At 71.9% G+C, this 57,671-nt stretch carries 47 protein-coding genes (2 of these 47 only partly in view); 22 read left to right on the forward strand and 25 right to left on the reverse strand.

Annotated elements, in window-relative coordinates:
- Positions 1-1,468, forward strand: partial view of an MFS transporter gene (locus ACFZA2_RS02440; protein WP_391400131.1) — the 3' portion only. Its footprint begins 32 nt before the window's first position; only the last 1,468 of its 1,500 coding nucleotides appear in the window; its start codon lies beyond the left edge, outside the window; it ends in the stop codon at positions 1,466-1,468.
- A 12-nt stretch (positions 1,469-1,480) separates the two neighbouring features.
- On the opposite strand, the gene ACFZA2_RS02445 is transcribed toward ACFZA2_RS02440, so the two are convergent.
- Together ACFZA2_RS02445 and ACFZA2_RS02450 are read right to left on the reverse strand one after the other, a co-directional pair.
- Positions 1,481-2,554, reverse strand: a complete 1,074-nt coding sequence (locus ACFZA2_RS02445; RefSeq protein WP_391400134.1) for a hypothetical protein — start codon at positions 2,552-2,554, stop codon at positions 1,481-1,483.
- A 16-nt stretch (positions 2,555-2,570) separates the two neighbouring features.
- Positions 2,571-3,341 carry an SDR family oxidoreductase gene (locus tag ACFZA2_RS02450; protein WP_391400137.1) on the reverse strand — a complete coding sequence of 257 codons (771 nt, stop codon included), beginning with the start codon at positions 3,339-3,341 and terminating at the stop codon, positions 2,571-2,573.
- A gap of 170 nt (positions 3,342-3,511) precedes the next feature.
- On the opposite strand from ACFZA2_RS02450, the gene ACFZA2_RS02455 reads away from it, so the two are divergent.
- Positions 3,512-4,834 (forward strand): bifunctional o-acetylhomoserine/o-acetylserine sulfhydrylase, encoded by a 1,323-nt coding sequence (locus tag ACFZA2_RS02455; RefSeq protein WP_391400140.1) that lies wholly within the window; start codon positions 3,512-3,514, stop codon positions 4,832-4,834.
- 133 nt (positions 4,835-4,967) lie between these two features.
- On the opposite strand, the gene ACFZA2_RS02460 is transcribed toward ACFZA2_RS02455, so the two are convergent.
- Positions 4,968-5,666 carry an SDR family oxidoreductase gene (locus ACFZA2_RS02460; protein WP_315993278.1) on the reverse strand — a complete coding sequence of 233 codons (699 nt, stop codon included), beginning with the start codon at positions 5,664-5,666 and terminating at the stop codon, positions 4,968-4,970.
- Between the two features lie 116 nt (positions 5,667-5,782).
- Here ACFZA2_RS02460 and ACFZA2_RS02465 point away from each other — a divergent pair, with 116 nt between their 5' ends.
- The gene (locus tag ACFZA2_RS02465) at positions 5,783-6,988 is read left to right on the forward strand and encodes a homoserine O-acetyltransferase (RefSeq protein ID WP_391400143.1); all 1,206 of its coding nucleotides are present in this window, start codon (positions 5,783-5,785) and stop codon (positions 6,986-6,988) included.
- Positions 6,989-7,191: 203 nt separating this feature from the next.
- Here ACFZA2_RS02465 and ACFZA2_RS02470 read toward each other — a convergent pair whose 3' ends face one another.
- Complete coding sequence (locus tag ACFZA2_RS02470; RefSeq protein ID WP_391401491.1) at positions 7,192-8,439, reverse strand: MFS transporter; 1,248 nt, start codon at positions 8,437-8,439, stop codon at positions 7,192-7,194.
- A 229-nt stretch (positions 8,440-8,668) separates the two neighbouring features.
- Here ACFZA2_RS02470 and ACFZA2_RS02475 point away from each other — a divergent pair, with 229 nt between their 5' ends.
- Positions 8,669-9,115 carry a hypothetical protein gene (locus ACFZA2_RS02475; protein WP_391400146.1) on the forward strand — a complete coding sequence of 149 codons (447 nt, stop codon included), beginning with the start codon at positions 8,669-8,671 and terminating at the stop codon, positions 9,113-9,115.
- Positions 9,116-9,275: 160 nt separating this feature from the next.
- Here the strand turns inward: ACFZA2_RS02475 and ACFZA2_RS02480 are convergent, their stop codons facing one another.
- From ACFZA2_RS02480 to ACFZA2_RS02490, 3 genes are all read right to left on the reverse strand, one after another.
- Positions 9,276-9,611 carry an MTH1187 family thiamine-binding protein gene (locus ACFZA2_RS02480; protein WP_391400149.1) on the reverse strand — a complete coding sequence of 112 codons (336 nt, stop codon included), beginning with the start codon at positions 9,609-9,611 and terminating at the stop codon, positions 9,276-9,278.
- Positions 9,612-9,686: 75 nt separating this feature from the next.
- Complete coding sequence (locus ACFZA2_RS02485) at positions 9,687-10,994, reverse strand: hypothetical protein (protein WP_391400151.1); 1,308 nt, start codon at positions 10,992-10,994, stop codon at positions 9,687-9,689.
- 75 nt (positions 10,995-11,069) lie between these two features.
- A complete protein-coding gene (locus ACFZA2_RS02490) occupies positions 11,070-11,918 on the reverse strand; it encodes an NAD(P)H-hydrate dehydratase (RefSeq protein WP_391400154.1) in 849 nt (282 codons plus the stop codon).
- 29 nt (positions 11,919-11,947) lie between these two features.
- On the opposite strand from ACFZA2_RS02490, the gene ACFZA2_RS02495 reads away from it, so the two are divergent.
- Positions 11,948-13,006: an NADH:flavin oxidoreductase/NADH oxidase gene (locus ACFZA2_RS02495; protein WP_391400157.1), complete on the forward strand. Its 1,059-nt coding sequence runs from the start codon at positions 11,948-11,950 to the stop codon at positions 13,004-13,006.
- A 255-nt stretch (positions 13,007-13,261) separates the two neighbouring features.
- Here ACFZA2_RS02495 and ACFZA2_RS02500 read toward each other — a convergent pair whose 3' ends face one another.
- On the reverse strand, positions 13,262-14,317 hold the full coding sequence (locus tag ACFZA2_RS02500; protein ID WP_391400160.1) for a hemolysin family protein: 1,056 nt from the start codon (positions 14,315-14,317) through the stop codon (positions 13,262-13,264).
- Complete coding sequence (locus ACFZA2_RS02505; RefSeq protein ID WP_391400162.1) at positions 14,314-15,657, reverse strand: hemolysin family protein; 1,344 nt, start codon at positions 15,655-15,657, stop codon at positions 14,314-14,316. Before ACFZA2_RS02505 ends, ACFZA2_RS02500 begins: the two co-directional genes overlap by 4 nt.
- 156 nt (positions 15,658-15,813) lie before the next feature.
- On the opposite strand from ACFZA2_RS02505, the gene ACFZA2_RS02510 reads away from it, so the two are divergent.
- Positions 15,814-16,848 carry a glycoside hydrolase family 76 protein gene (locus ACFZA2_RS02510; RefSeq protein WP_391400165.1) on the forward strand — a complete coding sequence of 345 codons (1,035 nt, stop codon included), beginning with the start codon at positions 15,814-15,816 and terminating at the stop codon, positions 16,846-16,848.
- Here ACFZA2_RS02510 and ACFZA2_RS02515 read toward each other — a convergent pair.
- Positions 16,838-18,298 carry a GuaB1 family IMP dehydrogenase-related protein gene (locus ACFZA2_RS02515; protein WP_391400168.1) on the reverse strand — a complete coding sequence of 487 codons (1,461 nt, stop codon included), beginning with the start codon at positions 18,296-18,298 and terminating at the stop codon, positions 16,838-16,840. The two genes, ACFZA2_RS02510 and ACFZA2_RS02515, sit on opposite strands and share 11 nt — an antisense overlap.
- 163 nt (positions 18,299-18,461) lie before the next feature.
- On the opposite strand from ACFZA2_RS02515, the gene ACFZA2_RS02520 reads away from it, so the two are divergent.
- Positions 18,462-22,151, forward strand: coding sequence for a multifunctional oxoglutarate decarboxylase/oxoglutarate dehydrogenase thiamine pyrophosphate-binding subunit/dihydrolipoyllysine-residue succinyltransferase subunit (locus ACFZA2_RS02520; RefSeq protein ID WP_391401494.1), 3,690 nt, complete (start codon positions 18,462-18,464; stop codon positions 22,149-22,151).
- A 219-nt stretch (positions 22,152-22,370) separates the two neighbouring features.
- On the opposite strand, the gene ACFZA2_RS02525 is transcribed toward ACFZA2_RS02520, so the two are convergent.
- From ACFZA2_RS02525 to ACFZA2_RS02545, 5 genes are read right to left on the reverse strand one after another with little or no spacing between them, the layout of a single operon-like run.
- Positions 22,371-23,672, reverse strand: a complete 1,302-nt coding sequence (locus tag ACFZA2_RS02525; protein WP_391400170.1) for an alpha/beta hydrolase — start codon at positions 23,670-23,672, stop codon at positions 22,371-22,373.
- Complete coding sequence (locus ACFZA2_RS02530) at positions 23,669-26,179, reverse strand: bifunctional lysylphosphatidylglycerol flippase/synthetase MprF (protein WP_391400173.1); 2,511 nt, start codon at positions 26,177-26,179, stop codon at positions 23,669-23,671. The genes ACFZA2_RS02525 and ACFZA2_RS02530 overlap by 4 nt, the downstream gene beginning before the upstream one ends.
- A gap of 36 nt (positions 26,180-26,215) precedes the next feature.
- Positions 26,216-27,520, reverse strand: coding sequence for a GNAT family N-acetyltransferase (locus tag ACFZA2_RS02535; RefSeq protein ID WP_391400176.1), 1,305 nt, complete (start codon positions 27,518-27,520; stop codon positions 26,216-26,218).
- Positions 27,521-27,573: 53 nt separating this feature from the next.
- Positions 27,574-27,816 (reverse strand): zf-HC2 domain-containing protein, encoded by a 243-nt coding sequence (locus tag ACFZA2_RS02540; protein WP_315993292.1) that lies wholly within the window; start codon positions 27,814-27,816, stop codon positions 27,574-27,576.
- A complete protein-coding gene (locus tag ACFZA2_RS02545; RefSeq protein WP_298875749.1) occupies positions 27,813-28,418 on the reverse strand; it encodes a sigma-70 family RNA polymerase sigma factor in 606 nt (201 codons plus the stop codon). The genes ACFZA2_RS02540 and ACFZA2_RS02545 overlap by 4 nt, the downstream gene beginning before the upstream one ends.
- 112 nt (positions 28,419-28,530) lie before the next feature.
- On the opposite strand from ACFZA2_RS02545, the gene aroA reads away from it, so the two are divergent.
- From aroA to bcp, 3 genes are read left to right on the forward strand one after another with little or no spacing between them, the layout of a single operon-like run.
- A complete protein-coding gene (aroA, locus tag ACFZA2_RS02550; RefSeq protein WP_391400179.1) occupies positions 28,531-29,877 on the forward strand; it encodes a 3-phosphoshikimate 1-carboxyvinyltransferase in 1,347 nt (448 codons plus the stop codon).
- A gap of 3 nt (positions 29,878-29,880) precedes the next feature.
- Complete coding sequence (gene rsgA, locus ACFZA2_RS02555) at positions 29,881-30,939, forward strand: ribosome small subunit-dependent GTPase A (RefSeq protein ID WP_391400182.1); 1,059 nt, start codon at positions 29,881-29,883, stop codon at positions 30,937-30,939.
- Positions 30,936-31,409, forward strand: a complete 474-nt coding sequence (gene bcp, locus ACFZA2_RS02560; RefSeq protein WP_391400185.1) for a thioredoxin-dependent thiol peroxidase — start codon at positions 30,936-30,938, stop codon at positions 31,407-31,409. Before rsgA ends, bcp begins: the two co-directional genes overlap by 4 nt.
- 54 nt (positions 31,410-31,463) lie before the next feature.
- Here the strand turns inward: bcp and ACFZA2_RS02565 are convergent, their stop codons facing one another.
- The gene (locus ACFZA2_RS02565) at positions 31,464-31,844 is read right to left on the reverse strand and encodes a histidine kinase (RefSeq protein WP_391400188.1); all 381 of its coding nucleotides are present in this window, start codon (positions 31,842-31,844) and stop codon (positions 31,464-31,466) included.
- A gap of 211 nt (positions 31,845-32,055) precedes the next feature.
- On the opposite strand from ACFZA2_RS02565, the gene ACFZA2_RS02570 reads away from it, so the two are divergent.
- The gene (locus ACFZA2_RS02570) at positions 32,056-32,304 is read left to right on the forward strand and encodes a WhiB family transcriptional regulator (protein WP_013583608.1); all 249 of its coding nucleotides are present in this window, start codon (positions 32,056-32,058) and stop codon (positions 32,302-32,304) included.
- A gap of 133 nt (positions 32,305-32,437) precedes the next feature.
- Here the strand turns inward: ACFZA2_RS02570 and ACFZA2_RS02575 are convergent, their stop codons facing one another.
- The gene (locus ACFZA2_RS02575; protein WP_391400193.1) at positions 32,438-33,934 is read right to left on the reverse strand and encodes a sensor histidine kinase; all 1,497 of its coding nucleotides are present in this window, start codon (positions 33,932-33,934) and stop codon (positions 32,438-32,440) included.
- A 225-nt stretch (positions 33,935-34,159) separates the two neighbouring features.
- On the opposite strand from ACFZA2_RS02575, the gene ACFZA2_RS02580 reads away from it, so the two are divergent.
- Positions 34,160-34,441 (forward strand): excisionase family DNA-binding protein, encoded by a 282-nt coding sequence (locus ACFZA2_RS02580; protein ID WP_391400196.1) that lies wholly within the window; start codon positions 34,160-34,162, stop codon positions 34,439-34,441.
- Between the two features lie 138 nt (positions 34,442-34,579).
- A complete protein-coding gene (locus ACFZA2_RS02585; RefSeq protein ID WP_315993298.1) occupies positions 34,580-35,014 on the forward strand; it encodes an Rv3235 family protein in 435 nt (144 codons plus the stop codon).
- A gap of 237 nt (positions 35,015-35,251) precedes the next feature.
- Here ACFZA2_RS02585 and ACFZA2_RS02590 read toward each other — a convergent pair whose 3' ends face one another.
- Positions 35,252-36,478, reverse strand: a complete 1,227-nt coding sequence (locus ACFZA2_RS02590; RefSeq protein WP_391400199.1) for a pyridoxal phosphate-dependent aminotransferase — start codon at positions 36,476-36,478, stop codon at positions 35,252-35,254.
- A 223-nt stretch (positions 36,479-36,701) separates the two neighbouring features.
- Positions 36,702-39,500, reverse strand: a complete 2,799-nt coding sequence (gene secA / locus ACFZA2_RS02595) for a preprotein translocase subunit SecA (protein WP_391400202.1) — start codon at positions 39,498-39,500, stop codon at positions 36,702-36,704.
- Between the two features lie 184 nt (positions 39,501-39,684).
- Here secA and ACFZA2_RS02600 point away from each other — a divergent pair, with 184 nt between their 5' ends.
- Positions 39,685-40,998, forward strand: a complete 1,314-nt coding sequence (locus ACFZA2_RS02600; protein ID WP_315993301.1) for a hypothetical protein — start codon at positions 39,685-39,687, stop codon at positions 40,996-40,998.
- A 60-nt stretch (positions 40,999-41,058) separates the two neighbouring features.
- On the opposite strand, the gene hpf is transcribed toward ACFZA2_RS02600, so the two are convergent.
- The 5 genes from hpf to mtrA all read right to left on the reverse strand — a co-directional run bounded on the left by hpf (position 41,059) and on the right by mtrA (position 46,596).
- Complete coding sequence (gene hpf / locus ACFZA2_RS02605; RefSeq protein WP_391400206.1) at positions 41,059-41,721, reverse strand: ribosome hibernation-promoting factor, HPF/YfiA family; 663 nt, start codon at positions 41,719-41,721, stop codon at positions 41,059-41,061.
- A gap of 93 nt (positions 41,722-41,814) precedes the next feature.
- Positions 41,815-42,480 (reverse strand): ComF family protein, encoded by a 666-nt coding sequence (locus tag ACFZA2_RS02610; RefSeq protein ID WP_391400209.1) that lies wholly within the window; start codon positions 42,478-42,480, stop codon positions 41,815-41,817.
- 87 nt (positions 42,481-42,567) lie between these two features.
- Complete coding sequence (locus ACFZA2_RS02615; protein ID WP_391400212.1) at positions 42,568-44,226, reverse strand: LpqB family beta-propeller domain-containing protein; 1,659 nt, start codon at positions 44,224-44,226, stop codon at positions 42,568-42,570.
- Complete coding sequence (gene mtrB / locus ACFZA2_RS02620) at positions 44,223-45,908, reverse strand: MtrAB system histidine kinase MtrB (protein ID WP_315993305.1); 1,686 nt, start codon at positions 45,906-45,908, stop codon at positions 44,223-44,225. Before mtrB ends, ACFZA2_RS02615 begins: the two co-directional genes overlap by 4 nt.
- Positions 45,909-45,915: 7 nt before the next feature.
- On the reverse strand, positions 45,916-46,596 hold the full coding sequence (gene mtrA, locus ACFZA2_RS02625) for an MtrAB system response regulator MtrA (RefSeq protein ID WP_315993306.1): 681 nt from the start codon (positions 46,594-46,596) through the stop codon (positions 45,916-45,918).
- Positions 46,597-46,759: 163 nt separating this feature from the next.
- On the opposite strand from mtrA, the gene ACFZA2_RS02630 reads away from it, so the two are divergent.
- The 8 genes from ACFZA2_RS02630 to ACFZA2_RS02665 all read left to right on the forward strand — a co-directional run bounded on the left by ACFZA2_RS02630 (position 46,760) and on the right by ACFZA2_RS02665 (position 57,078).
- Positions 46,760-48,115, forward strand: a complete 1,356-nt coding sequence (locus ACFZA2_RS02630; protein WP_391400217.1) for a glycerophosphoryl diester phosphodiesterase membrane domain-containing protein — start codon at positions 46,760-46,762, stop codon at positions 48,113-48,115.
- On the forward strand, positions 48,112-48,768 hold the full coding sequence (locus tag ACFZA2_RS02635) for a DUF4129 domain-containing protein (RefSeq protein ID WP_391400220.1): 657 nt from the start codon (positions 48,112-48,114) through the stop codon (positions 48,766-48,768). The genes ACFZA2_RS02630 and ACFZA2_RS02635 overlap by 4 nt, the downstream gene beginning before the upstream one ends.
- Entirely contained in the window at positions 48,765-49,931 is a 1,167-nt protein-coding gene (locus tag ACFZA2_RS02640) for a DUF4350 domain-containing protein (protein ID WP_391400223.1), read from the forward strand. The genes ACFZA2_RS02635 and ACFZA2_RS02640 overlap by 4 nt, the downstream gene beginning before the upstream one ends.
- A gap of 140 nt (positions 49,932-50,071) precedes the next feature.
- A complete protein-coding gene (locus ACFZA2_RS02645; RefSeq protein ID WP_391401498.1) occupies positions 50,072-51,001 on the forward strand; it encodes an AAA family ATPase in 930 nt (309 codons plus the stop codon).
- The gene (locus tag ACFZA2_RS02650) at positions 51,001-52,302 is read left to right on the forward strand and encodes a DUF58 domain-containing protein (protein WP_363393024.1); all 1,302 of its coding nucleotides are present in this window, start codon (positions 51,001-51,003) and stop codon (positions 52,300-52,302) included. Before ACFZA2_RS02645 ends, ACFZA2_RS02650 begins: the two co-directional genes overlap by 1 nt.
- 125 nt (positions 52,303-52,427) lie before the next feature.
- On the forward strand, positions 52,428-53,450 hold the full coding sequence (locus ACFZA2_RS02655; protein ID WP_298874550.1) for a 3-oxoacyl-ACP synthase III: 1,023 nt from the start codon (positions 52,428-52,430) through the stop codon (positions 53,448-53,450).
- Positions 53,447-56,122, forward strand: a complete 2,676-nt coding sequence (locus tag ACFZA2_RS02660) for an alpha/beta fold hydrolase (protein ID WP_391400227.1) — start codon at positions 53,447-53,449, stop codon at positions 56,120-56,122. Before ACFZA2_RS02655 ends, ACFZA2_RS02660 begins: the two co-directional genes overlap by 4 nt.
- Positions 56,119-57,078, forward strand: coding sequence for an NAD-dependent epimerase/dehydratase family protein (locus tag ACFZA2_RS02665; protein WP_391400230.1), 960 nt, complete (start codon positions 56,119-56,121; stop codon positions 57,076-57,078). Before ACFZA2_RS02660 ends, ACFZA2_RS02665 begins: the two co-directional genes overlap by 4 nt.
- Positions 57,079-57,583: 505 nt before the next feature.
- Here the strand turns inward: ACFZA2_RS02665 and katG are convergent.
- Positions 57,584-57,671, reverse strand: partial view of a catalase/peroxidase HPI gene (gene katG / locus ACFZA2_RS02670; RefSeq protein ID WP_391400233.1) — the 3' end only. It continues 2,165 nt past the right edge of the window; only the last 88 of its 2,253 coding nucleotides appear in the window; its start codon lies beyond the right edge, outside the window; its stop codon occupies positions 57,584-57,586.

Genomic DNA, 57,671 nt, shown 5'->3' on the forward strand with positions numbered 1-57,671 from the left:
GCGCTCGTCCGCCCTCGGCGTGACCGCGGGACTCATCGGGTGGTTCGTGCTGGTCGAGCTGGCCAGCGGCATCCTGCAGGGCTTCTACGTGCCGCTGCTGCCCGACATCGTCGTGCACCTGGGCATCCGCGACGCCGACGTCAACTGGTTCGAGGCCGCGCAGCTGCTGCTCTCCGCGCTGGTGCTGCCCGTGCTCGCCAAGCTCGGCGACATGTTCGGGCACAAGCGCATCCTGCTCGCCTCCGCGCTGGCGACGGCCGCCGCGAGCTGGTGGCTCGTCTTCGCCGACTCCTTCGGCACCTTCCTCGCCGCGTGGGCGCTGCAGGGCTTCTACGTCGTGTGGCTGCCGCTCGAGATCGCCCTCGTCTTCGATCGCGGCCGTCGCGCCGCCCACGGGGTCTCGCGCACGCGCCGGGCCGCGGGACTGCTCGTGGTGGGGCTGCAGGTCGGCGCGATCCTGGGCGCCCTCGCGGCCGGGCGTCTGTTCGCCGCGACCGGCGGCGATCTGCGCCTCTCGCTCGCGATCCCCGCGATCGTGGTCACCCTGATCTGCGTCGTCATCTGGCTCGGCGTGCCCGAGTCGGAACGAGCCGACGGCGAGCGCCGCCTCGACGTGGGCGGGTTCGCGATCCTCGCCGGCGCGCTCCTGTGCGTGACCGGTGCGCTCTCGTTCGTGCGCCTGCCCGAGGGGCCGGGCCCGGTCGTCATCGCCGGACTGCTGCTCGCGGGGGTGGTGCTGGCCGCGGTGTTCGTGCGCTTCGAGTTGCGGCAGAGCGATCCCGCGATCGACATCCGCGTGCTGCGGCGCCCCGAAATGTGGCCGGTGCAGGCCACGGCGTTCCTGGTCGGTATCAGCCTCCTCGGCGCGCAGGGCCCGCTCGCCACCTACGCCGGAACCGACCCTGCGCTCGGCTACGGGCTCGGATTGGATGCCACCGACCGGTCGAACGTGATCGGGGTGTACCTCGTGTCCCTCATCGTCGGGGCGGTGCTGTTCGCGGTGACCTCGCGGCGCGCGAGTCCCCGCGCGGTGCTGATCGGCGCGGCGGTCCTCGTCGGGGCGGGATACGCGCTGCTGCTCCCCCTCCACGTCGAGCTGTGGCAGGTGCTGGTGTGCCTCGGGATCGCCGGCCTCGGTTCGGGGGCGCTCGTCGCGGCGATGCCCGCGGCCGCCGCGGCCGCGGCTCCGCGCGGGCAGACCGGCGTGGCATCCGCCCTCACGAACACGACCAAGACCGTGGGCGGAACGATGTCGTCCGCGGTGTTCGGGGTGGTCCTGGCAGCAGGCGCGGGCTCGGCCGTGGCGGCCACCGCTGCTCCTCTCGCGGGGTACCTGACCGTCTGGTCGATCTGCGCGGCGGGAGGGTTCGCGGCGGCGGTCCTGCTGCTCTTCGTGCCCGAAGTGGCCTTCGCCGATCGCGCGGAGGCCGAGGTCGACGCGCACGCGGCGCGCGGCGACGTCAGCTGAGCGCTGTGCCGCTCACGGGCGGCCGAGGGCGAAGAACCCGATGGCGAGCGCCACGACGATGCCGAACGACACCCAGGCGGCGAGTCCCCACGACGTCCGCAGACGCCGACCGGCGGGCGCCACCGCGGCGTCTCCCCGGTAGCCCTGCCCGGCGGGTTCCGTTCGCCGCTGCCCCTCGCGCCAGCGCTCCCACTGCTCGAGCTTCGTGACGAACGCGTCCGCGGTGCGCATGACCTCGACCCACCGCTCCGGGTCGGTCGTGACGACACCGCGCGGGTGCACGAGCAGGAGCAGATCGTCCACGATCTCGATGTCCCACCCGCCCGCGTCGTCGATGGCCTGCGCCATCACGTCGGGGGTGAACAGGTAGAGCGCGTCCGCCTCGTACCCCTCCGGGCAGTACAGGTCGAAATGCTCGTCGAAGTCCCCCTCGAGCGAGAGCCGCTGCCCGGCGTCGGGAACGGCCGCCACCGCGAACGCGCGGGTTCCGCGCCGAGTGGCGCGCACGATGATGTGCGGCAGCGGGCGCCGGAGACGGATCGCGATCCAGCCGCCGACCGGCGGGTACGTGAACCGACGCGTGGCGTTGCGGATCTCGTAGTCCGCCCACTCGACCGTTCGTCCGTCGCCATTCTCGCGCGTCATCGCGCGGGAGACGGTGTGCCCCGTGATGCTCCACCAGGCACGCAGGGTTCCCGACCTCGGCCCCGGGACGTACACGAGCCCGTTGTCGTCGGCGAAACGGGACAGCGCCCAGTGTTCGCGGGGGCGTGTGCGTCCCCTGCCGGTGCGGACGATGCCCCACACGCTGAAGACGAACACCCCCGCGAACAGGAACACGATCAGGGACATGGGCCGCACCTCATCGGACCCGCCCTCGCGGATCCTCGCCGCGATGGTGGCCCCCATCCCCAGCGCACCGACCGCCGAGGTGATCAGGAGGAAGGTGAAGACAGCCCGTCGCCCCCGCCTCTCCGGATCGCGGACCCGCGGGTGCTGCTGCCGGAACCGCGCCCAGAACTCCCGGAGCTCCGCACGGCTCGGGCGGGCGCGAAGCGCCTCGACGTCGAGCGTCGACTCGGTCATTCCGCGAGACTCGGCATCACCGGGTGCGCAGGGGGCCCCGCGCCAGCAGGTGCTGCGCCGACTGCGCGACGGGGCGCATCGTCACCGAGTCGAGGTTGACGTGACCCGGCGCGTCGAGCGCATAGGCGATCACGTCGGCCACGTCGCCGGCCACCAGTGGCGCCTCGACACCCTCGTACAGCTTGTCGGCGGCATCCTGATCTCCGCCCAGACGGTTGAGCGTGAACTCCTCGGTGCGCACCATGCCCGGGGCGATCTCGATCACGCGCAGCGGTTCGCCGTTGAGCTCCTGCCGCAGCGCGTGCACGAGCATGGCCTCGCCGGCCTTCGCCGCGTTGTAGCCGCCCCCACCGGGGTATGCCGTCTGCGCGGCGGTGGAGGTGACGAACAGCAGGTCGGCGTGCCCGCTCGCGTCGGCCGCACGCCGGAGGAGGGGAAGAAGGGATGCCACGAGCCGTTGCCCCGACAGCACGTTCGCCTCGAACATCCAGCGCCAGTCCTCGGGATCGCCGTCTTCGACACGGTCGCTGCCGCGCGCGCCACCGGCCACGTGCACGAGAGCGTCGACTCCCCCGGTCTCGTCGAGCCAGGCGGCGAGCGCCGCGACCGCGTCGGCGTCGGTGAGGTCGGCGGCGTGCGCCACCGCGCCCGTCTCGGCTTCGAGGGCCGCGAGACGCTCCGCGCGGCGGGCCACGCCGACGACGTCCCATCCGCGCGCGCGCAGCAGCCGCGCCGTCGCCTCCCCGATCCCCGAACTGGCCCCGGTCACCACCGCACGTCGCGTCATGGCATCCACGCTACTGCTCTCCTCCGACGCACGAGGGCCTCGCGTCGGGAGTCGGCGCGACCGCCCGTGTGACATCGCGTTTCCTCCGCGGTTGCCCGCGTTTTCACCCGTGTCTACGCTCGCAGCAGGCCAGGGCGACCGCTCGGCCCCCCAGAACCTGAGGAGCAGCCATGTCGGCACCCGAGAACTGGCGTTTCGAGACGAAGCAGATCCACACGGGCGCTCAGCCCGACCCGGTCACCAAGGCGCGCGCCACGCCGATCTACCAGACCACCTCGTACGTCTTCGACAACGCCGACCACGCCGCGAACCTCTTCGCGCTCGCCGAGTTCGGCAACATCTACACGCGCATCCAGAACCCCACGCAAGACGTCGTCGAGCAGCGTGTCGCGGGCCTCGAGGGCGGCACCGGCGCCCTCCTCGTCGCCAGCGGCCAGGCGGCCGAGACGTTCGCGGTCCTCAACATCGCCCAGGCGGGCGATCACATCGTGTCGTCGAGCTCCATCTACGGCGGCACGTACAACCTGTTCAAGTACACGCTCGCCAAGCTCGGCATCGAGACCACCTTCGTCGAGAACCAGGACGACCCCGAGGCCTGGCGCGCGGCGGTCCGACCGAACACCAAGCTCTTCTTCGCCGAGACCATCGGCAACCCGAAGATCAACGTGCTCGACATCCGCTCCGTCGCCGACGTCGCGCACGAGGCGGGCGTGCCGCTCATCGTCGACAACACGATCGCGACGCCGTACCTCATCCGGCCCTTCGAGCACGGCGCCGACATCATCGTCCACTCGGCGACGAAGTTCCTCGGCGGTCACGGCACCACGATCGGCGGCGTCATCGTCGACGGCGGCACCTTCGCGTGGTCCGAGCACTCCGAGCGCTTCCCGGGTCTCACCACGCCCGACCCCTCGTACCACGGTGCGGTCTACACGCAGGCGGTCGGCGACGGCCTGGCCTACATCATCAAGGCGCGCGTGCAGCTGCTGCGCGACCTCGGCGCCTCCATCGCCCCGCAGAGCGCGTGGCAGCTCATCCAGGGCATCGAGACGCTCTCGCTGCGCGTCGAGCGTCACGTGCAGAACGCGCAGGAGATCGCGGAGTGGCTCGAGTCGCACCCCGATGTCGCGAGCGTGAACTACTCCGGCCTCCCCAGCTCGCCCTGGTACGCCGCGGCCAACAACTACGCCCCGAAGGGCGTCGGCGCGGTGCTGTCGTTCGAGCTCAAGGGCGGCGTCGAGGCGGGCCGCGAGTTCGTCAACGCGCTGAGCCTGTTCAGCCACCTGGCCAACATCGGCGACGTGCGCTCCCTCGTCATCCACCCGGCATCCACGACGCACTCGCAGCTCACCCCCGAGCAGCAGCTGACCGCCGGGGTCACGCCCGGGCTGGTGCGCCTGTCGGTCGGCCTCGAGAACATCGGCGACCTGAAGGCCGACCTCGACCAGGCCCTCGCCGCCGCGCGCCGCCTGTCGGAGGCCGCCCGCGCCTGAGTGATCCCCGCAGCGACGCCCCGCCCCGGTCGACCCGGGGCGGGGCGTTCGCGTCCCACCCGCGCAAGTCGCCGAGATTCGTCGCTTCGGGGTGCCGAGGAGCGACGAATCCTGGCGACTCGCGCGGCGGGAGTCAGATCTTCTGCCGCGGACGCAGGCTGCCGAGGCCGCCGTCCACCCCGAGCACCTGCCCCGTCATCCAGGCGTTCTCGGGGGCGAGCAGGAACTCCACCGCGCGCGCGACATCGTCGGGCTCGCCGAGGCGACCGAGCGGGTGCATCGCCTCCGACACCTTCCGCGACATGTCGCTCGAGGTGAGCTTCTCGGTCAGCCGCGTCTGCACGAGCCCCGGGGCCACCGCGTTCACGCGCAGCCCGTGCGCGGCGTAGCTCGCGGCGGCCGACAGGGTCAGGCCGATCACGCCGGCCTTGGCCGCGGCGATCCCGTCGTGGTTGGGCAGGCCCGCTAGCGCCGCCGCCGACGACACGAGCACCACCGCCCCACCGTCGCGCATGTGCGCGCCCGCCGCCCGCACCGCGGCGAACGCGGTGGTGAGCGAGGCCGCGATGAGCTCGTCGAACTGGGCACGCGAGGTCAGATGCGCAGGCTTCAGCAGCATCGACCCCGCGAAGACCGCGATCCCGTCGAGCTCCCCCGCCTCGGCGACGACCTTGTCGACCGCATCGAAGTCGGTGGCGTCGAGGGTGAAGTCGGGGTCGATGCGCGAGGAGTCCCGCGCGGTGGTCACGACGTGGTGTCCCGCGTCGCTCAGTCGTGTCGCCGTCGCCTGGCCGATGTCGCTCGAGGCCGCGATGAGAAGGAAGTTCGCCATGCCGGGATCATGACCACCCCACCCGGGTGTCGACGGGGGCTGGACAAGCGGCATCCGAGTCTTCCGTCGTCGTAACAGACCGTGCCCGTCCGCGCGCACCGGCGAGAATGGATGCCATGGACTGGCAGATCTCCGAAGACACCGTGCCCTCGGCACCGGTGACGGAGGCCGATGCGCGGTCTCTGCTCGGTCGGCCCCCGGCGACGGGCGCCTGGCGCGACGGAGACCCGGTCGGCGATCGGCGGTTCGTCTCGTTCGGCCCCTTCATGACCGAGAACGGCGAATCGCTGCCGCACGTGCGCCTCGCCTACGAGACGTGGGGCGAGCTCTCCCCCGCGCGCGACAACGCCGTCCTGATCCTGCACGCCCTGACGGGCGACAGCCACGTCCGCGGCGCGGCGGGCCCCGGCCACGCCACGGCGGGCTGGTGGAGCGACCTCGTCGGCCCGGGAGCCGCGATCGACACCGACCGGTGGTTCGTCGTCGCCCCCAACATGCTCGGCGGATGCCAGGGCTCGACGGGTCCGGCCAGCATCGCCCCCGACGGGTACGAGTGGGCCTCGCGCTTCCCCTACCTCACCATCCGCGACCAGGTCTCCGCTCAGGCGGCGCTCGCCGACGCGCTCGGCGTCGACCGGTGGTTCGCCGTCGTGGGCGGATCGATGGGCGGCATGCACGCCCTGGAGTGGGCGGTGGGCCACCCCGACCGCGTCGAGCGCTCGGCGATCCTGTCGGCCCCGCCGATCACGACGGCCGACCAGATCGCCCTGAACTCCGTGCAGCTCGACACCGTCCGCGTCGATCCGCGCTTCGCGGGCGGCGAGTACTACGACGCCGGCGACGGCGACGGACCCCACCGCGGCCTCGCCCTCGCGCGACGCATGGCGTTGCTGAACTACCGGAGCCCGACCGAGCTGAATCAGCGCTTCCAGCGCTCCTGGCAGTCGGGGGTCAGCCCGCTCGGGCGCGGCGGCCGCTTCGCGGTGGAGTCGTACCTCGACTTCCACGGCAACAAGTTCACGCGACGCTTCGACGCGAACAGCTACCTGACCCTGGTCGAGGCCATGAATTCGCACGACGTCGGACGCGACCGCGACGGTGTCGAAGACGCCCTCGCCCGCGTCACCGCCACGACCCTCGTCCTGGGCATCGACAGCGATCGCCTGTTCCCCATCGACGGACAGCACCGCATCGCCCGCGGCATCCCGAACACCCTCGACGGCGATGCCGCCGTCGTGCTCTCGAGCGACTTCGGGCACGACGGCTTCCTCATCGAGACCGCCGCCGTCGCCACGCACCTGCGCCGCCTGTTCGCGACCTGAGCACCGCGGGTGCCGCGCCCCCGGCATCCGCCCCACCCCACCCCGCCCCGCCCCGGCACCGCCGCACGCCCCCCGCCGCACGCCCCGTCGAGTGTCCAGGACACGCCGCGTCAGGTCGGCCGTCGCGGCGTGTCCTGGACACTCGGCACCGCCCGGGGACGCCGGACTCAGCGCTGCGTGGGGATCGAGCCCGGGGGCCGAAGTCAGCGCTGCGTCGGGATCGAGCCCGTGATGGCGGTCTGGGCGGCTTCGGCGGCCGGCATCCGATGCGCGGGATGACGCCCGGACCGGTCCTCGACGCGGTACGACACGAACGCCACCGCGAGCCCGCCCAGGGCCAGCAGCGCCCCGACCCACGCGGGGGCGACGAGGCCGAGCCCCGCGGCGATCGCGAGACCGCCGAGGAACGCGCCGAGGCTGTTGCCGATGTTCAGCGCGGAGTGGTTGAGGGCGGCCGCGATGGACTGGTTGTCCTCCGCGACGTCCATGAGCCGCGTCTGGATCGACGGGCTCAACGCGGAGCCGCAGAAGGCGACGAGGAAGGCGAAGAAGACGAGGCTGACGATCCAGGTCGCCGTGAGCGCCAGACCCACGGATGCCACACCCAGAGCGATCAGCCCCACGGACAACCAGAAGCGGAGGTCTTTGTCGGCGAGTGCACCGCCGACGATGTTGCCGACCGTCATCCCCACGCCGACGAGGACGAGCACGAGGGAGACCGCCCACTCCGGCTGGCCGGCGACATCGGTGATCATGGGCGCGATGTAGCTGTACATCGCGAAGAAGCCGCCGAAGCCGACCGCTCCGATGCCGAGCGCGAACCAGACCTGGCCGATCCGGAACACGCGCAGCTCGTCGCGCAGACGTCTCCCGGGCGAGCCCGGGTGCGACGGCACGAAGAGGGCGATGCAGACCGCCGCGAAGGCGAAGATGGCGGTCACCACGGCGAAGGCCGCCCGCCAGCCGATTTGCTGCCCGAGGAGCGTGCCCAGCGGCACGCCCACGACGTTGGCGATGGTCAGTCCGGTGAGCACGAACGCGACGCCCTTGGCGCGGTTGCCCGGTCCGAGGGCATCGGCGGCGACCAGCGCGCCGATGCCGAAGTAGGCGCCGTGCGGCAGTCCCGCGAGGAAGCGCGACGCCGCCACCAGCTCGAACGTCGGGGCGATCACCGTCAGCAGCGTGAAGAACGCCAGCGCCGCCGCCAGAACGATCATGACGCGGTGACGAGGGAACCGGGCCACGGACCCCGCGATGGTCGGCGCGCCCACGACGACCCCGAGGGCGTACAGCGAGATGAGCCACCCGGCTTGGGCGATCGCGTCGTCGGGAGAGGCCGCCCAGGCACCGGGCAGGAGTTCACGGGCGATGTTGGGCAGCAGGCCCATCACGACGAACTCGGTCATGCCGATGCCGAAACTGCCGATGGCGAGAGAAAGGAGCGCCCGCATCGCCGCACCTCTCGAGGGAGTCGAAGAGGTCACTCGACGATGCTAGTCGGGTTCCGCTACCCGACCGAATCGTTTCGAGAGTCGTGCACACGTCCTCGAGGTCGGCGGACGCCGCGCACCCCTCCTCCCCATACGACGGATCGGCCCATTTCTCCCCCGTCGCGGCGACGACGAGAATTCACCCGCTCCGAACGTGGCACTCTCGAACCCCTCACCGCACAATGAAGGGATGCCGGAGATGACCGAACCACAGGTGTGGGTGCTGATCGGAACGTTCGCGGCCGCCGTCCTCGGCGGCATGACTCTCAGCACGAACCTCATCATGGGCTCGCTGACGAAGGTCATCGCCGCGAACACCGACCGCCTCGAGGCGCGCATCGATTCCCTGCGGCACGACACCGTCGCCGAGTCACGCGTCACGCGCATCGAGCTCACCGCCAGGATCGACAGCGTCGAAGCCGGACTCAACGCCAAGATCGACAGCGTCGAAGCCGGACTCAACGCCAAGATCGACAGCGTCGAAGCCGGACTCAACGCCAAGATCGACAGCGTCGAAGCCGGACTCAAGGCGACGATCGACAGCGTCGAGAGCCGCCTGCGCGGCGACCTCGCGCGCATCGACGCTGACGTCGCCGCCATCACCAAGCGCATCTGGACCGACCCGCCCGCGATCTGAGGCAGGTCCCCCGAGACGGGCGAAGCCGACGGGGCCTGCCGACGCGATCTCGTCGGCCGCGACGCTCCTCCGTCGCCGGGCGTCTGCGCACCGGGCGTCTGCGCACCGGGCGGGAGCGTGCGCCGTTCCGTCCACGTCGGCGCGACCGGCGCGCCGCGGCTCAGTCCGCGCGGTCCTCCCGGCGCTCCAGTGCCTGTTCGAGCCGCTCGACCTTGCCCTCGATCTCGCCCGTGCGCCCCGGGCGGATATCGGCCTTGAGCACGAGCGACACCCGTGATCCGTAGGGCATCACGGCATCCGTCGCCGCTTTGACGACCGCGAACACCTCGTCCCACTCGCCCTCGACCTCGGTGAACATCGAGGTCGTGCGGTGCGGCAGACCGCACGCGCGCACGACGGCGACCGCTGCGGCCACGGCGTCGTGCACCGAGGCGTCGGGGTTCTCGGCGGCGGCGGTGCCGACACCGGAAGGGGCGACGGAGAAGGCGATGAGCATGCGTCGAGACTACGGCGCACCCCGACCGGGCGGAACCGGCGGGCTCCGGCCGGCCGCTCCGCCGTCTCCCGTGCCTCAGCGTCCCGTGGGCACCCGGGGCGGAACGGGGCGGCGACCCGTCACGATCTCCCGCAGGCCGGCCGGCGGCCGGACGCGACCGACGGGGACGCGCGCGACGCGCACGATGGCCCACACCAGCAGCACCAGGGCGAGGAGGTTGCGCACCTCGAGGACCACGACCGGGAAGGGGTTCGGGTGGGTCGCCATCAGTCCGTCGTAGAGCAGCGGGTACATCCACTGGGTCAGGCCGGCGATGACCAGGGTCAGGCCCGCGAAGCCGAACCACCGTCGGCGGTCGATCATGAGGCCGAGCACGACCGGGGCGAACAGCCACACGTAGTACTGGGGCGAGCCGACCTTGTTCAGCGCGATGAAGGCCGTCACCAACGCCAGCGACAGCGGCGGGAAGAGCGCGAGGAACGTGGCGCCGTGACGCAGCTTCCAGACGCCCACGGCGGCCACGCCCACCATGGTCAGCAGCATGACCGGGGTCATGGCGGCGATGACCGCGTCGGCGCCCGGGCCGGTTACCTGGAAGGTCAGCACGTCACCGTCGTAGTAGACCTCGCTGCCCGGGACGTAGAACGCCGAGAGGAACATGTAGAGCCCGCCGACGGGCGCCTCCATCTGGATGCCGCGCGAGGTCTGGTCTCCCACGAAGCCGAAGACGAAGGGGGCTCCGCCGAGCGCGACCACCGGGACGATGGTCGCCAGCGATACCGCCACCGCGCCCCAGACGAGGGCCAGGCGGCGGCGCACCACGACGAGACCCGCGGCGAGGATGGCCGCCGGCCACACCTTCATCCACACCGAGACCGACAGCAGGACGGAGGCCAGGAACGGGCGCCGCAGCATCCAGATCCCCCCGAGGATGGCGAAGGGCACGGTGATGCCGTCGATGCGGTAGATGCCGACGGGGCCGATGAGCAGGATCGCCGCCAGCCAGAACCACGCGGCCAGCACGCGACCGCGGGAGCGACCCGAACCGACGAGGACGACGAAGGCGATGAGGTTGAAGAGGGCGACGGTGATCGCCCAGGCCGGGGTGTAGCCGACCGCCCAGGCGAAGAGCCAGGCGAACGTCATCGGGAGGAAGGCGAGCTGCGGGTAGATCCACTTCTCGGTGATCCCGGGCCACTGCCAGGTGTCGCTGCGGGTGCAGGAGGTCACGTCGATCCCCCCGAACAGCGCGCAGCGCGACCACGGCTCGTACACCAGGTACACGTCGCCCATGGGTTCGTTGGGCTGCTGGTAGCCCAGCACCCCCACCACGACGTGCACGGCGACGAACGCGATCAACAGGGGAACGACACGCCTCAGCACCCCCCGATCCTAAGCGGGCGTCCGCACCGGCCCCGGCCCCGCTCCTGCACCCGCAGGGTGGGAGCGGGTCAACCGTTATGCGATCGAGTCCCGCAGCAGCTCCGCGATGACCCGCGGCACGGCCTCGGCGACGTCGAGCGCCGTGATCGGACCGCCCTCGCCGCCGACCGACAGGGAGGCCACCGCCCCGGCCCGCCCGTGCACCCAGGCGGCGGTCGCCGCGCACGCCGCGAGGTCGTCGATGCCGGTGCGCCCGGCCGCCACCGCGGACGCGGTGAGGGCGCCCAGCACTCCCCCCAGCACATCGCCGGTGCCCGCGGTCGCGAGCCACGGCGTCCCGGCCGACACCCGACGGGTCCAGCCTCCCGCCGCCGCGACCACGGTGACGGCGCCCTTCGACAGCACCACCCCGCCGAAGGCGTCGGCCGTCTCGCGAGCGACGCGCTCGCGGTCGTCGGTCGCGGCCTGCGGCAGCCCCAGCGCCTCCCGCAGCCGGTCGAGTTCGCGGGCATGGGGAGTCACGATCACCGCAGCGGTGGCGTCCGGCACCAGGTCGAGGGCGCCCGCGTCGACCACCACCGGCACCTCGCCGCGGAGGATGCCGCGCAACGCCGCGGTCTCGGCGGCGTCGCGCTCCGCGGCATCCGTCCCCGACCCCATCAGCCACGCCTGCACGCGACCATCGGCGGTCACGGTCTCGGGGCGACGCTGCAGGACGAGGTCCTGCGCGCGCTGCGGTCCGAGGTAGCGCACCATCCCGGTGCCCGTGCGCCAGGCCGCCTCGACCCCCAGCACCGCCGCTCCGGGATAGCGGGTCGACCCCGTGCGCACGCCGATGACTCCGCGGGAATACTTGTCGTCGTCCGCCGTTGGCCTCCGCAGTACGCGGGCGGCATCGTGTCCGTCCCAATCCTTCGCCGTCATGGCGTCACCCTAGAACGCAAAGGTCTCCCATGAGCGCCCTCTTCACTCCCCTGGCCATTCGCGGTATCGAGATGCGCAACCGCTTGTGGGTCTCGCCGATGTGCCAGTACAGCGCGGTGGAGGGCGTCCCGAACGACTGGCATCACGTTCACCTCGCGCAGTTCGCCGCGGGCGGGGCGGGGCTGGTGATCGCGGAGGCGACGGCGGTCTCCCCCGAGGGGCGAATCTCCCCACAGGACGCCGGCCTGTGGACCGACGCTCAGGCCGAGGCGTGGCGGCCCATCGTCACGGCCATCCGCGCCCGCGGAGCCGTCGCGGGCGTGCAACTCGGCCATGCCGGTCGCAAGGCGTCGACGTCGGCGCCGCTCTCCGGCGCGCGCGGCTCGGTCTCGGTCGGCGACGGCGGATGGCGCACCGTCGCCCCCTCCGCCCTGGCCTACGCCGATTTCGCCGAGCCCGCGGCGCTCGACGCGGAGGGGGTCGAGAAGGTCGTGACCGACTTCGCGGATGCCGCCCGCCGGGCCGTCGGGGCGGGATTCCAGGTGCTCGAGCTGCACGCGGCCCACGGCTACCTGCTGCACCAGTTCCTCTCGCCCCTCACCAACCACCGCGACGACGCGTACGGCGGCTCGTTCGAGAACCGCGCACGCCTGCTCGTCCGCGTGACCGAGGCCGTCCGCCGCGCCGCGCCCGAGGCCGCGGTGTTCGTGCGCTTCTCCGCCACCGACGCCGCCGAGGGCGGCTGGAGCGTCGACGACACGGTGGCCGCGTCCCGGCTCGTCGCCGCAGCCGGCGCCGATCTCATCGACGTCTCGAGCGGTGGGCTCGTCCCCCACCAGCACATCGTGCCCGGGCCCGGTTATCAGGTCGAGTACGCCGCGACCGTGCGCCGCGAAACGGGCCTGCTCGTCAGCGCGGTCGGCATGATCGACGATGCGGCCCTCGCGGAGAACGTCGTCGCCGACGGACGCGCCGACGCCGTGATGTCGGGCCGCGAGTGGCTGCGCGACCCGCACTACGCCCTGCGCGCGGCCGCCGCCCTGGGCGCGGACTCCCCCGCCCCCGCGCAGTACCTGCGCGCGTACTGAGCCGCATCCCGATCCGGATCACGGTTCTCGCCCCGATCACACGCCACGACGGGTGCTCGCGTGATCTCGCGCCGCGCCGCCCCCTCGTTGCGACGGTTGCGCCGCAGCGCGTGATCTCGCGCCGCGCCGCCCACTCGTTGCGCGACGACCGCGCCGGAGCGCGTCATCTCGCGCGCCGTCGAGTCGGCCCGCCCGCAGGCGAAGACACCGGATGCCACGCGGCCGCGGCCCGCGGCATCCGGTGTTCCGACGATGTCAGACGAAGCGGCGACGCTCGGTGGCGTCCTGCACCTCGCCCACGAGCTCCTCGATGACGTCCTCGAGGAAGAGGACCGCCCGCACGTCTCCGGCCTCGTCACGCACCTGGGCGAGGTGGCGCCCCGAGCGGCGCATGAGCGCCAGGGCGTCCTCGAGGTCGGTGGTCTCCAGCACCGACACCATGTGGTGCACGCGCTTGTTCGGGATCGGCCGTGCCATGTCGGCATCCGACCCCTCCGCCGCGCGCAGCACATCCTTCAGATGCACGTAACCGGTCGGGATGTCGGACGCGTCGACGATCACATACCGGGAGTACCCGTGCTGCGCGACGGCCCGTTCGATCTCGGCGGGGGTCGTCGTCTCGGGAAGGGTCACCAGATCGGCCATCGGCACCGCGATGTCGGCTGCCTTCTTCTCGGTGAACTCGACCACCGCGGTCACCGTTCCGGCGGCGTCGTCGAGCACCCCCTCGCGACGCGACTGCGTCACGATCGTGGCGACCTCATCCAGCGTGTAGGTCGAGGCGGCCTCGTCCTTCGGCTCCACGCGGAACAGACGCAGCACGTGATTGGCCGTCCAGTTCAAGGCCACGATGATCGGGTGGAACGCCTTCGACACCGCCACCAGCGGCGGGGCGAGCATCAGCACCGCGCGGTCGGGCAGCGAGAACGCCAGGTTCTTCGGGACCATCTCGCCGAACACCACGTGCAGGTACGACACCAGCAGCAGCGCGACCACGAACCCGGCAACGTCGACCGCGGCCTCGGGGAGTCCGGTGAGCCCCAGCGGACCCGCCAGCAGGTGGTGGATCGCGGGCTCCGACACGTTCAGGATCAGCAGCGAGCAGATCGTGATGCCGAGCTGGCACGTCGCCAGCATCATGGTGGCGTGCTCCATGGCGTACAGCGCGGTCTTGGCCGCGCGCGACCCGCGGTCGGCGTGCGGCTCGATCTGCGAGCGGCGCGCCGAGATGACGGCGAACTCCGCGCCGACGAAGAAGGCGTTGGCCGCGAGGAGCACGACCAGCCAGGCGATTCCGGCCCAGTCGTTCATCGCTGATCACCGCCCTTCGCCGCGCGTACGAGGTCGTCGACGTCGTGCTCCTCGGGCGTCGGGGTGAACTGCACCCGATCGACCCGGCGACCGTCCATGCGCTGCACGGCGAGCACACCGTCGTCGAGGTCGACCGTGTCGCCGACCGCAGGGATGCGCTCGAGGGCCGCCATGATGAATCCGCCCACGGTGTCGTAGACCTCGCCCTCGGGGACGCGGACGCCCGCGCGGTCGAGCACCTCGTCGGGCCGCAGGTCGCCGGGGAAGGTGACCGACGCGGCCGATCGCACGACCCCGGCGCGGGAGCGGTCGTGCTCGTCGAGCACCTCGCCGACGATCTCCTCCACGAGGTCCTCGAGGGTCACGACCCCCGCCGTCCCGCCGTACTCGTCGACGACGATCGCCATCTGATAGCCGCGCGAGCGCAGCTCCGACACGAGCGCATCCAAGTGCACGGTCTCGGGCACGCGCAGCGGCTCGGTGGCGAGAGCGGCCACCGGCACGTCGGCGCGGCGGTCGCGCGGCACGCCGATCGCGGCTTTGAGGTGCACGACCCCGACGATGTCGTCCATCGACTCCCCGTACACCGGGAATCGGCTGTGTCCCGTCCGTCGGGCGAGCTGCACGACGTCGTCGGCGGGGTCGCCCGCGGCGAGCGCGTGCACGCTCGGCCGCGGCGTCATGACGTCGGCGGCGCTCAGGCGCGCGAAGGTGAGGCTGCGGTCGAGCAGCGAGGCGGTGTCCTTCTCGAGCATGCCCGCGCTGGCGGAACGCTTCACGAGGCTCGACAGCTCCTCGGCCGAACGGGCTCCCGACAGCTCCTCCTTGGGCTCGACGCCCATCGCGCGCAGCACGCCGTTCGCGCTGCCGTTGAGCACGAGGATCGCGGGCTTGAACACCGCGGTGAAGGCGACCTGGAACGGGATCACGAGCTTCGCCGTCTGCCGCGGGATCGCGAGGGCGAAGTTCTTGGGGACGAGCTCGCCCAGGATCATCGACAGCACCGTCGCGAAGCCCACGCCGATGACCGCGGCGAGCCCAACGACGAGCGCCTCGGGCAGACCCCACGTCTGGAAGGCCGGTCGAAGCAGGTTGGAGATGGCCGGTTCCATCGTGTAACCGGTGAGCAGCGTCGTCAGGGTGATCCCCAGCTGGGCGCTCGAGAGGTGGGTCGAGGTGATGCGCAACGCATCGATCGTGAGCGACAGGCGCGTCTCGCCGGCCGCGCGACGGGCCTCGAGGTCGGCGCGGTCGAGGTTGACGAGGGCGAACTCGCTCGCGACGAAGAGTCCGGTCCCCACGGTGAGCAGGAGCCCCACGGCCAGCATGACGTAATCCATCAGGCATCACCCCCGCGCGGGCGTTCGGCGGGAGAGGGTCGTCGGGGCCTGGGTCTACAACTGGGAGGGTCGTCCATCGTGCCGTCGATTCTATGGCAGCGGGAGACCGACGGTACCCGTCTGCGCGAGACGGCCGACCTGGGGAGGATGGGAGACATGGATGCCACCTCCCCGGCGCAGACGCGCGCCATGGCGGCCGAGTCCGCCGTCGTCCGCCGCTACGTCCACCGCTACGGCCCACTGGCGTGGGCGCATGCCGCGACGCCGGGGGTGGACGGCGCGCGCACCTGGCACTACTGGTGGCACGCGCATCTGCTCCACGTCCTCCGCGACGCGCAGGAGCACCGCCCCGATCCGCGCCGGGCGCGCCTGCTGCGGGCGCTCCACCGCGGCACCGCCGTGCGCACCCTCGGTCGCTGGACGACGCCGTTCTACGACGATGTGGCGTGGATGACGCTCGCCCTGCAGCGCTACGACGCGCACGATCGACGCCTCGACCGCCTCACCCGGCGGCTCGACGAGGCGATCGACCCGGCGGTGGGTGCCCTCCCCTGGGCCGTCGACAGCGCGCTGTACAACGCCCCCGCGAACGGTCCCGCGGCGATCGCGCTGGCGTCGTCCGCGCATCGCGGGTCGGCCGTCGATCTCGACGCGTGGGTCGCGGCGACCCTCGACGACCCCGCGACGGGGCTCGTGCGCGACGGGATCGAGCACGGCGTCGTCCGCCCCGACCTGTGGTCGTACAACCAGGGCGTCGCGATCGGAAGCGCCCTCGCCCTCGCCGAGGCGGCGCCCGACGCCGACGCCCGGGAGGCGCACGAGGCCCGGGCGGCCTCCCTCGTGTGGGCCGTCGCCCGGTGGTGCGCGCCCGACGACGACCTCTTCCCCGCGGCCGGGGGCGGCGACGGCGGCCTGTTCGCCGGCATCCTGGCCCGTTACCTCGCCGAGGCCGCGCTCTGGTTCGCCGACGACGCCTCGAGCGAGGCCCACCGGCCGGTCGCGGACGTCGCCCGCCGGCTCATCCACCGCAACGCGGCGGCGTTGTGGGACGGCCGTCGGGGCGGATTGTTCCCCGCCGACCCCCGACGGCCCGCGCGCGCGGCCGGCGACGATCTCGATCTGTCGGTCCAGGTCGGCGCCTGGATCACGCTCGAGGCCGAGGTCGCCCTCGAGCGGGCGCTCACCAGCTGACCGGGAGCGCCTTGCCCTCCTCGTAGCCTGCGGCCGACTGCAGGCCCACCCGGGCGCGCTCGTGGAACTGGGCGACCGTGGCCGCTCCCGCGTAGGTGAAGGAGGAGCGCACGCCGGAGGTGATCATGTCGAGGAGGTCCTCCAGGCCCGGCCGCTGCGGGTCGAGGTAGATGCGCGACGACGAGATGCCCTCGGCGAACAGCTCCTTGCGCGCCCGTTCGAACGGGTCGAGACGACCGAAGCGCCCCTGCACCGCCTTGGTGGAGGCCATGCCCCACGACTCCTTGTAGAGCAGGCCCGCGTCGTCGGTGCGGAGAAGTCCCGGGGCTTCGATCGTGCCGGCGAACCACGACCCGATCATGACCGACGCCGCACCCGCGGCCAGCGCGAGGGCCACGTCACGGGGGTAGCGCACGCCGCCGTCGGCCCACACGTGCGCGCCCGCGCTGCGGGCCGCCTCCGCGGTCTCGAGCACGGCGGAGAACTGCGGGCGACCGACCGCGGTCATCATGCGGGTCGTGCACATCGCCCCGGGGCCGACGCCGACCTTGAGGATGGTGGCCCCGGCGTCGGTCAGGTCGCGCACGCCCTCGGCGGTCACGACGTTGCCCGCGGCGATCGGGATGCCGAGCTCCAGCGCCGCGACCTCGCGCAACGCGCGGAGCATCTGCGCCTGGTGGCCGTGCGCGGTGTCGACCACGAGAACGTCGATGCCCGCGGCGGCCAGCGCCCGGGCCTTCGACGCGACGTCGCCGTTGACGCCGACGGCGGCCGCGACGATCAGGCGACCGTCCGCGTCCACCGCGGGACGGTAGACCGAGTCGCGGAGGGCGCTGCGACCCGACAGCGTGCCGACGACCCGATCGCCGTCCACGACGGGGACGATGTCGACGCCGGCGTGCTCGATCAGCGCGAAGACCTCGCGCGGGTCGCCGATGCGCTCGACCTCGACCACCGGTGCGTCGCTGCGGGCGATGTCGCCGAGCGTGGCATCCGGGAGCGCGGTCGCCAGACGCGGGGCCGGGACGATCCCGCGGAAGGCGGCGACGTCGACGACACCGTCCTCGCGCGCGTCGGCGACGACGATGCCCCGGCCGGACACCGGGGGCAGCACGAGACGAGCATCGGCGACGGTCGCGGTCGGAGGCAGCACGAGGGGCGCGTCCCAGGCGACGGGCTGCGCCTTGACCCACTCGACCGCCTCGACCAGCTGCGGCAGCGCGAGGTCCTGCGGGAGCACGCCCAGACCGCCGCGACGCGCCAGCGTCGCGGCGAGGCGCGTTCCCGTCACGGAGTTCATGTTGGCCGACACGAGGGGGATCGTCGCGCCGCTGCCGTCACCCGGGGCGAGGTCGACGTCGAGGCGGCTGCGCACCTCCGAATGACGGGGGACGAGGAAGACGTCCGAGTAGGTCAGGTCGACATCGGGCTGCGCTCCGGAGAACTCCATGGCATCCACTCCATCACACGATCCGAAAGTAAAGGCCTCATCCAGGCCGAGGTCGTTCTCCCAACCTCGGCTAGGCTGGCAGATGCGTTGGACGCTCGGCGTCTTCGACGGCGACGTCGGCGCATCCACAGGAATCTTCATCGAGGAAAGCAGGCGATCGACTGTGTCGAGCCAGGTGACGGGCGTCGGTACTTCGAGCGAGGGCGAGTTCGGCGCGAACGAGTGGCTCGTAGACGAACTCTACGAACAGTTCAAAGTCGACAAGCACTCCGTAGACAAGGCCTGGTGGCCGATCCTGGAGGCGTACCACCCGGTCGTCGACGGATCCTCGGCCGCCGCTCCCCCGCCCGCCGCGCCGACGTCGGCGCCGGCGTCCGAGCCCAAGCCGGTGACGGCGCCGATCCCCGTGGTGGGACAGGCGCCCGTCGCCCGCACCACGGCCAAGCCGGCCAAGCCGCAGCCGATCCCGGCGCAGGCCCCGAACGCCGTTCCCTCGGCGGGCTCCGAGAGCACCGAGGAAGACCGCGTGACGGTGCTGAAGGGGATGCCGAAGGCGCTGGCATCCAACATGGACGACTCGCTCACGGTCCCCACCGCGACGAGCGTGCGCACCATCCCCGCGAAGCTGATGATCGACAACCGCATCGTCATCAACAACCACATGTCGCGCACGCGTGGCGGCAAGGTCAGCTTCACGCACCTCATCGGCTGGGCGCTCATCCAGGCGCTCAAGGAGTTCCCGAGCCAGAACGTCTACTACGCCGAGATCGACGGCAAGCCGTCCGTCGTGGCACCCGCGCACGTCAACCTGGGCATCGCCATCGACATGCCCAAGCCCGACGGGTCCCGCGCGCTCCTGGTGCCGAGCATCAAGCGCGCCGACACCCTGACGTTCGGGGAGTTCCTCGCGTCCTACGAAGACCTCGTGCGCCGCGCCCGCGGCAACAAGCTGACCCCGGCCGACTTCCAGGGCACCACGGTCTCGCTGACCAACCCCGGCGGTATCGGCACGGTCCACTCGGTCCCGCGCCTCATGCGCGGACAGGGCGCGATCATCGGCGCCGGCGCCCTCGACTACCCCGCGGAGTTCCAGGGCGCGAGCGAGAAGACGCTCAACGAGCTGGCGATCGGCAAGACGATCACCCTCACCAGCACCTACGACCACCGTGTCATCCAGGGTGCGGGCTCGGGCGAGTTCCTCAAGAAGGTGCACGAGCTGCTGATCGGCCAGCGCGGCTTCTACGACGACATCTTCGCCGCCCTGCGCATCCCGTACGCGCCCATCCACTGGGCCGCCGACATCAGCGTCGACATCTCCGAGCGCATCGACAAGAGCGCCCGCGTGCAGGAGCTCATCAACTCCTACCGCGTGCGCGGCCACCTCATGGCCGACATCGACCCGCTCGAGTACGTCCAGCGCACCCACCCCGACCTCGAGATCGAGTCGCACGGGCTGACCTTCTGGGACCTCGACCGCGAGTTCGTCACCGGCGGCCTCGGCAACAAGCGGGTCGCGAAGCTGCGCGACATCCTCGGCGTGCTGCGCGACTCCTACTGCCGCACCATGGGCGTGGAGTACATGCACATCCAGGACCCGGCGCAGCGCCAGTGGTTCCAGCGCAACATCGAGGTCAAGTACACCAAGCCCGGGCACGACGAGCAGCTGCGCATCCTCTCCAAGCTCAACCAGGCCGAGGCCTTCGAGACCTTCCTGCAGACGAAGTACGTCGGCCAGAAGCGCTTCAGCCTCGAGGGCGGCGAGTCGCTCATCCCCCTGCTCGACCAGATCCTGCAGGGCGCCGCCTCGGCCGGTCTCGACGGCGCCGCCATCGGCATGGCGCACCGCGGTCGCCTCAACGTTCTCACCAACATCGCGGGTAAGACCTACGGTCATGTGTTCCGCGAGTTCGAGGGCGCCGTGGCCGTGGGCAGCAAGCGCGGCTCGGGCGACGTGAAGTACCACCTCGGCACCGAGGGCACCTTCGTCGGCGACGCCGGCGACGAGCTCCCCGTGTACCTGGCGGCCAACCCCTCCCACCTCGAGACCGTCGACGGCGTGCTCGAGGGCATCGTGCGCGCCAAGCAGGACCGCAAGCCCATCGGCACCTTCTCGTGGCTGCCCATCCTCGTGCACGGCGACGCCGCGTTCGCGGGTCAGGGCGTCGTGGTCGAGACGCTGCAGATGTCGCAGCTGCGCGGCTACCGCACGGGCGGCACGATCCACGTCGTGGTCAACAACCAGGTCGGCTTCACCACCACGCCCACCGACGCGCGCACCTCCGTGTACGCCACCGACGTCGCCAAGACCATCCAGGCCCCGATCCTGCACGTCAACGGCGATGACCCCGAGGCCGTCGTGCGCGCCGCGGAACTGGCGTTCCTGTACCGCGAGGAGTTCCACCGCGACATCGTCATCGACCTCGTCTGCTACCGCCGACGCGGTCACAACGAGGGCGACGACCCTTCGATGACGCAGCCGCTGATGACGAACCTCATCGAGGCCAAGCGCTCGGTGCGCCGTCTGTACACCGAGTCGCTCGTCGGCCGCGGTGACATCACCGAAGACGAGTACGAGCAGGCGAAGCAGGACTTCCAGAGCCGTCTCGAGGTCGCTTTCGCGGACACGCACGAGGCCGAGACCGGGACCAACCCGGTCGTCACCACCGACGCGGCCGACGAGCCCGCCGTCGGCGCGCCCGAGACCACCGGCGTCTCGCGTGAGGTCGTGCAGCACATCGGCGACGCCTTCGTGAACAAGCCCGACGGCTTCACCGTGCACACGAAGCTCCAGCAGCTGCTCGACAAGCGCCTCGACATGAGCCGCAACGGCAACATCGACTGGGCCTTCGGCGAACTGCTCGCCTTCGGCTCCGTGCTGATGGAGGGCACCCCGGTGCGTCTCGCCGGTCAGGACTCGCGCCGCGGAACGTTCGTGCAGCGTCACTCGGTGCTGCACGATCGCGACAACGGCCAGGAATGGCTGCCGCTCGCCAACCTCAGCGAGAACCAGGGACGCTTCTGGGTCTACGACTCGCTCCTGAGCGAGTACGCCGCCATGGCGTTCGAGTACGGCTACTCGGTCGAGCGCTCCGACGCCCTGGTGCTGTGGGAAGCGCAGTTCGGCGACTTCGCCAACGGCGCGCAGTCGGTCATCGACGAGTTCATCTCGTCGGCCGACCAGAAGTGGGCGCAGCAGTCGAGCGTCGTGCTGCTGCTCCCCCACGGCTACGAGGGACAGGGCCCCGACCACTCCTCGGCCCGCATCGAGCGGTACCTGCAGATGTGCGCGCAGGACAACATGATCGTCGCGCGTCCCTCCACCCCGGCGTCGTACTTCCACCTGCTGCGCCGCCAGGCCTACCAGCGTCCGCGTCGCCCGCTCGTGGTGTTCACGCCCAAGGCGATGCTGCGTCTGCGCGGGGCGACCAGCCCGGTCGAGGACTTCCTCGAGGGCCGGTTCGAGCCCGTGCTCGACGACGACCGCGGCATCGACCGCGGCGCCGTTAAGCGTGTGCTCCTGCACGCCGGCAAGATCCACTGGGACCTGCGCGCGGAACTCGACAAGAATCCGAACCCGGAGATCGCCCTGGTGCGTCTCGAGCAGTACTACCCGGCACCGATCGAGGAGCTGACGCGTGTGATCGCGCAGTACCCGAACGCCGAGCTGGTCTGGGTCCAGGACGAGCCCGAGAACCAGGGCGCGTGGCCGTTCATCGCGCTCGAGGTGGCCGACCAGCTCGACCGCCCCGTTCGTCGCATCTCGCGCGCCTCGGCGGCATCGACGGCGACCGGCTCGCCCAAGGTGCACGCCAGCGAGCACGCCGCGATCATGAAGGACGCGCTCTCGCGCTGACCTCCCGCCGAGAAGGGCCCGGACGACGGAAGTCGGCCGGGCCCTTCTCGTCTTCCCCGGCACGCACGAACGATCTCTCATGGCGCGCGTGCGGCGACGTCGGCCCTGAGGACCATCGCCGCAACGCCGATCGTGGAAACGGGAGCTGCCGGACGGACACCCGGATGCCGGGACCGCCCATCGCGGGCGGGCGCGGAACCGCTCCCGCCGCCCCGCCCGTCAGGATGCCGGGGCCGCGAGCCCGAGGGTCGGCGCCATGGCCGGGATGGCGTACGCCAGGCTCCCATCGAGCGCTTCGCCGGTGTGGCCCGCGCCCTCGACGATGTGCGTCAGCACCGTGAAGCCTGCGGCGGTGGCCGCGTCGGCATTGTTTTGCTGTCCGGGGCCGTAGGTCGTATCCGCGCTGCCCCAGGTGAACACCGCCAGGTGACCGGAGTACGTGCCGGCCGGCGCCGCGGCCATGATGACCGAGGGCTTGTTCGCCTGGAAGGCGGCGGCATCGCCGCCGTAGACGTCCGCGACGGTCTGCGCCACGTGCTCCGAACCGGGGAACTCGTTGCCCATGACGTCCAGCAGCTGCCCCCAGGTGTCGGGGTACTTGGTGCCGTAGAGCGCCGCGCACGAACCGCCGTTGGAGAAGCCGCCGATCGTCCAGTACCGATGATCCGTGATGATGTTGAGATTCTGTTCGGCCCATTTCGGCACGAGCTCGTTGATGTACGTCGACACGGCGCCGAACTTCGCCGAGTCCACGCAGGCGGGATCGTCGTCGGGCGCGGTGAGCTGATCGACGACGATCGCGATGGGCGCGAGGCCCTTGTTCGCCGCGGCGAAGGCGTCGAGCGCCTTCGCCAGGGCGGTCGGATCGGGCGAGCCGGGCTGCCCCATCATGAAGACCAGCAGCGGCAGCGCGGGCGGGTTCGCGACCTGCGCGGCGGGCGGCAGATAGAGCGAGGCATCCCGCGCCGCGTACTGTCCGGTCGGGATCTTGCTGCTGCCGGTCAGCGCGCTCACGGAGCCCTTCGCCGGCATCCCGGCCGGCGGCTCCCACGTCTGGTAGAGCGTCGACGGATCGCCGGCGGTGTCGCCGCGCTGCGGCAGGGATGCCGGGTCGAGTGCCTGCACGCCCAGGATCGCGGCGAGATTGTGCGTGACGCCGTACGACGCGTTGACGCCGAGGGCCCCCGCCAGCAGCGCGGCGGTGACCGTGACCGCGCCGATGAGCCGCCGCGGCCAAGGTCGGCGGAGGAGGCCGACGACGCCGACGGCGACCGCCGCCGCCGCTCCCGTCGCCCACCAGATCGCGCCCGACGGCAGCGGCCCTTGGAAGGTGTCCATCGCCTCGAGGATCTTCGCCACGACGAACATCACGATCGCCGCGGCGACGGCCACGACGCCGGTCAGCACGAGACGTCGCCGCCGCCACAGCAGCACGGCCACGACGCCGAGACCCGCGATCACCGCCGCGATCGGGAGCAACGGCGAGTCGATCAACTCGAACGACAGGATGAATCTGTTCATCGGCGCCCCTCCCACGCGGTCCTCGCCAAGGCGACCATCTCACGGCGAGAGGCGTCGGGCAGGTACGCGCGGCCGACGGCCGCCCCGATTGCGGGAAGCTGAAGCGGATCGCGGTAGGCCAGAGCCAGCGGGCGGTAGCGCGGGCGGAACTTGCCCTTGAAGCGGAACAGGGAGGCGAACCCGTACGCCGGCTCGAGCACCTCCGCGAGCCAGCGCAGCAGCGACCGCAGCGGAGCGGGGTCGCCGTCGACGGGCTCGTCGGGATCATCGGCGAGCGGCGCGCCCGACAGGCTGAGCACCACCGCGCCCTCCGCCTGCAGCTCCAGCGCCGCCTTGGCGATGAGGAACTCCATCATCCCGTTGGGACCGTCCGTGCGCCGACGCATGAAGTCGAGCGTCCACCCGGTGATCTCGCCGTCGGTCCAGCTCGGCATCCAACTGGTGACCGCCTCGATGCGCTCGTCGGGGCCGACGGCCAGCAGCAGACGCACGTCGCGGTCGCGCAACTCGTCGAGGGAACCGAGGGTGAACCCCATCTCGGGAAGAGCGCGGTCGGCGACCCACTCCTCGTCGATCGCCACGACCTGCGACGCCTGCGCGACGGAGAGCTCGTGCCAGCGCGACCACACGGCGGTGTAGCCCTCGCGCTCGGCGCGGGTGAGCGGTTGGCGCACCTTCTGCCACGTCTTGCCGGCGAAGCTGAGCCCGGGCAGGTCCATCACGGTCTCGACGCCCACGGGCACGTGTCGCCAGCCCAGCTCGACCAGGTCGTCGAGCGTCTCGGAGTGCACGCTGTAGAACGCGGGGGTCCACCCGTGCTCCACGCAGTAGTCGGAGAATCCGGTCAACGCCTCGGGCCTCCGCCCCGCCGGGGCCAGCGGATCCGCGACGGCCAGGGCCACGTCGCCCGCCAGGCGGTACGCCACGGCGCATTCGCCGTCATCCGAGTACCAGTGACGGTTGCCCTCCCAGGTGCCGAGGAACCCGAGGGTGTCGCTGCCGCGGCGCAGCAGGTCGCGATAATGGGCCTCGCCGCCGGCGTCGGGTCGTCGCACGCGGCGGTACAGCCACAGGATGGCCGCCACCACGATCGCCCAGAACAGCACGCCGATCCATTGATAGGCGAACAACGCCGGACCGTGGTGCGGGAACGCCGTCCCCCCGCCGGGATTGGTGAACGCGGGCGGGAAGAAGCGGCGCAGCGTCAGCCCGAGAAGGTCGAGCACCGTCAACTCGCGGTCGAAGCTGCGACGTCCGACGGCCTCGACGATGAAGAGCGTCGTCGCGCACGCGAGGAACGCGAGTCCGATCACGGCGGCGACCGTTCGCGCCGCGGTGCGCGTGGCCCGCAGGGTGAAGCGCGCCCTGGCCACCACGAGGGCGGCGGCGAGGGCGAGCGGGATGAGGATGGATGCCACGGCCCACAGCACGTACTCCGCCCCGCTGCCGTCGACCCAGGGGTCGATGCGCAGTCGACCGTCGAGCAGCGAGACGACCGGGAGCACCGCCGATGCGGTCAGCACGAACAAGGCGACGATCCACGCGGAGCGGCGTCCCTGACGCAGGCCCCACGCGGCGACCAGCAGCAGAACGAGCGGCGTGATCGCCAGCAGCGCGGGCCCCGCGCCGCGGGTCATGAGCAGCGCGACCTGTTCGTCGCACACCGACTGCGCTACCGAGCCGCACCGGCTCAGCAACTCGTCGTCGTACTGCGTGTAGGCATCGACGACGAGCGACAGCGGCCCGCGACCGCCACCGCTGACCAGAGCGACGATCGGACCGCTGCCGACCACGGCGACCAGCAGCGCGAGCAGCGTCCGCGTCTCGCGCGTGGAGCTGCGGTGCCACGAGCGGCGCTCGCGACCGCGGGCGAGGACCGACCCCACCCCCAGGCCGATGACGGCGGCGGTCAGGCGGTACCAGGAGTCGGCATCGCCCGCGTAGAGGGCGAAGAGGGCCAGCAGGGCGAAGCCCACCAGCCGCAGACGACGGCGCCACAGCGTGGGCGCGAGCGCCGACGCCGCCATCACGACGCCCGCGATGGGCGTCGTGGGATCGAGCACCGGGACCTCGGCGGCCACCACCGGCCGCAGGTCGGTCAACGTCCAGGCCGCCGCGTGCAGACCGATGCCGACCGTCAGTCCGGCGACACCCAGCAGCACCAGCAGCACTCCCGTGCGCCGGGAACCGAGCAGACGCTCGGCGTACGCGAGCACGGTGAGGGCGAGCAGCAGCGACGACACGGCATCCACCGTGGAATCGGGGATGGCGAGAGCGGTCAGCAGGGTCCACCACCGGCCGCTCGCGAAGGTGGCGAGCGGTCCCGCGCCCCACGCGGAGGCATCCTCGCCCCACAGGGTGCCCGTCGCCGCCGCCGACGCGACGACGAGCACGCTCGCGATGAGGGCGACGGGGTTCTCGCGCGCGTATCGGCGGAGGATCGCCCGCAGCGCGTCGAGCCGCGCCGATGCGCGCGTGACGGGCGGGGAGGGAGGGGCTTCGGACATCGGCGGAATCGTACGGCGGGATCCTATGAAAGAGCGTCAGTACCAGATGTCCAGCAGCGGGGTCGCCGCGGGAGCGAACGCGGCGTCGAGCGCGGCGAGCGTCCGGGCCTCTGCCCGGACGAGCCCGGCGGACGCCAGCTCGGTGGCCCGGACCCCGCCCAGCAGCAGGGAGCCGAGGGCGCCGACCGAGAGGTCGACGTCGACCGATGACTCCGCGGCCACCGCCTCGACGACGGCCTCCCCCGCCTCGTCGATGCGCACGGCCCAGACCCCGTCGGCGAAGCCGAGCGGGTCGTCGACCCGCGCGACCACCTCGAGCGGCGCCGCGTAGACCCGCGACGTCAGGGCACCCGGCACATCGAGCACGCGCAACCAGTGGTGGTCGGTGAGCGTGGCCGTCACCGCGCGGCGATCGGACACCATCCACTGCACCGGCGGCGCGGGGGCCTGCAGCCACGCCTTGACCTTGCCGACGAGATCGTGCTCGATCGCGAAACGCCACAACGCGGCGTAGGCGTCGTCGCCGTCGGCGAAGAGCGCCCGTACCGACAGGTCGTGCGCGGAGTAGTCGTCGGTCTCTTCGAGGGTGTAGACGAGGATGCCGCGCTCGGCGCCGTCGACGTCGCGGTAGACGACGGCCCGGACCTTGTCGGCCTCCTTGTCGCCGGGCGCCACCCCGGCCATCCCGCGCCACCGCCCGTCCCACCCCGGCACGGAACCCGGCCGCTGGACGCGGACGCGCTCGTGGATCGCGTGCAGCCGCTCCGCGATGCCGTCGCGCGGGATGAAGTCGAGCCGCCCCGGCGCCGTGGGCCCCGTCCATCGGGCACGCCGCGCGTCGACGACGACGTCGGAGGCCCATGCGGCGGGCGAGAATCCCCACCGACCGTAGATCGTCGCTTCGGTGACCGTCAGCCCGGCGAGCGCGAAGCCGGCCGCGGCCGCCGTCCGCAGCTCGCCGCCGATCATCGCGCGGGCGATCCCGCGCCGACGATGCGTGGGTGCCACGGTCACCGCGCTGATCGACCACAGATCGACGGCGCGGCCGGGCGAGGTGGTCAGCGTCGACGCCCACGAGTCGATCGTGCCGACGGGGACGTCCGGCTCGCTGCCCGAGCGGTCGAACACCCCGGTCAGTCGGCGCGTGCGGAGCGTCTTGCGGGAGTGCGCGGCCTCGTCGTCGGTCGACTCCCCGCCGAGGAACCCTCGGGCCACCGCGCGCTGGAAGGGGCGGAAACCCTCCCCGTCGGCGTCGACCCGGGCGTATTCCAGACCGACGGCCGTCACCTCGGCGGCGGAGGTCTCGTCGAGGGGCAGCGTCAGCGTGTCGATGGATGCCATGACCCCAGCCTAGGGACCGCCTCCGACACGCGCCGCGTGCGTGCGAGAAGCGGTCAGTGGGTCGACTGGATGGCGCGCAGTCGCGAGAGCACCTGGTCGCGGAGCTCTTCGGGAGCGGTCTCCTTGCAGGCCCGCGCCACCACCTCGGTCAGCGTCCGGGCGATGTGCGCCTCGTCCTGGCATCCGGGGCAGTTCTGCAGGTGCTCGCGGATGTCCTGCGCCTCGGTCTTGCAGACCTCGTTGCGCAGGTACTCCTCGAGGTCACGTCGCGCCTTGTCGCAGCCGCAGTCGCTCATTTCGTCTCTCCCGTCGCGGCCTGGATGCCGCGCTCCTTGGCGTAGTCCGACAGCAGGTCACGCAGAAGGCGTCGTCCGCGGTGCAGACGGCTCATGACCGTGCCGATCGGGGTTTTCATGATGTCGGCGATCTCCTGGTAGGCGAAGCCCTCGACGTCGGCGAGGTACACCGCCATCCGGAAATCCTCGGGGATCGACTGCAGGGCGTCTTTGACGACGGATGCCGGCATGTGGTCGATCGCTTCGGCCTCGGCCGAGCGGGCGCTGCTGGCGGTGGTCGACTCGGCCCCGCCGAGCTGCCAGTCCTCCAGGTCGTCGATCGCGCTCTGGTAGGGCTCGCGCTGCTTCTTGCGATACGTGTTGATGTACGTGTTCGTCAGGATGCGGTAGAGCCACGCCTTGAGGTTGGTGCCCTGCGTGAAGCTGGCCCACGAGCCGAAGGCCTTCACGAAGGTCTCCTGCACGAGGTCGGCTGCGTCGGCCGGGTTGCGCGTCATGCGCATGGCCGCGGCGTACAGCTGATCCATGAAGGGCAGAGCCTGCTCCTCGAACTGTGCGCGGGGCTCCACCTCGAGCGGGCCGGCGTCTGCGGTGTCGTTCATCGCGCGCCAGTCTACGTCGCGTGCCGCGACGGCCACCGGGACGGTCGTCGCGGTGCGGTCGCGCTCCAGAAGTGCGGTCACGTGTCGTCCCCTTTCAGTAGAGTTGGAACCGATGACTCCCCTCGGGTATTCCCCTTCCGCCGCCACTCCCCGCGGTGCGTGGGACGCGCCCGTCGCCGACCACCCCGTGGATGCCACGGTCACCGTGCCGGGGTCGAAGTCGCTGACCAACCGCGAACTCGTGCTCGCCGCGATCGCGGACGGCCCGGGTACGCTGCACGCCCCGTTGCACTCCGACGACTCCGCCCGCATGATCGATGCGCTGCGCGCTCTCGGCGTCGGCATCGAGGAGATCGACACGGGGTCCCCCTTCGGCCCCGACCTGCTCGTCACCCCGCCGACGACCTTCCGCGGCGACAGCGAGATCGACTGCGGCCAGGCCGGCACCGTCATGCGCTTCGTCGCCCCGCTGGCCGGTCTCGCCCGGGGCGACGTGCACGTCACGGCGCACGAGAGCGCCCTGCACCGACCCATGGGGGCGATGATCCACGCGCTGCGCGACGTCGGGGTCGACATCGACGACGGCGGGCACTGGGCGCTGCCGTTCTCGGTTCGCGGTCACGGTCACGTGCGCGGCGGCGAGGTCGAGATCGACGCGAGTCAGTCGAGCCAGTTCGTCTCGGGACTCCTTCTCGCGGCGGCGCGCTTCGACGTGGGTCTGCGCCTGCGCCACGTGGGCTCGCGCCTGCCGAGCATTCCCCACATCGACATGACCGTCGAGTCCCTCGCCCACCGCGCCGTGCACGTCGAGCGTCCCGCCCCGGGCGAATGGATCGTGCCGGCCGGGCCCGTGCGCGCGAAAGACGTGCACATCGAACCCGACCTCTCCAACGCCTCGCCGTTCCTCGCGGCGGCGATGGTCACCGGCGGATCGGTCACGATGACGGGCTGGCCGCTGCACAGCACGCAGCCCGGCGCTCTCCTCGTCGACATCCTCGCCGAGATGGGGGCCCGCGTCAGTCGGCGCGGCGGCGCCCTCACCGTCGCGGCGGGCGACGACGGCATCCTGGGGGTCGATCTCGACCTGTCCGCCGCCGGTGAGCTCGCGCCCACCCTTTTCGGACTGGCGGCGTTCGCCGACGGCCCGACCACCCTGCACGGCATCGGGCACATCCGCGGGCACGAGACCGACCGCATCGCCGCCCTCGTGGGAAACCTCCGTTCGCTCGGCGGCGAGGCGCACGAGCTCGACGACGGCATCCGCATCGTGCCTCAGCCGCTGCACGGCGGCGAGTGGAAGGCCCACCACGACCACCGCCTCGCGACCACCGGTGCCCTCATCGGGCTGCGCGTCCCGGGCGTGCAGATCGACGACATCGGCACCACCGCCAAGACGCTTCCCCAGTTCGCGGGTCTCTGGCGCGCGATGCTGGGCCCGGATGCGGATGCCGGGGACTGACGCGTGAGCTGGCTCGACGACGCGGACGACGACGACCTGGAGTTCGACGAGTCGTCGATCCGGGTGCGTCCCAACCCCAAGGCCAACCGCCCGCGCACGAAGCGGCGCCCGGCGCACGCCGACGCGCAGACCGCGCGCGTGCTCGGAGTCGATCGCGGGCGCTACACGGTCCTGGTCGATGAGGACGGCCCCGACGAACGGCGCGTGCTCGCCACGCGGGCGCGCGAGCTGCGCAAGCAGCCCATCGTCAACGGCGACCGCGCGCGCGTCGTGGGCGACCTCTCGGGCGACGAGGGCACGCTCGGGCGCATCGTCGGCATCGAGGAGCGCACGTCGCTGCTGCGCCGGAGCGCCGACGACACCGACCAGGTGGAGCGGGTCATCGTCGCCAACGCCGACCAGATGCTCATCGTCGTGGCGGCGGCCGATCCCGAACCGCGGGAGCGCCTCGTCGACCGCTACCTGGTCGCGGCGCTCGATGCCGGCATCCGCCCGCTCCTCGTCGTCACCAAGACCGACCTGGCCGACCCGAGCGAGTTCCTCTCGCACTTCGCCGGCCTCGATCTCCGCGTCTTCACGAGCGCGCAGGGCGACATGCCGCTCGACGAGATCGGCGAGGCCCTCGCCGGCCACGCGACGGTGTTCGTCGGGCACTCGGGCGTGGGCAAGTCCACCCTGGTGAATGCGCTCACCGGCTCCGAGCGCGCCACCGGACACGTCAACACCGTCACCGGTCGAGGCCGCCACACGTCGTCGTCGGCCGTCTCGCTGCGCTATCGCGGCCCCGCCGGTTCGGGATGGGTCATCGACACACCCGGCGTCCGCTCCTTCGGGCTGGGCCACGTCGACCCGGCGCACGTGCTGGGTGCCTTCACCGACCTCGCGAAGGTCGCCGAGGAGTGCCCCCGCGGGTGCACCCACCTGCCCGACGCCCCCGACTGCGCGATCGTGGAGGCGGTCGAATCCGGGCGCCTGGGTCCCGGTGCCGCCGCGAGACTCGATTCCCTGCAGCGGCTGCTGACGACGTTCCAGGGCATCGAGCGCTCTAGGCTGGACGGGTGACGAACCTCGACAAGGGCGACACCGCGCCCGATTTCACCCTTCTCGACCAGGATGAGCACCCCGTCTCGCTGGGCGACTTCCGCGGACGCCGCGTGATCCTGTACTTCTACCCCGCCGCGCAGACGCCCGGGTGCACGACGCAGGCATGCGACTTCCGCGACAGCCTGGCTTCGCTGCAGGGCGCCGGGTACACCGTGCTCGGCATCTCGCGCGACACCCCCGAGAAGCTGCGCGCGTTCCGCGACAGCGACGGGCTCACCTTCCCGCTGCTGAGCGACCCCGACCACGCGATCCACGAGGCCTACAGCGCGTGGGGCGAGAAGCAGAACTACGGCAAGACGGTCACCGGCGTCCTGCGCTCGACCTTCGTCGTCGACGAGGACGGCAAGATCGTCGAGGCCCTGTACAACGTCAAGGCGACCGGCCATGTCGCGCGTCTGCGCAAGACGCTCGGTCTCGACGCCGCCTGACTCCGAGCTCCGAAGGCCCCGCCCCGCTCTCGCGGCCGGCGGGGTCTTCTCACGTCAGCCGTCGTCGCGACGCCGCGGGGCTGCGGCGCGGATCGCGAGGACCAGCAGAATCAGTCCGATCACCGCCGGGACGGCGATGAGGAGCGCGATGCCCGGCGCGGCCCACTCCCCCGTGATGGCGCCGATCGCGACCGAGAGCACGAGAAGCTGGGTGACGATGCCGCCCGACCGACCGGCCGACACGTCGCGCGCGGTGGCCACCCCGAAGGCGGCGACGATCGCGGCGCCGATCACCGTCAGGACGATCAGGGCGATGGAGCTCACCACCGAGTCGGTGTCGCCGCCGATGAGGGCGACGGTCTGCCATCCGGCGAGCGCCAGGATGCCGACGGCCTCGAGTCCGAGGAGGGCGGCGGCCGCAAGGCGAATGGGCATCCGAGAGCCTCTCCGACGGGCGCGGCTGCGCCGTTACGATCCGGAAACCTGCCGGTTACCTCTTGATCAGGCGGAATCGCTATGGGAGCATGGAACAAGCCGTGTGCTCCCACAGCGAAGTGGGGCGAGCAATCGCTCGCGTTCCCACCAGGGTACCGGACCCGAATCCCGGTGCCGAATCGTCGAAATTTCTGTTACAAGGAGCACCCCTATGGATTGGCGCGACAAAGCAGCCTGCCTGACCGTCGACCCCGAACTGTTCTTCCCCGTCGGCAACACCGGCCCCGCGGTCGACCAGATCGAGAAGGCCAAGTCGGTCTGCGCGCGCTGCACCGTCACCGAGGTCTGCCTGCAGTACGCCCTCGAGTCCGGTCAGGACTCGGGCGTCTGGGGCGGTCTGAGCGAAGACGAGCGTCGCGCGCTCAAGCGCCGCGCCGCCCGCGCCCGCCGCGCCTCCTGACCTCACGGCATCCGCCGTTCGACGAAGCCCGTCCCTCCGGGGGCGGGCTTCGTCGTGCCGCGGGCGGGAGACGCGCGCAGACCTCGCCCCGAGAACCGCGGGACTCCCCCGTACCCGCGAGCAACGCGATGCCTCAGGCGGACGAGCCGCCGATGTAGCGCAGCGGGATCTCGATGGTGACCTCGGTTCCGCTGCCCATCAACGTGTGCCAATCGATGGTTCCGCCGAGCTCGCCCTGGATGAGGGTGCGCACGATCTGCGTGCCCAGGCCGCGGCCCACCTGGCCCTCGGGCAGGCCGACGCCCGTGTCGCGGACGCTGACCTCGAGCATCTCGCCGGTGCGTTCGGCCGCGATCTCGACGTCGCCCTCCTGACCGGCGAGCCCGTGCTCGACCGCGTTGGTCACCAGCTCGGTGAGCGCGAGCGCGAGGGGCGTGGCGAACTGGCTGGGCAGCGTGCCGAACTTCCCCGTGCTGCGCGTGCGCGCGCGGGTGTTGGGGGCCGCCGCGACCTCGGCGACGAGCTTGAGCACGCGCGCGAAGACGTCGTCGAAGTCGACGTTCTGCGCGAGGCCCTCCGACAGCGTGTCGTGCACGACGGCGATCGCCGAGACCCGTCGCATGGCCTGCGTGAGTGCGTCTCGCGCCTCGTCGGAGTGCGTGCGCCGCGCCTGGATGCGCAGGAGCGACGCCACGGTCTGCAGGTTGTTCTTGACGCGGTGGTGGATCTCGCGGATCGTCGCGTCCTTGGTGATGAGCTCCTGCTCCTGGTGGCGGATCTCGGTGACGTCGCGGCTCAGCACGATCGCGCCGATGCGGTTGCCGCGATCGCGCAGGGGGATCGTCCGCAGCGAGACCTGCACGCCGCGCGCCTCCATGTCGGCGCGCCACGGTGCGCGCCCGCTCACCACGACCGGGAGCGACTCGTCGACGTCCTGTCGCTTCGCCGGCAGGATGCGAGCGGTGACCTCGGCCAGCGACTCGCCCTCGAGCTCGTCGTCGAAGCCCATGCGGTTGAACGCCGACAGCGCATTGGGGCTCGCGAAGGTCGTGATCCCGTCGACGTCGAGACGGATCAGCCCGTCCGACGCGCGCGGGGCTCCACGACGAGGTGCGGTCGGCGCGGACAGATCGGGGAACTCCGCCGATGAGATCATGCCGAACAGGTCGTCGGCGCAGTCGTTGAAGGTGATCTGCTGACGCGACGGCGTGCGCGTCTCGCCGAGGTTCGTATGCCGGGTCAGCACGCCGACGGTCGTGACGGCGTCGCCCTCGCGCGAGAGCTCGCGCACGATCGGCACCGCGCGCACGCGCGTGGGAGTCTCCTCGAACCAGTCGGGGGATGCCGAATCCACGATGCGTCCGCTCTGGAACGCCTCGCGCACCTGGGTGCGCCACTGCGGTCGGACGCGGTCGCCGACGATGTCGCGGTAGAACAGCGTCGCCGCTCCCCCGGGCCGGGTGTGCGCGACGGCGACGAAGGAGTCGTCGGGGGTCGGGACCCAGATGACGATGTCGGCGAAGGCGAGGTCGGCGAGCAGCTGCCCGTCGCCGGCGAGGCGGTGCAGCCACTCGACATCCGCCTCGCTGGAGCGACCTTGGGCGTAGACGAGTTCACTGAGTGTCGACACCCCTCCACCCTAGGGGCCGCTCCCGCGTGGTCGCGCGCCGCGCGACCTGGCGGACGCGTCGAGGGTGATGCGACGGGTGAAGGTCGTGTGTGTCCGGCGCCCTGGGCTGGCGAAAGCCGACCACGGAGGATTCGTGAGACCACCGCCGTTCCCGTGGTCGACCGCCCCTCCGCGCGGGCGCGGGTGAACCCCGCACGCCCCCGGAAAGGGGGACATAATGACGGGATGCCGGTTGATCCCTCACCCGAAGAGAGATTCGTCGCACTCGAGCACGCCGCCGCCGCCCTCGCGCTCACGCCCGACGAGATCGTCACCCTCGTGCACGAGGGGCACCTGCGTGCAGCCGCCCTCGGCTCACCCGCACGGTGGCGCATCGACCGCGACAGCGTCGACGCCTACGTCGAGGCCCGGATCGAGGACGCCCGCCGCGCGGCGCTCTGGCGGCAGTCGCAGGCCGCGAGCTTTCCCGAGCTCTGGGGCCGGGGCGAGCTGCGGCACGACGACTGACCGCGCCTCCTCCCCGCCTCACCCCTCGCATCGGTCATCCACAGGTGGCGCATAAGCGCGGTGTCGTACGCCCACGCTCCCCTACGCTCGGCCGCACGTTCATCCGCACTCGCCGAATCCGCACGACGGAGGGGACCCATGTCACTCGCACCCGAACCCGACCCGGAACGTGCCCGCTCATCGCGACCGCGCGGTGAGGAGTTCTTCGCCCGGCAGCGGACCTCGACCGATCAGCTCCCCGCACCCGAGGTCTTCGTGCGGAATATCGTCCGCGGCATCCTCGAGGTCCTCGCCGGGGTGCGCGAGGTCGAGCAGCTCGCGCGCTGGCTGTCGGAGGAGGTCTACCGCTCGCTCGTGACGCGCGCCAATCTCGCCACTCGCGCCCGCAGCGCCCGTCGCGTGCCCGCCCGTCGAGACGTCCACGAGATCCGCAGCGTCCACATCTCCTCCCCCGCGGACGGGGTCGTCGAGGCAACCGTCACCGCGTCCGCGCGCGTCCGCACGCGCGCCATCGCCGTGCGCCTGGAGGGAATGGACGGACGCTGGCGCGTGACGGCACTGGGCCTGCTCTGAGCACTGTCGCCGCGCGGCATCCGTCGCGACGACGACGCCTCCGCAGGGCCGCCGAACGCCCGCCCCCTTCGGGGCGCGCCGACGCTCGCCGTGGCTCGGAGCTCGCCGTCACGGCGCGGGGCCCACGCCGTGGCGCGGCCGGCCGCACATCGAGCACCTCCGGCGCACGGTGGCCGCCGAGGCCTGATGCCACCGGCGGGCGCGTCGGGATCCGTGCGCCTCGCAGTTGCCGCGGCCCTACGGGCGCCAGGACGCGAGGAAGTTGCCGAGCCGCTCGATCGCGTCGCTGATGACGCGGGCCTCGGGCAGGGTGACGATGCGCACGTGGTCGGTCGCGGGCCAGTTGAAGCCCGACCCCTGCACGAGCAGCACGTGCTCGGCCACCAGGAAGTCGCGCACGAACTTCGCGTCGTCCGGGATCTCGTACACCTCGGGGTCGAATCGCGGGAACGCGTAGAGCGCGCCGCGCGGCAGCACGCACGACACCCCGGGGATGGCCTCGAGGCCCTGCCAGGCGGCATCCCTCTGCTCGTGCAGACGACCGCTCGGGGCGATGAGCGCGTCGATGGACTGCACCCCCGACAGCGCCGCCTGCACGGCGAACTGCGCCGGCACGTTCGGGCAGAGCCGCGTGGATGCCAGCAGGTTGATGCCGTGCAGGAAACCCTGCGCGTGCTCCTTGGGACCCGTGATCGCGAGCCACCCCGAGCGGTAGCCCGCAACGCGATACGTCTTGGACAGGCCGTTGAAGGTGAGGACGAGGAGGTCGGGCGCCACCGTGGCCATCGGGATGTGGACGGCGTCGTCGAAGAGGATGCGGTCGTAGATCTCGTCCGCCAGCACGAGCAGCGAGTTCTCGCGGGCGATGTCGGCGATGCCCTCGAGGATCTCGCGCGAGTACACCGCACCGGTCGGGTTGTTCGGGTTGATGACGACGATCGCCTTGGTCCGCGGTGTGATCTTCGACCGGATGTCCTCCAGGTCGGGCTGCCACTCGCGCTGCTCGTCGCACAGGTAGTGCACGGGCGTACCGCCGCCGAGGCTCGTCATCGCCGTCCACAGCGGGTAGTCCGGCGCGGGGATGAGCACCTCGTCGCCCTCGTCGAGCAGGGCCTGCATCGTCATGGTGATGAGCTCGGACACGCCGTTGCCGAGGAACACGTGGTCGGGGTCGAGGTGCGGGAACCCGGGCTCCTGCTCGTAGCGCGACACGACGGCGCGGCGCGCCGACAGGATGCCGCGACTGTCGCTGTACCCGTGCGCGTTCGGAACCGACGCGATCATGTCGCGCACGATCTGATGCGGCGCCTCGAAGCCGAAGATCGCCGGGTTGCCGGTGTTGAGCTTGAGGATCGCGTGCCCGTCGGCCTCCAGTCGATCGGCCTCGACGAGGGCCTCCCCGCGGATCTCGTAGAGGACGTCTTTCAGCTTGGACGACTGGTCGAGAGGGCGAAGCGGGCTCATCGGTTCAGGATATCCCCGGGCCGATCCGGCCAATCGACACCGGGTGGACCGCATGCGGTCGTCCGCGCCGGTGGCGGAGATCGTTGCGCGGATCCCGCGGGCGAGGGGCCGTGACGACGGCGACCGCTGCGAAGCGGCGCCGAACGGGACCGCTGCGCGTGCGGGGGTGAACGACGGATGCCGTGCCCCGGCAGCGGGACACGGCATCCGTTCTTCGAGGGCCTTACTTCTTCTTCGCGGCACGACGATCGGCGCGGTTGCCGGGTGCGGCGTCCGCGGGAGCGTCGGTGCGCTGGCCGAAGGCGCCGCGCGCGCCTGCCGGAGCGGCCTCGGCGGCCGGAGCCGCCGGCTGGGTCTGGCGGAGGCGGTTGGTCGCCGCCTGCTGCACCTGGCCGCGGTCGTTGCGCACCTCGACCTCGCCGGCATCGTTGGCCGCGGAGTACTCCAGACGCTGCGTCTCGACCGGGGTGGGCGTCAGGCCCTTGGCCTCGACCTGCGCCGCGGGCTCGCCCTCGACGCTGCGCACCTCGACCTCGAGGTTGTACAGGAAGCCGACGGACTCCTCCTTGATCTGCCCCATCATCGACTGGAACATCTGGTAGCCCTCGCGCTGGTACTCGATGAGCGGGTCGCGCTGGGCCATGGCGCGCAGGCCGATGCCGTCTTTGAGGTAGTCCATCTCGTAGAGGTGCTCGCGCCAGCGACGGTCGAGCACCTGCAGCACCACGCGGCGCTCGAGCTCGCGCAGAGCCTGCTCACCCAGGGCCTTCTCGCGGTTGTCGTAGGCGATGCGCGCATCGGAGATGATCTCGCGCTTGAGCCCCTCGGGCGTGATGCGCCCCTTGTTGCCGCCGGCCTCGGCCACGACCTCGTCGATCGTGACGCTCACCGGATAGAGGGTCTTGAGCTCGGTCCACAGGGCGTCGAAGTCCCACGACTCGGTGTGACCCGATCCGGTGTGGTCGTCGATGACGGCCGTGATGGCGTCTTCGATGAAGTGCTGCACGCGGTCGGCGATGTCGTCGCCCTGGAGCATGTGACGGCGATCGGCGTAGATGGCCTCGCGCTGGCGGTTGAGCACGTCGTCGTACTTCAGCACGTTCTTGCGCATCTCGGCGTTGCGCGCCTCGACCTGCGACTGCGCGCTCTTGATCGCCCGCGACACCAGGCCCGACTCGATCGCGACGTCGTCGGGAAAATTGGTGCGTGCGAGGATCGCCTCGGCGGCGCCCGACTGGAACAGGCGCATGAGGTCGTCGGTGAGCGACAGGTAGAACCGGCTCTCGCCGGGGTCGCCCTGACGGCCGGAGCGACCGCGCAGCTGGTTGTCGATACGGCGGGACTCGTGCCGCTCGGTCCCGAGCACGTAGAGACCGCCGGCCTCGGTGACCTTCGCCGCCTCTTCGGCGACGGTGTCGCGCATCGTCGTGTAGACGCCGTCCCACTCCGCCTCGTAGGCCTCGGGCGTCTCGACCGGGTCGAGGTTCTTCGCCTTCATCTCCTGGACGGCGAGGAACTCGGCGTTGCCGCCGAGCATGATGTCGGTGCCGCGACCGGCCATGTTGGTGGCGACGGTGACGGCGCCGAGGCGACCGGCGCGGGCGACGATCTCGGCCTCACGGGCGTGGTTCTTGGCGTTCAGCACCTCGTGGCGGACGCCCTTCTTCGCCAGCAGGCGGGAGAGGTACTCACTCTTCTCGACGCTCGTGGTGCCGACCAGGACCGGCTGGCCCTTCTCGTGGCGCTCGACGATGTCTTCGACGACCTGGGCGAACTTCGCCGTCTCGTTCTTGTAGACGAGGTCGGGCTGATCCTTGCGGATCATCGGCTTGTTCGTCGGGATCGGGACGACGCCCAGCTTGTAGGTCGACATGAACTCGGCGGCCTCGGTCTCGGCGGTACCGGTCATGCCCGAGAGCTTGTCGTACAGGCGGAAGTAGTTCTGCAGCGTGACGGTGGCCAGCGTCTGGTTCTCGGCCTTGACCGGCACGCCCTCCTTCGCCTCGATCGCCTGGTGGATGCCCTCGTTGTACCGGCGACCGACGAGGATGCGGCCGGTGTGCTCGTCGACGATCATGACCTCGTCGTTCATGACGACGTAGTCGGTGTCGCGCTTGAAGAGGGCGATCGCCTTGATCGAGTTGTTGAGGAACGAGATGAGCGGGGTGTTCGCCGACTCGTACAGGTTGTCGATGCCGAGGTAGTCCTCGACCTTCTCGATGCCGGGCTCGAGCACGCCGATGGTGCGCTTCTTCTCGTCGACCTCGTAGTCGACACCGGCCTCGAGGGTGCGGGCGAGCTTGGCGAACTCGGCGAACCAGCGGTTGGCCTCACCCGATGCCGGACCCGAGATGATCAGCGGCGTGCGCGCTTCGTCGATGAGGATCGAGTCGACCTCGTCGACGATGGCGAAGAAGTGCCCCCGCTGCACGAGGTCTTCCTTGCGCCACGCCATGTTGTCGCGCAGGTAGTCGAAGCCGAACTCGTTGTTCGTGCCGTAGCTGATGTCGGCCTCGTACTGCTCGCGGCGCACCTCGGGGGTCTGGCCCGCCACGACGGTGCCCGTGGTCATACCGAGCGCGCGGTAGACGCGGCCCATGAGCTCGGACTGATAGCTGGCGAGGAAGTCGTTCACCGTGATGACGTGGACGCCCTTGCCCGCGATGGCGTTGAGATACGCCGGGAGGGCCGCGGTCAGGGTCTTGCCCTCACCGGTCTTCATCTCGGCGATGTTGCCCAGGTGCAGGGCAGCGCCGCCCATGATCTGCACGTCGTAGGGACGCTGTCCGAGCGTGCGCTTGGCCGCCTCGCGGACGGCGGCGAAGGCCTCGGGCATGAGCTGGTCGAGCGTCTCACCCGCGTCGTAGCGGGCACGCAGCTCGATGGTCTCGTTGCGCAGCTCGTCGTCGGTGAGCTGCTCGTAGTCCTCTTCGAGGGCGCCGGTCGCCTTCACGACGCCCTGCAGGCGGCGCAGGATGCGGCCTTCGCCGGCGCGCAGCAGTTTCTCGAGCGGATTTGCCACGAAGAATCTCCATCTGTCGGGTGCGGCGCCCGCGCGGACGCCGGCCTGCGAACAGGCATACGCCCCTCATGCTATCCGTGTTACCCGTTCGTGACCTGCGAGGAGGCCGCAATCCGGACGTCTCTCTGCGCGCCCGTAGCGAACACACGGCGACGGCCGGGAACCCGCCGCTTAGGATCGAGCCATGGCCGGTTTCTGGGGCAAGAGGAAGCGCGAAGAGCAGGACGCGGCGGATGCCGATCTGGCACGTCGAGCCGAGCTCGCGATCGTCGCGGCCGACGAACGGGTCCGGCTCACCTCCGACGAGCTCGACTTCGCCCGCGCGGAACTCGGCGACAAGGCCACGGAGGATCTCGCGGCGGCCCTCGACTCCGTCCGCACGCACCTCGCCGAGGCGTTCCAGCTGCACCAGCTGAACCACGACGAGATCCCCGACACCAAAGAAGAGCTGCGCACGCGCAACGCCCGCATCATCCAGCTCTCGGAGTGGGCCGAAGACCTTCTCGAGGAGCGCACGCAGGTCCTGCAGCCGAAGATCGACGCCGTGCGTCGCGCGCCCGAGACCCTGGCGCGCGTGCGCGCCGACCGCGACCGCCTCGCCGCACGGATCCCCGGCGCGCGGGAGGTCGTCGAGCGCCTGTCCCGCCGGTACAGCGAGTCCGCTCTCGCCCAGATCGGCGGCAACCCCGATGAGATCGAGCAGCTCCTCGACTTCGCGGTGCACACCGCGGGCGTCTCGGAGCGACGCCGTGAAGCCGGCCAGCGGGAGCAGGCCTCCGTCGCCCTCGAGGCCGCGACCGAGGCGGTCCGACGCGCGGAGTCGCTTCTGGATGCCGTCGACACGTTCGAGATCGAGGCGCTCCGCGCCGAGTCCACCCTCGCCGCCGTCGTCGACGACTCGCGCACCGACCTGGTCGAGGCACGCCAGGGCGCGCAGACGCCCGCGGTGACCGCGGCGATGGCGACCCTTCAGCAGGCGCTCACCGCCCTTCCTGCGTCGGGGACGCGCAGCGATCCCTTCGCCGCGCTGTCGTCGCTGCGCCAGGCCAACGCCGCCCTCGATCTCGCCCGTGAACGTGCCGCGCGTCCGGTGCCGTCGCAGGAGCAGGTGGAGCACGCGATCGACGACGCCGATCGTCAGCTGGCGGTCGCGCGGGGCCTCATCACCGGGCACCGGGGATGGATCGGCGCCGATGCGCGCACGCGCTTCGTCGAGGCGGAGCGCCTGCGCGCCGGCCTTCCGCTCGGGCCGATCGCGGAGGATCAGCGCGAGACGGCTCTCGCCACCGCACGACGCGCCGGGTCGCTGGCATCCGAGGCTCTCCAGATCGCCCAGCGCGACATCGAGCAGTCCCGCCCGAACGACTGGGGCGGGGACGGCTACGGGCGCGGCGGCGGCTACGGACGCGGAGGCGGCATGGGCGGCGGCAACATGGTCGGCGGCATGCTCGGCGGTCTCGTCATCGGCTCGCTGCTCGGCGACATCTTCGACGGCTGAGCTCTCACCCGTACGACGACGCCCCCGGCCATCCGGCCGGGGGCGTCGTTCATGTCTGCGTCAGGATGCCACGGAGACCATCGGCGACGCCTGCGTCGTCAGCTCGATCACGCCGTAGTCCCACCCCTTGCGGCGGTACACGACGCTCGGGTGGTCGGTGCGGGCGTCGATGAACAGGAAGAAGTCGTGGCCGACGAGCTCCATCCGGTCGACCGCCTCTTCGACCGTCATCCACTCGGCCTCGAACTCCTTCTGGCGGATGACGACGGGGCAATAGTCCTCTTCTTCGACGCTGTCGGTCTGCACCGCCACGGACCCGGTGGCCACGGCGCGCAGAACATCCACGGAGGCGGGCTCGACATCGATCCCGGAGAGTTCCCCGGTGCCCTTCTCGAACTTCGCACCGCGGGGGTGGTTGCGGGCGTCGACGCGCTTGTCCTTCGCGCGACGGACCTGCTCCGAGATCTTGTCGACCGCGAGGTCGAGAGCGGCGAACTTGTCGGCATCCGTGGCCTCGGCCCGCACGACGGGGCCCTTGCCGTCGAGGGTGAGCTCGACCGTATCGTCTTCCATTCGACCGTTGCGATAGGAGCGATGTGTGACCTTGACTTCGAGGGTGTTCGCCCGGGGAGCCAGGTGCTCGATGCGGCTGACCTTCTCTTCGACCACCGAGCGGAATCGATCGGTGATTCCGACTCCCACGCCGACGATGTTGGTGTCCATCCGTGACCTCCTTGTTCCGGGTTCCGCCCGGTCTAAGGGCGGAACGTCCGTCGCCTTCAGTCATCCCTACGCTAGTGCGGCGGCACCGGGCTGTCACGTGTCAATCACCTCTGGTTCACCTCCGAGACCCCCGCGTCGCGGCGTGTGCGCCAGCGTGACGGCGATGACCGTGGCAGCCCCCGCGTCGCGCAACGCCCTCGCCGCCTCGAGCAGGGTGGCTCCCGTCGTCACGACGTCGTCGACCACGACGACGGGCAATCCCGTGACAGCACGGGCGACGAATGCTCCCCCGACGTTGCGGCGACGCGCGTCGCGATCGAGACCGCGCTGATCGCGGGGGGCGCGCCGCAGACGCAGCACCCGCTGGTCGCGGTGCCCCGCTCGACGGAGGATGAGCTCGACCGGGCGATACCCCCGTCGGCGGAAAGCGGCACGCGTCGAGGGCACGGTGGTGATCACGGCCTCGGGCGGGATCGCGCCCAGGACGGCGCGCAGGGCGGGGGCGAGAGCGCTCGCGAGCGCGGTGCGGCCGTCCTCCTTCAGGCCCCGGATGATACGGGCGGCCGGTCCGGCGAAGACGAGGGCGCTCGTGACGGTCAGCTCCGGCGCGAGGACGCGACTCACCGGCTGCGGAACGAGGGCGCAGCGGCATCCCTCGCACAGCGCCGTATCGAGAGCGTCGCATCCCGCGCACGCGACGGGGAGCCAGAACGTCAGCGCGTCGCGCGCCACGTCGGCGAGGAGGGACCGGGGATCCATTCCTCGAGCCTGGAGGAGCCGATCGCCGTCCGGGGGCCCGATTCCCGCACGGTGGAGGGATCGCCGCCTGGGGAGGAGCGGATCACCTCACGAGGTGGTGCCCTGCTGCGCCGCCAGGACGCGGATGCCGGAGGCCACGAGCGTCCACGAACTGCCGCGCCGACTGTAGAGGCGTCCCTGGTCGTCCAGGACGCGCACGCTCGTACTGCCGGCGGCCAGCGTGCGGGCCCCGTCGGGGGCGGTCGCCTCGGTGCCGCGTCCGCCGACGTTGAGCTCGCGCAGACGGTCGACTCCGTCGACGTCGACCAGGACGCCCAGCGTCGTGTCGTCGAGCCATGCCAGGTCGAAGGCGCCCTGCTGGCTGAACGACAGCACGTGCGGCGGGCCGAGGTTGACCTCGGTGCCTTCGCGCTCGATACCGGCCACCCACACCTCGCGCACGCCCGACACCGTGACGACGGCCGCGATGCGCGTCCCGTCGCGGGAGACCTGCATCGACACGATCTCGGAGGCGTCGGGCCAGGCGTTGCCCACCTCCCGGGGGACCCCCTCGGCGGTGATCGCGCGCACCTGCGTGGGGGCGTTGGCAGGAACGCTCCAGATCTCGCCCTGGCCGTCGATGGAGGGGGCGATGAGCCCGGCCCGGTCGTCGAGCAGGAACGTGCGGCCGTCGCTCAGGGCGCTCGCGACCGTCCCCTGCTGCGTGCGGACGGCGGCGAGACTGCGGTCGGCCTCCAGCTCGACGGCGACGGGGTTCAACGACTCGACGGCATCGGAGAGGCCGTCGATCGGCTCCACCGCGTCTCCGGCGAGCGCGCCGAACACCCCGGCCGTGGTGAGCACGGCCGGCGACGGGTCCACGCGCGTGACGCGCACCGCGACCTCGGACGCGGCGATCGGCGTGCCCTCCACGGTCATCTGCACCTCGTTGATGCCCGCGGTGGCGAGACTGCGCACGAGCTGCGTCTGCATGCGGTCGAGCGTCGTGCGGTCGAGGCTGAGCGCCGCCCGCGGGAGCTGGACCTGCGCGATGCCGTCGGAGGACAGGGTCACGGATCGTCCCACCAGCGAGAGCTCGTCGGGGAAGGCGCTGCGCACGGCGCCGGCCAGCCACGCACTGGGCTGACCGTCGACGAGGGCGGTCGCGACCCGGCTCGCCACGAGGGGCCGCGGGAACCAGCGGACGTCGGGGACGATGAAACTGTAGGTCGGGTCGAAGTAGGCCACGGCTGCCGACTGGTAGACGGTCGGGAAGACCTCCTCGTACAGCACCACGCCGTCGGGCGCGGAGGTGATGCGCCACTGGTCGTCGACGCGCGCGAGGGTGTAGCTCAGGGTCTCCGCGGCGCCGGCGGCCGTCGGGGCGTACGCACCGTCGGCATCCACCGCCGCGACCGTGGTGAGGGCCACGGCGACCGACGTGCCGTCGGCGCTCGGAGTCGCGCGCCGATCGGCGAGGCGGTCGATCGTCACGCGCGAGCGGGGGTCCCACTGCGTGCCGGGCGCGAGGAAGAGCTTCGCGGTGGCCCAGTCGTCGGCGGGACCGGAACCCGCGCGCAGGAACCCCTCCACGATCTCGGCGGGGGTGGCGTCGTCCTGGGGACCGTCGGGCACGAAGGCGAACGCCTGCGTGTCGTCGACCTGCGGCCCGCGCCCCGGGTTGACGTATCCCGAGGTCGGCAATCCCGTGCACGCGGTGAGGGCGAGCACGAGCATCAGGGTCACCAGCGAGAGGGCGCGTCTCATGTCGTCCTCCGGACGCCGGGGCGGGTCGAGATCGGCTGCGTGAGCCCGAGCGCCTCGAGCGCTCCCCCCTGCTCGTCGTCGGGCACGAGCGGGAGGGGCGAACCGGTGACCGGTCTGCCGTCGCGCGGGAGCGTGAGCACGAAGTTCGACCCGCGCCCCGGCTCCGACCACACCGCGAGGGTCCCGCCGTGCAGGCGCGCGTCGCCGAGGGCGATCGACAGCCCCAGCCCCGTTCCGCCGATGGTCCGCACGCGCGAGGGGTCCGCGCGCCAGAAGCGGTCGAAGACGCGCTCGACGTCTTCGCTCTTCATGCCCAGACCGAAGTCGCGCACACCCAGGGCCACGGCATCCCGGTCGCTGTCGACCGAGACGACGATCGGCCGCCCCTCACCGTGCTCGATCGCGTTGCCGAGGAGGTTCCGCACGATGCGCCGCACCCGGCGCGCGTCCATGTCGACGGGCGTGTAGCCGCCGGGGGCGACCAGCCGCACGTCGGAGCCGTGCCCGTCGGCCAGCTGCTCCATCGACTCGATGACGTCTTCGGCGAGGTGCGCCAGGCTCGTCGCCTCGCGCTCCAACTGCACGGATCCGGCGTCGTAGCGGCTGATCTCGAGCAGGTCGGTCAGCAGCACCTCGAAGCGCTGCACCTGCGCGTGCAGCAGCTCCGCGGCCCGACCGGTCACGGGATCGAACTCCTCGCGCTGGTCGTTGATCATGTCGGCCGCGAGCTTGATCGTCGTCAGCGGGGTGCGGAGTTCGTGCGAGACGTCGGAGACGAACCGCTGCTGCACGAGTGAGAGGTCGGCGAGCTCCTTGATCTGCGACTCGATGCTGTCGGCCATCGCGTTGAACGAGCGGTTCAGCGTCGCCAGCTCGTCCTCGCCGCGGACGGGCAGGCGCACCCCCAGGTCGCCCGCGGCGAGCTTCGCGCTGGTCTCGGCGGCATCCGCGATGGGGGTCGTCACCGACCTCAGTACGAACCAGGCGATCGCGCCGATGAGCACCACGAGCACGAGGCCGACGACCCACAGCAGCACCTGCACGAAGGCGAGGGTCTGCGAGGCGCTCGTGAGGTCGTATCCCATGTACAGCTCGTAGGAGTCGACACCGTCCTCGGCGGGGAAGCGCAACTGGTGGCCGACCAGGATGCCGGGCACATCGCGCCCGTTGTCGGAGGGCAGGGATACGGACTGCCACCACTGCAGATCGGGACTCGACTGCACCTGCGTCCGCAGGGCCTCGGTCACGAGGTTCGACTCGAACGCGGGTGAGATGAACGGCTGGGGAGCGAGCGGCGACGGCGGGCCGATGCGGTAGAGCGCGATCAGATCGCTCGAGGACTGCTGCGACAGACGGGTGGCGATGCCGTTCATCAGCGTCTGCGCGGCGGCGGGGTCGGTGGAGTCGACCGCCGCGTCGAGGGTCGCCTGCGCGGCCGCCGTGGCGCGCTGCGCTTCGAGGAGCACCTGGTCCTTGCGCGCGGTGAAGAGCTCGTTCTGGATGACGAGGGCCATCGCGACGCAGGTGACGAGGATCGTGGCCGCGGTGAGGGTCACCGTGATGACGATCGTGCGGAACCGCAGGGAGCGCCGCCACAGCGTCGCGAGGCGGTCGCGGATGCCGCGCCAGTCGCGCCATCCGTCGATCCGCGGCGAGGAGACGGTGCGCACGGCGCCCGTCATGGAGACCTCAGGCCACCGCGCCGGCGCGGTAGCCCACGCCGCGCACGGTGGTCACGATCCGCGGGTTGTCGGGGTCGGCCTCGATCTTGGCGCGCAGACGCTGCACGTGCACGTTCACCAGTCGCGTGTCGGCCTTGTAGTGGTAGCCCCAGACCTGCTCCAGCAGCATCTCGCGCGAGAACACCTGCTGCGGCTTCTCGGCGAGCGCGACGAGCAGCTCGAACTCGAGCGGGGTCAGGGCGATCGGCGCGTCGCCACGGCGCACCTCGTGAGCGGCGACGTCGACGACGAGGTCGCCGATGCGCAGCGTCTCGTCGGCCGGAGCCTGGGCGGGCCGCAGGCGCGTGCGGATGCGCGCGACCAGCTCCTTCGGGTTGAACGGCTTGACGATGTAGTCGTCGGCCCCCGACTCGAGCCCCTTGACCACGTCGGCCGTGTCGGTGCGGGCGGTGAGCATGATGATCGGGATGCCGGACTCGGCGCGCACGCGCGTGCAGATCTCGATGCCGTCGACGCCGGGGAGCATGAGGTCGAGGAGGATGAGGTCGGGCCGCTCCGAGCGCCACGCGTCGACGGCCTGGGCACCGTCGGCGCAGAACACGGTGTCGAATCCCTCGGTGCGCAGCACGATGCCGATCATCTCGGCCAGCGCGGTGTCGTCGTCGACAACCAGGATCCGTGAAGTCATTCGGGTGTACGTCTTCCGTCTCGAACCCGCTCGGGGACGGGCATCAGGCCCGGGGTCGGGGCATGTCCCATCGAGAGTAGTCGACCTGCCTGCACGCCAGGCGTGCGTGTCGGAGGTCTGTGACACGATGAGGGCACCGCCATGTGACGAGGAGGGGCCCCACATGACCGCGTACCCGGCTTGGACTCCGGCATCACGCCCGGGGATCGTCCCGCTGCACCCGTACGGGTTCGGCACCATCCTGGGCCGCTCCTTCGTGGCGCTGCGCCACAACCCCAAGGTGCTGCTGGGCTTCGCCCTCATCGTGCAGGCCGCCGCGTACATCGTGCTCACCGCCGCCGTCGGCGGCGTCGCCATCGCGAGCTTCTCCCGTCTCGACACGGTGCCCATCGGCAGCGACGACTACGACGCGATCCTCGCCGGGTCCGCCGTGATCACGGCGGCGACCGCACTGGTCCTCGGTCTCGCGACCGGAGCGCTCAGCGTGATCGTCCAGGGCGTCGTGGTCTCGGAGGTCGCTCACGCTGTCGTCGCCGAGAAGCCGAGCCTGAAGGCCGTCTGGGCGCGCGTGAAGCCGGTCGTGTGGCGTCTCATCGGGTACAGCGCGCTCTATCTCGTCGCGACGATCGTGGTCATCGGCGTCCTGGCGGGCATCGTCACGCTCCTCGTGATCAGCGTGCTGTGGCTCGGGGTCGCGGTGGGCGTGCTGTTCGTGCTGGGGCTGATCGTCGTCTCCCTCTGGCTCACGCCCAAGCTCTTCCTCGTGCCGTCGGTGATCATCCTCGAGCGGGCGCCGATCCTCCGCGCGATCGCCCGATCGTGGCAACTCACGCGGGGCCGCTTCTGGTCGACACTCGGCGTCGTCGTCATCATCTCGGTGGCCTTCAGCATCGTCGCGCAGATCATCTCCGTGCCCTTCAGCCTCGTCGCGGGCATCGTCCCCGGCATCCTCGCCCCCACCGGAGAAGATGCCGTGGGCGCCCTCGTCGGGGTCATCGCCCTCCAGGTCGTCGGGCAGTTCGGCATCCTTCTCGTGCAGTGCATCGCATTGGTGGTGCAGTCCACCTCGGCCGTGCTCGTGTACGTCGACGCGCGCATGCGGGTGGAGGCGCTCGACCACGACCTGAGCACCTACGTCGAGCAGCGCGACGCCGGCGGAACCGACCTCGTCGACCCGTACCTGGTCGGCGTCGGTCGCATCGTCGAGCGCCCGGCTCCGACGCCCGTGGGCGCTCCCCCGGCCTTCGCGGGCTATCCCGCGCCGACGGGTTCGCCCGCATATGGTGCACCGCAGGCCTACGGGGCACCGCAGCCGTATGGGGCGGCGCAGGCCTACGGGGCACCGCAGGCGTACGGGGCGCCGCAGCCCTCCCGGGAGGCCTCGGCGGACCCGGCCCCGCCGGTTCCCCCGGTCCCGCCCGCGTCGGACGACGCCCCGCCTGCCCGCCGTGCCCCGGGCGCCGCGCCGGGAACCGCACCGACCACCTGGGCCGCGCCGGGATCGAGCGGCGACGCGTGAGCCCCGCCGCGCTCGCCGCCGCTTTCGAACCCCTGCTGCCCGACCCGGATCAGGCGCAGGAGTGGGCGGAGCGCGAGCTGGCCGACCCCTCCTACCAGGCGGCCGAGCCGAGCATCATCGATCGAGCGGCACAGGCGGTCGTCCGCTTCCTCGACGATCTGCTGCGCATTCCGAACACCGACGGGTGGGGACCGGCCGCACTCATCGTGCTCGCGGTGCTGCTCGTGGCGGCGATCGTGGTCGGCATCCTGATCTGGGGGCGACCGCGTCGGAGCGTGCGCGCGGCTCCGGCCGCTCGGGCCCTCTTCGACGACGACGACACCCGGTCGGCCGAGCAGTTGCGGGCAGAGGCCGAGGCGGCCGCAGGGCGCGGGGCCTGGGACGAGGCCGTCGTGCTGCGCTTCCGCGCCGTCGCACGGGGCCTGTCGGAGCGCGGGCTGGTGGACCCGCCACCCGGGGCCACGGTACGCGCGTTCGCCCGCGAGGCCGCGCGCGCCCTCCCCGCCCTCGCGGAGGGGCTCGAGACGGCCGCGACGACCTTCGACGACGTGCGCTATCTGCGGCGCCCGGGAACGGCGCAGAGCTACCGCCTCATCCTCGATCTCGACGACACCGCCGTGCGGACGCGTCCGACGCCGATGGGCGCCCCGTGAGCGCGGTGACGGCAGCCCGACCGCGCTCCCGCGGCCGCGCCGCCCTCGGGTGGATCGCTCTCGTGGTGGGGTTGCTGCTCGTGTCGCTCGTCGGCGGACTGTTCGTCTACGGCGGATACACGGAGCGCGCGCTGCTCGACCCCGACTCCGCCGGCCCCGACGGCACGCGAGCCGTGGTGCGGGTCATCGAGCAGCAGGGCGTGCGGGTGATCGTCGCGCGCGACCGCCCGGCCGCCGAACGCGCGCTGGCCGGAGCGGACGCGACGCTCGTGATGCGGGACGCACCGATGCTCTCCGACGACGCGCTGCGCGAGCTGTCGTCGCGCGCCCGGCACGTCGTGCTCGTCGAGCCGCGCTCCCGCGCCCTCGACGTGCTGATGAACGGGTCGTCGCTCGGAGGATTCGTCGATGACACGGCGGCCGCCGACTGCGCGGTGGCGGCGCCCGACAACGCCCGGACGGCGCGTGTCGGTGAACTCCTCGTCGCCGGCGACGGCGTCACCGGGTGCTTCCCCGTCGGGAGCGAGTTCGGGCTGCTGTCCCTCGAGGACGGGGGTCGCTCGGTGACCGCTCTCGACGGCCTCTCGACGCTCACCAACTCCACGCTCCCGCGCGAGGGCGACGCGGCCCTCGCCCTCGGTGTGCTGGGGAAGACCGACACCCTCGTCTGGTACGTGCCCGCGCCCGCCGACGCCGACCCCGGCGCCGCTCCCCCGACCCTCAGCGACCTGACGCCGCCATGGGTCACCCCCGCCATCGCGCTGCTGCTGCTGTCCGCTCTCACGGCCGCGATGTGGCGGGGTCGGCGCTTCGGCCCTCTCGTCACCGAGCGCCTGCCCGTGACGGTGCGCGCCACCGAGACCACGGAGGGCCGCGCGCGCCTCTACGCCACGGCGCGCGACGCCCCGCACGCTCTCGACGAGCTCCGCCGCGCGAGCCGCACGCGTCTCGTGCGTCTCCTGGGGCTCGCGGCACGGACCTCGCCGCCCGACGTCGCCGACGCCGTTGCCGAGCGCCTGGGAGCGGATCGCTCCCGCGTGCGCGGCATCCTGGTCGACGACGTGCCCCGCACCGACCGCGACCTCGTCGCCGCCGCCGACCGACTGCGCGACCTCGAAGAGAGCGTGCGCGTCGCCGTCCGAACCGAAGGGACACCCCGATGACCGAGAGCCCCGAGACCCCCGGCGCCGAGCCGGCCGCCGACGGCCGTGCGACCGGCACCGCCGACACGAGCCCCGCAGCCGGCTCCGTTCGCCCCGATCCGTCCGGCCCGTCCGACGACCACGCGACCCTCCGCGAGGCGATGCACCGCGTGCGCCTCGAGGTGGCCAAAGCGGTCGTCGGCCAGGACGGCACGGTGACCGGGCTGCTCATCGCCCTTCTCTCGCGCGGACACGTGCTGCTGGAGGGCGTGCCGGGCGTCGCCAAGACGCTGCTCGTGCGCTCGTTCAGCCGCGCCCTCGGTCTCGACACGCACCGCGTGCAGTTCACGCCCGACCTCATGCCGGGCGATGTGACCGGATCGCTGGTGTACGACGCCCGCGCGGGCGGATTCGAGTTCCGACCGGGTCCGGTGTTCACCCACGTGCTGCTCGCCGATGAGATCAACCGCACGCCCCCCAAGACGCAGGCCGCCCTGCTCGAGGCGATGGAGGAGCGGCAGGTGTCGAGCGACGGGGTGAGTCGCGCCCTGCCCGATCCCTTCCTGGTGGCCGCGACGCAGAACCCCATCGAGCACGAGGGCACCTACACGCTGCCCGAGGCGCAGCTCGACCGCTTCCTGCTCAAGCTCGTCGTCGATCTGCCCGGCCGCGACGCCGAGGTCGACGTCCTCCGCCGTCACGCGCAGGGGTTCGACCCGCGGCGCCTCGACGAGGCGGGGGTCACTCCTGCCGTCACGGCGGACGAGATCCTCGCCGCGCAGCGGGCGGCGGCATCCGTCGCCGTCGCCGACGACGTGCTCGGCTACGTCGTCGACCTTGCGCGGGCCACGCGGCAGAGCCCGTCCGTGCAGCTCGGGGTGAGCCCGCGCGCGACCACCGGCCTGCTCGCCGCCGCCAAGGCGTGGGCGTGGCTCGGCGGGTACCCCGCGATCACCCCCGACCACGTGCAGACGATGCTCGTCCCCGTGTGGCGCCACCGCATCCGTCTGCGTCCCGAGGCCGAGATCGAGGGCGTCTCGGTGGATGCCATCCTCACCTCCGTCCTGCAGCAGACCCGCGTCCCGATCTGATGTTCGTCACCGGCCGCCTCGCTCTCCTCGTCGCCCTCGGCGTCGTCCCCCTCGTGCTGCTCAGCACCGCGGGGGTGCCGGCCTGGATCGCGGCGGGCGGTTGGGTGCTGCTGTGCGCCCTCGCGATGGCCGCCGATGCGGCGGCGGCGGCCGATCCGCGCCGGGTCGAGGTCACGCGGACCCTGCCCGAGCGCGCCCTGCGCGACGAACCCGTCTCGGGAGAGCTGCGCGTGCGCAACCTCGGTACGCGCCTGCTGCGCGCGCACGTGCGCGACGCCTGGCAGCCGACGGCGGGCGCGCCCGAGGAGCGTCTGCGCCTCACCGTGCCGCCGGGCGAGAGACGGGCCGCGCCGCTGCCGCTGCTCCCCCGTCGGCGCGGCGAGCTGCGCAGCGCCTTCGTCGTGGTGCGCGCCCTCGGACCGCTTGGCCTGGCGGGTCGGCAGGCCCGGGTCGACGCCCCGGCCCGCCTCCGCGTGCTGCCGCCGTTCACATCGCGTCGCCACCTGCCCTCGCGCCTGGCCCGTCTGCGCGAACTCGACGGCAACACCACGCTGCAGGTCCGCGGGCAGGGCACCGAGTTCGACAGCCTGCGGGAGTACGTGCGCGGCGACGACGTACGCTCGATCGACTGGCGCGCGACCGCGCGCGCGGGCACGACCATGCTGCGCACCTGGCGCCCCGAGCGCGACCGCCACGTCGTCATCGTGATCGACACCGGCCGTACCGCCGCCGCGCGCGTCGGTGACGGGGTGCGGCTGGACGCGGCCATGGAAGCCGCCCTCCTGCTGTCGGTCCTGGCCAGTCGCGCCGGCGACCACGTGCACCTCGTGATGTTCGACCGCGTGCCCCGCGCCCGCGTGACCCGCGTCGACGGCGCGCAGCTGCTCCCCGCCCTCGTGGATGCCATGACCCCGGTCGACCCGCAGTTGATCGACACCGACTGGGACGCCGTCTTCGCCCACGTGCGCGGCCTGTCGGTGCGCCCGGCCCTCGTGGTGCTGCTGACCGCCGCCGACGACCCCGAGGCCGCCCGCGCTTTCCTCGCGTCGCTGCCCGCGGTCGCCGCACGGTCGCGCCTGCTGGTGGCGACCGCGACCGACGGCCCCGGCGACGTGCCCGCCCACCGCGACGCGGCCGACGTGTATGCCGCCGCTGCGATCGAGCGCGCGCGCCACGACGCGGACCGCGTGCGCGACGCCGTCGTCCGCGCGGGCGGCGACGCGGTGGCGGCCTCCGCCGACGACCTGCCGCCGCTCGTGGCCGACCGCTACCTCGCCCTGAAGGCGGCGGGGCGGCTGTAGCACACCCAGCCCGCATGCAGCCCGCGACATACGACGCGGCTTATCCTGGGGGGTACCCTTCCGGTCGTCAGCGTGTCCCCTCCGCGCGCGGCCTCGCCGTCTACGCACAGGATGCGGGAGCTCTCTTGCCAGGTAACGCCACCACGCACTTCGACGATGTGGCCCTCGTGTCGGTGGCGAGCGTCTTGCCCAGCCGCGTCACGACGTCGGATGACATCGAGGAGCGTCTGGCTCCCGCGCTGAAGCGACTCAAGCTCAAGCCGGGTCTTCTGCGCCGCGTCGCGGGCGTCAACGAGCGCCGCAACTGGGCGGAGGGCGAGTCGTCGGATGAGGCGACGATCGCCGCCGGCAAGCAGGCCCTCGCCGAGGCCGGGGTCGACGCGAGCGAGATCGGCCTCATCATCAACACGTCGGTCACCCGCAAGCACCTCGAGCCCTCCGTCGCCGTGCGACTGCACCACGGCCTCGGCCTGCCGAGCTCGGCCATCAACTTCGATGTCGCCAACGCGTGCCTCGGCTTCATCAACGGTATGAGTCTCGCAGCCGGCATGATCCAGTCGGGGCAGGTGAAGTACGCCCTCATCGTCAACGGCGAGGATGCCGACGAGATCCAGGTCAACACCATCAACCGGCTCGTGCGCGAAGATCTCGACCGCGACGCCTTCATGCAGGAGTTCGCCTCGCTCACCCTGGGGTCGGGCGCCGCCGCGGCCGTCCTGGGACGCGCGAGCGACCACCCCGAGGGACACCGCATCGTGGGCGGCGTCACGCGTGCCGCGACGCAGTTCTACGACCTGTGCGTGGGCAGCGTCGACGGCATGTTCACCGACGCCAAGGCGCTGCTGAAGGGCGGACTCGACCTCGTCGTCTCGGCCTGGAAAGAAGCGAAGGGCGAATTCGACTGGACCGGCATGGACCGCTACGTCACCCACCAGGTCTCGTCGGTGCACACCGGTGCGATCGTTCGCGCCGCGAAGCTCGACCGCGACCGGGTCCCGGTCACGTACCCCGAGCTGGGCAATGTGGGCCCGGCATCCATCCCCATCACCCTCGCCGCCGAGCAGAAGACGCTGCGGCGAGGTGATCGCGTGCTGCTGATGGGAGTGGGCTCCGGCTTGAACACCGGCATGCTGGAGCTGGCCTGGTGAGCCACCCCCGCGTGACCGGACCGCAGGCCACCCTCCCCCCGGCCGGGCTCCCCGGCCTCGACCCGTCTCTGTCGCGGCTCGTCAGCGTCGAGGGCGTCCTCGACGACCGCGGAGCGTCGCGCCTCTGGCACGTGCTCGACACCGGGGGCACCCTCGCCGAGCACGGCGTCGAGCCGCTCGGCACGATCATCGCCGTGCACGGCAATCCGACGTGGTCCTACCTGTGGCGCGCGCTCGTGACCGCCTCGCTCGACCGCGCGCTCGAGGGCCGCGCCGCGTGGCGCGTCGTCGCCGTGGACCAGCTCGAGATGGGTTTCTCGGAGCGCTCCTCGCTGCGCCGCACACTCGCTCAGCGCATCGCCGATCTCGACGCGCTCGTCTCCGAGCTCGGCATCCGCGGTCCGGTCGTCACCATCGGACACGACTGGGGCGGGCCCGTCTCCCTCGGCTGGGCCGTCGAGAACCGCGAGCGTGTCGCCGCGGTCATCGCGCTGAACACCGCCGTGCACCACCCCGACGGCGCCGAGCTGCCCTTCGCGCTGCGCGTCGCGACCGCTCGCGGCATGCTCGCGGCGGGCACGACCGGCACGACGGCGTTCCTCGACGTCACCCTCGCCCTCGCCGACCTCGACCCCGCCGTGCGCGCCGCTTTCCGCGCGCCGTACGCGACCGTGGCACGGCGTCGGGGCATCGGCGGATTCGTCGCCGACATCCCGGCGACGCCGGACCACGTCAGCACCCCCGCCCTGCATCGCATGTCGGCGGGGCTGCGCGAACTCGAGGTGCCCGCGCTGCTCCTGCGCGGTCCGAAAGACCCCGTGTTCGGCGAGGACCACCTCGACGACCTCACCGAGCGTCTCCCCCACGCCGACGTGCACCGCTTCGAGGGCGCGGGCCACCTGATCGCCGAGGAGCGCCCCTACGCCGACGTGGTGCTCGATTGGCTCGACGAGAAGATCGTGGATGCCGCAACGGTACCCGCGCGCTCGCGTCGCTCGTCCCCGACGAAGCGCGCCGGCACCGGCACCGACACGGGCACTGCCCCCGCCGGTCGCCTCTGGGACGCCCTCGACGCCCGCCGCGATGACGACGACACCGCCGTGATCGACATGACCACGGCCTCGGGCGACGGCGGACCGCTGCGGGTGAGCTGGCGACAGCTCGCCGCGCGGGTCGACGAGATCGCCGCGGGGCTCGACGCGTTCGGCGTCCGCGCCGGCGACCGCGTCTCGCTGCTCGTGCAGCCCGGCCCGACGCTCACGGCCGCGCTGTACGCGTGCCTGCGCATCGGCGCCGTGGTCGTCGTCGCCGACCGGGGTCTCGGCATCCGGGGTCTGTCGCGCGCGGTGCGCGGTGCCGTCCCCGATGTGGTGATTGGCGAGGTCGCGGGGCTCGCCGCGGCGCGCGCCCTGGGGTGGCCCGGGCGCCGCATCTCGTCAACGTCCCTGCCCGCCGCGACCTCGCGCGCACTGGGGGTCGAGGCCAGCCTGTCGGATCTCGCGCGCGCCGGTCGGGGGCGGACGCTGCCGAAGCCGCCCGCAGCCGACGCCGAGGCGGCGGTGCTCTTCACCTCGGGCTCGACCGGTCCCGCCAAGGGCGTCGTGTACACGCACGCGCAGTTGACAGCCTTGCGCGACACCCTCGCCACGCACTTCGCGGTGTCGGCCGACACGGGGCTCGTGACCGGCTTCGCGCCCTTCGCGCTGCTGGGCCCGGCGCTCGGCACCCGCTCGGCGACGCCCGACATGGACGTCTCGGCTCCGCGCACCCTCACCGCCGCCGCGGTCGCGGCCGCCGTGCGCGCCTCCGATGCGAAGATCGTCTTCCTCTCCCCCGCCGCCGTCGCCAACGTCGTGGCCACCGCCGACCGTCTGACGGATGCCGATCGCTCGGCGCTGGCGCGTGTGCAGACGTTTCTCTCGACCGGCGCGCCCGTGGGCGTCGACCTGCTGCGGCGGGCTCAGGCGCTCATGCCGAACGCGGTCGCGCACACGCCCTACGGCATGACGGAATGCCTGCTGGTGGCCGACGTCACCCTGCCCGAGATCGAGGCCGCTGCGGGAGACCGCGGGGTGTGCGTCGGTCGTCCCCTCGGGACGGGCGAGGTGCGCATCTCGCCCCTCGACGACCGGGGCCGCGCGGCCGATGAGACGACGACGGATGCCGGGGTCACCGGCGAGATCGTCATCTCGGCGCCGCATCTCAAGCGCGGCTACTTCCGCCTGCACCTGACCGACCGCGACGCCCGGCGCGGCCTCCCCGCCCGCTGGCATCGCACCGGCGACGTCGGTCACCTCGACGCCGAGGGGCGCCTGTGGGTCGAGGGGCGCCTCCCCCACGTCATCACCACCGCGGAGGGGCCCGTCACCCCGGTCGGCGTCGAGCAGGACGTCGAGACCGTCTCCGCCGTCGTCCGCGCCGCCGCGGTCGGCGTGGGCCCCGTCGGTCGACAGGTCGTCGTCGCCGTCGTCGAGTCCGGCGTCCGGCATCCGGGCCTGGCATCCCTCGAGCTCACCGGCGCCGTCCGCGCGGCCACCGCGCAGTCGCTGGCCGCCGTGCTGGCCGTGCCGAGCCTGCCGACCGATATCCGCCACAACTCCAAGATCGACCGCTCCCGCGTGGCCGCGTGGGCCGAGCGGGTGCTCGCGGGCGAGAAAGCGTCGGCGCTGTGAGGGTCCTCGCCACCGGTGCCTCCGGCTTCCTCGGCCGCGCCGTCGTCCGCGCCCTCCAGCACGACGGTCACGACGTGCGCACGCTGCAGCGCCGCCCCTCGGGCGTCGACGGCGCCGACGATCGTCTCGGTTCGGTGACGGATGCCGATGCCGTGGCATCCGCTCTCGACGGCGTCGACGGGATCGTGCACCTCGCCGCGAAGGTCTCCCTCGCGGGGGACCCGGCGCAGTTCCGCGCCGTGAACGTGGAGGGGACGCGCACGCTCCTCGACGCCGCTGCCGCCGCGGGCGTCTCGCGCATCGTGCACGTGTCGTCGCCCTCGGTCGCGCACGCCGGACACGCCCTCGCGGGCGTCGGCGCCGAGCCCGCCGACCCGGATGCCGCGCACGGCGAGTACGCCCGCACCAAGGCCGAGGCCGAACTGCTCGCGCTTTCGCGCGCCGGCGACGGCACCGCGCTCGTCGCGATCCGACCGCACCTGGTGTGGGGGCCGGGTGACACCCAGCTCATCGCGCGCGTGGTCGACCGCGCTCGTCGCGGCACGCTGCCGCTGCTGGACGGCGGCACGGCGCTCATCGACTCCACGTACGTCGACAACGCGGCATCCGGCATCGTCGCCGCCCTCGACCGCGTCGAGGACGTCAGCGGGCGCGCCTTCGTGCTGACCAACGGCGAGCCGCGGCCCGTGGGCGACCTGCTCGCCGGGATCTGCCGCGCGTCGGGTGTGACGCCGCCGCGATTCAGCGTGCCCTCGGGGCTCGCCAAGGCCGCCGGGTCGCTCATCGAGCGCGTGTGGGCCGTGCGCCCGGGGCAGGACGAACCGCCCATGACGCGTTTCCTCGCGGAGCAGCTGTCGACCGCGCACTGGTTCGATCAGACCGAGATCCGCCGCGACCTGCGCTGGCGTCCCTCGGTCTCGATCGACGAGGGCCTGCGCCGCCTGTCGCGCGCCTGAGTCGGCGGCATCCGCCCCACCTCCGGCCTCCGCCCCACCTCCGGCATCCGCCACACCTCCGGCAGCGCGCGTCTCCGGCAGCGCGTCTGTCCTACGGCGCGCGTCTTCAGCGGCGCGCGTCCCACTCCTGGCGGCGCATGTCCCACTTCTGACGGCGCATGTCCCCAGAATGACCACTTCACGTCCCTCGCACCGACCATAAGTGGGACACACCTCCCTCTCCCCGCCACCGACGAGCCACCGCCGACAAAGCTGCACACCGGCCCCGCAGTGCGTCCCACTCCTCGCGGCACTCGTCCCACATATGACGGTGGATGTCCCGAAAATGGTCACCCCACACCCCTCCTACCGGCCATAAGTGGGACACACCTTGCCCGGCGGGGCGGAACGGAGACGGACCGAGGCGCCACCGAACGACGGAAGGCCCGCCCCGCGAGGGGACGGACCTTCCGGATGCCGCGACGACCGAGCCGCAGCGCGAACCCCGCCGCAGCGGGGGTCGAGCTCAGACCAGGTCGAACCGGTCGAGCTCGGTGACCTTGCGCCACGCGGCGACGAAGTCGCGCACGAACTTCTCCTTCGCGTCATCCGAG

It is taken from the genome of Microbacterium sp. NPDC007973 (assembly GCF_042958465.1).
GTDB classification, from domain to species: domain Bacteria; phylum Actinomycetota; class Actinomycetes; order Actinomycetales; family Microbacteriaceae; genus Microbacterium; species Microbacterium galbum.

Coding starts and splice junctions, on each gene's coding strand:
- ACFZA2_RS02515 (WP_391400168.1), bottom strand. CDS start 18,298: ATGGAGTTCTCCGGAGCGCAGCCCGATGTCGACCTGACCTACTCGGAC.
- ACFZA2_RS02455 (WP_391400140.1), top strand. CDS start 3,512: ATGTCGGCACCCGAGAACTGGCGTTTCGAGACGAAGCAGATCCACACG.
- ACFZA2_RS02565 (WP_391400188.1), bottom strand. CDS start 31,844: ATGCCCATTCGCCTTGCGGCCGCCGCCCTCCTCGGACTCGAGGCCGTC.
- ACFZA2_RS02580 (WP_391400196.1), top strand. CDS start 34,160: ATGCCGGTTGATCCCTCACCCGAAGAGAGATTCGTCGCACTCGAGCAC.
- ACFZA2_RS02490 (WP_391400154.1), bottom strand. CDS start 11,918: ATGACGGCGAAGGATTGGGACGGACACGATGCCGCCCGCGTACTGCGG.
- ACFZA2_RS02530 (WP_391400173.1), bottom strand. CDS start 26,179: ATGTCCGAAGCCCCTCCCTCCCCGCCCGTCACGCGCGCATCGGCGCGG.
- ACFZA2_RS02610 (WP_391400209.1), bottom strand. CDS start 42,480: ATGGATCCCCGGTCCCTCCTCGCCGACGTGGCGCGCGACGCGCTGACG.
- ACFZA2_RS02525 (WP_391400170.1), bottom strand. CDS start 23,672: ATGAACAGATTCATCCTGTCGTTCGAGTTGATCGACTCGCCGTTGCTC.
- ACFZA2_RS02540 (WP_315993292.1), bottom strand. CDS start 27,816: ATGAGCGACTGCGGCTGCGACAAGGCGCGACGTGACCTCGAGGAGTAC.
- ACFZA2_RS02650 (WP_363393024.1), top strand. CDS start 51,001: ATGTTCGTCACCGGCCGCCTCGCTCTCCTCGTCGCCCTCGGCGTCGTC.
- mtrA (WP_315993306.1), bottom strand. CDS start 46,596: ATGACTTCACGGATCCTGGTTGTCGACGACGACACCGCGCTGGCCGAG.
- ACFZA2_RS02450 (WP_391400137.1), bottom strand. CDS start 3,341: ATGACGCGACGTGCGGTGGTGACCGGGGCCAGTTCGGGGATCGGGGAG.
- ACFZA2_RS02500 (WP_391400160.1), bottom strand. CDS start 14,317: ATGAACGACTGGGCCGGAATCGCCTGGCTGGTCGTGCTCCTCGCGGCC.
- hpf (WP_391400206.1), bottom strand. CDS start 41,721: ATGGACACCAACATCGTCGGCGTGGGAGTCGGAATCACCGATCGATTC.
- mtrB (WP_315993305.1), bottom strand. CDS start 45,908: ATGACGGGCGCCGTGCGCACCGTCTCCTCGCCGCGGATCGACGGATGG.
- ACFZA2_RS02585 (WP_315993298.1), top strand. CDS start 34,580: ATGTCACTCGCACCCGAACCCGACCCGGAACGTGCCCGCTCATCGCGA.
- ACFZA2_RS02475 (WP_391400146.1), top strand. CDS start 8,669: ATGCCGGAGATGACCGAACCACAGGTGTGGGTGCTGATCGGAACGTTC.
- ACFZA2_RS02600 (WP_315993301.1), top strand. CDS start 39,685: ATGGCCGGTTTCTGGGGCAAGAGGAAGCGCGAAGAGCAGGACGCGGCG.
- ACFZA2_RS02590 (WP_391400199.1), bottom strand. CDS start 36,478: ATGAGCCCGCTTCGCCCTCTCGACCAGTCGTCCAAGCTGAAAGACGTC.
- ACFZA2_RS02510 (WP_391400165.1), top strand. CDS start 15,814: ATGGATGCCACCTCCCCGGCGCAGACGCGCGCCATGGCGGCCGAGTCC.
- ACFZA2_RS02570 (WP_013583608.1), top strand. CDS start 32,056: ATGGATTGGCGCGACAAAGCAGCCTGCCTGACCGTCGACCCCGAACTG.
- ACFZA2_RS02460 (WP_315993278.1), bottom strand. CDS start 5,666: ATGGCGAACTTCCTTCTCATCGCGGCCTCGAGCGACATCGGCCAGGCG.
- ACFZA2_RS02645 (WP_391401498.1), top strand. CDS start 50,072: ATGCACCGCGTGCGCCTCGAGGTGGCCAAAGCGGTCGTCGGCCAGGAC.
- ACFZA2_RS02545 (WP_298875749.1), bottom strand. CDS start 28,418: ATGAACGACACCGCAGACGCCGGCCCGCTCGAGGTGGAGCCCCGCGCA.
- ACFZA2_RS02505 (WP_391400162.1), bottom strand. CDS start 15,657: ATGGATTACGTCATGCTGGCCGTGGGGCTCCTGCTCACCGTGGGGACC.
- ACFZA2_RS02445 (WP_391400134.1), bottom strand. CDS start 2,554: ATGACCGAGTCGACGCTCGACGTCGAGGCGCTTCGCGCCCGCCCGAGC.
- aroA (WP_391400179.1), top strand. CDS start 28,531: ATGACTCCCCTCGGGTATTCCCCTTCCGCCGCCACTCCCCGCGGTGCG.
- ACFZA2_RS02465 (WP_391400143.1), top strand. CDS start 5,783: ATGGACTGGCAGATCTCCGAAGACACCGTGCCCTCGGCACCGGTGACG.
- ACFZA2_RS02535 (WP_391400176.1), bottom strand. CDS start 27,520: ATGGCATCCATCGACACGCTGACGCTGCCCCTCGACGAGACCTCCGCC.
- ACFZA2_RS02495 (WP_391400157.1), top strand. CDS start 11,948: ATGAGCGCCCTCTTCACTCCCCTGGCCATTCGCGGTATCGAGATGCGC.
- ACFZA2_RS02470 (WP_391401491.1), bottom strand. CDS start 8,439: ATGCGGGCGCTCCTTTCTCTCGCCATCGGCAGTTTCGGCATCGGCATG.
- ACFZA2_RS02630 (WP_391400217.1), top strand. CDS start 46,760: ATGACCGCGTACCCGGCTTGGACTCCGGCATCACGCCCGGGGATCGTC.
- ACFZA2_RS02480 (WP_391400149.1), bottom strand. CDS start 9,611: ATGCTCATCGCCTTCTCCGTCGCCCCTTCCGGTGTCGGCACCGCCGCC.
- ACFZA2_RS02615 (WP_391400212.1), bottom strand. CDS start 44,226: ATGAGACGCGCCCTCTCGCTGGTGACCCTGATGCTCGTGCTCGCCCTC.